Below are 49,199 nucleotides of genomic sequence, written 5' to 3'. Positions count from 1 at the left end.
CCTCGGCTTTTTCACGAGGGCGCGCTCAAACCCGCGCAATTTGCGCGAGCCAGCCGACCGCCTTCAAACGTATTACTGCTTGGCCGGAGCCGGAGCACCACCGGTCGAAGGAGCCTTCGCTGCCATCGGAGTTCCCGGAGGCGGAGGAGGCACGTAGCCTTTGGGCTGCGCCGCAACCCATTGCTCGCACGCGGGAATGTCCTCTTGTTCGACCGATTCCTGCTGCATAATTTGCTGATCCGACCAGCCCTTCTTCTTTAAGTAGTGCACGCCGGGACACTTGACGGCCAAGTTGAAATTTCTTGACGTCGACGTCTGTGTGCTAGATACCGGCGCCGTGGAACCGGCTGCCGTGCCGCTGGTGCTTTGGCCCGCGCAACCGGCGACTAGCAATGCCAGCCCCGAAGCCAGCGCCAATCCGATCTTCCGTTTCATGGCATCCTCCTTCAATCTAGGGACCCCTCCACTAACCGAGCTAACATGGCTGTCCGCCGCTCGTTTGAGCAGGGCCAAAATACACCGTCTGGAAAAATTAGCAAACCCCCCGTAATTCGGTCATAACGCCTGGAACACAGTTCGTTCACCCCGCTGCGACCGGCGTGCGCGGCCTTCAAAACAGGCAAATTCCAGATGCGCAAGGGTTTCGAAGGTCGCCGCCATCACATGGAATATCGGCCGTTCTTCGCCCCCAAATATTTGTTGCGCGATCTCGAACGCCGTCTGCGGCGCCTTGCGCGTCAAATCGAGCATTTCAGCCTCTCGATACCGGTGATGTTCTATCAATTGATTGGCGCGATGACGATGGTCGTGATACACGCCGCCGTGCGCCGGCAAAACCAGCTCAACCTCGAATTTCTGGACCTTCACCTGCGAGTTGAGGAAATCGCCGAGCGGGTTGGTTCCCACCGCGTCCGGATAGATACCCACGTGTGGAGTAATTTTGGGCAACAGATGATCGCCCACGATCATCACCTTCTCCTTGCGCAAGTAAAGCACATTGTGACCCGGGGAATGGCCAGGCGTCCAGATCACTTCGAGTTCGCGGTCGCCGATTTTGATTACGTCGTGATCGTCGATGAACCTGTCGGGTTGCGTGACCGGACCGTACATCGACGTCCCCATCCACCCCGGGCGCATCCCGGTCGGCGCCAATTGCTCGATCGGAAATCCGTGGCGTACGAAAAACGCGCGCGACTCGGGCCGATCGTGAGGGCTCATCTTTCCGAACTCGATCATCCTGCCGGCGCGCTCGGCTTCGAGCCGATGAATGTGGGTCGTGGCGTGACTGCGGCGTCGAATCTCGCCCGACGCGCCGAAGTGATCGATATGGTGATGCGTGGCGATGATCGCGTCGAGATCCTCGATCTTGATCCCGACTTCCGCCACCGCTTCCTCGAGTGCGGCGATGCTCTCGGGCGAGTTCATCCCGGTATCGACCAGCGTCCACGCGCCGTGACAGTCGAGCAAATAAACGTTGATGATCGTCGGCCGCATCGGCAGCGGCAGAAAGATCTCGTAGATACCCGGATGAACCTCAACTATTTTCGTCGCCATCGATTACTCTAAATGACAGGTTGCGCATGACCGGGAAGTCCTTGCGCTCCGCCGCCTTTCTTCATGGCCGGAGGTCTCCGGGATCAGCCCTCGCGAGTGCAATGCGGATACTCGCGCGAGTTACTCACTCGTGCAGCTCGTCTTTCACCTGGAAAGTCACTTTGACTCGAACCTTCCAGCGCACCAATTGGTTGGCCTCGACCATTGCGGCGATGTCCTCGACATGAGCGGTGTGGATGCCTTCGATCGTGACGCCTGCGCGCGAAATTGCCAATTGCACGGCCTCTTCGACCGAGTTGGCCGAGATGCCCGTGAGCTCGATCGTTTTTTCAACCATGACGCTCAGCCGCTCCCGGGGACGCCGTTGGCCCGCGATTGTTTGACGTTTTCACTCGCCAGGCGCTACGCTCGCCCCCTGCGTAGTGGTTAGCGCACGGAGAGATCGGAAACAAGGCGACATCGCGCCGGCGTGCTATCCGGCAACCTCGATGGAAGCGCGCGATTCGTCAGCCCGTCGGGAGAGTCTGCAGTTGTCAGTCAAAATTGAGTCGCCTTCGGGCGAAGAAGCGCTCACCGAGTTCGTTCTTTTCCAGCATCGGGTTTACGAATACCGCAGCGCGCGATGGGCCGCGATGGTCCCGGTGCAGCTGCCGATCCTGATGGGCGATGGACCGTTCGCCGCCGGGCGCAAGTTCCGGCCGTTCACGGCCCGGGTCGATGGCGATATCGTTGCGCGCGCCGTCGCTATAATCGACAGCCACTATCAACGCCATTGGAAAGAACCGCTTGGGCATATCGTGATGTTCGAGGCGATGCCCGGCACCCGCGACACCGTCAAACTGATGATGGACGCGGCGTCTGAGTGGATGAAGGCGGAGGGCGCGACGGCGGCGCGAGCCGGCTGCGGATTGCTCGAATTTCCGTTCGTGATCGACGACTACGAGACCCTGCCACCCGACATCGCGCGCCAGAATCCAGCGTACTATCACGCGCTGCTCAAGGACGCGGGATTCGAAACCGAGCGCGGATGGGTTGACTATAAGATTGAGGTGACCCCGGAACTGGTCGCGCGCTACGAAAGCGCACTTGAAGCAGGCCGCCGCGCTGGTTTCGAAATCGCCGCGCTGAAGGATCTGCCGGCCGCGCGCCGACTCCGCGATTTCGAGCACACCTGGAACACCGCCTTCGCGCGTCATTGGGGCGCGACTCCCTTCAGCACCGACGAACTCGCACTGCTGTTCGAGTTCTTCGCGATGTTCGGCGCGCTCGAGACCTCGGTGCTGGCGTATCGCGACGGCCAACCGGTCGGCGCCCTGATGGTTACTCCGGCCACTCCCGACGGCGCAATTCTCAAGCCCGGCCGCAAGCTCGGCGATCACGAGAAACTAAACTTTCTCGGCATCGGCGTGCTCGAGGCGGCACGCGGCCGCGGCGTCAACCTTGCGATGGCCGCGTATGCGTACCTGCACCTGATCCGCGCGGGCGCGAAGTATCTCAGTTACACGCTCGTGCTCGACGACAACTGGCCGTCGCGCCGCACGGCGGAAAAGCTGGGCGCCAAGGTGTGCGCGAACTACGTCACCTATCGCCGCAACTTCTGAGCCTCGCTCTCGCGCACCTGGATGGCGCGTTGGCTCCGCAGCACGCTCGAAAACATCGCCACTCCCTCCAACTTGATCGTGCCAACCGCGTACAGTAGTTACAGGTGCATCCGATGGTCGTCCAGATTTACAGCATGACCTCTGTGTCCGACGCGGTTGCCACCGCCGAGGCGGGCGCCGATCTGATTGGCCTCGTCATCGCCGAGCCGGGTGTCGTAGCCGAAGCAATCGGCGCGCAACTGGCGCGCTCGATTCTTGCGGCGATCCACCCGCGCTCGCGCGGGGTAGCGCTGTCGCTGTCCGATGATCGAGACGAGATTTGCGCGATGGTTGACGCGGTGCGGCCCGACATCCTGCACGTGGCGGCGCGCGAGATCGAGCCCGAAGACTGCGCCTGGATTCGCAGCCGCATCGCGCCCGTCATGCTGCTGCGCGCGATTGCCGTGCGCACCGGCGAAACGCTCACCGAAGCCGACGCGCATCAGGACTGCGTCGATTACCTGATGCTGGATTCAGGCGCCAAGGGCCGTCCGTTTGCCGGCGCCACCGGCGAGACTCACGATTGGTCGATTAGCCGCACCGTGGTCGAGCGCTCGCGCATCCCGGTGATCCTCGCGGGCGGACTGTCCGCCGACAACGTCGCCGACGCGATCGCCACCGTCAGGCCCTGGGGCGTCGATTCGTTTACGCACACCGACGTTCCCGGCAAGCGCGGGAAAAAGGACCCGGCTCGCGTGCGGGCATTCGTCGCCGCCGCCAGGCGCGCCTTTGCCTCGGTCCAGACGCCGACTCACTAGTTTCTCCTGGCCCTCTAGGAACACGCGCGGCGACGGTTTAGAATCCAGCCCTTTCCGGACCGGGCAACGCCCGATCCACCCGGCATGATTTCCCGGGGGCAAAGTGATCCCGATTCGTTACAACTTGCGCAGCCTGATGGTTCGCCGCGCGACCAGCGTGATGACGGCGTCGGTGGTGGCGCTGGTCGTGATGCTACTGTTCATCTTGTCGGGCTTCGTCGCGGGCCTGCGCGCGACTGTGATGCGAAGCGCGATCACCGACAACTGGATCGTGCTGAGCCGCGGCACGGCCAACGAGGGCGGCAGCTTCATCTCGCGCGAGCAATACGAGATCATCAAGAGCCGGCCGCAAATCGCGACGACTCCCAACGGCCAGGCGCTGGTCTCGCCCGAGGTAATCACCGGTTTCAATCCGGTCCCCGACGCGCCGCCTTCCAGCGCGATCTTCACGCTCCTTCGCGGCGTTTATCCAATCGCCTACCAGGTCCATCGCGACATGCGCCTGGAAAGCGGGCGCTGGCCAAATCGCGGCACGGCCGAGATGGTGGTCGGCCGCAAGCTGGCCGCGCGTTTTCATAACCTCGCGGTCGGAAGCGATTTCAAATTTGGACGGCGCACTTTCAAAATTGTCGGCATCTTTTCCGATCACGACAGCGCGCGCGAGTCGGAAGTGCTGACCGATCTCGACATCCTGACCCAGGATATCCACGTCGCCAACGGCTTCCAGGTGCTTCACGTCGTGCTCAAGCCGGGCACCCATGACGACTTCGCCAAGTCACTGACGACCGATTCGCGGGTCAAAGTAGATACGATGTCGGAGCAGGAATTTTACGCGAAACAAACCGAGTTCGTCGATCAGTTGCGCGCGCTCGGCCTGATCGTCGCGCTGATTCTTGCGATTGGCTCGGTGTTCGGTGCGATGAACACGATGTACTCCGCGGTCGCGCGCCGCACCAGCGAGATCGGCGTGCTGCGCGTGCTGGGCTTCAGCCGCTTCAACGTGCTCGCGAGTTTCGTAATCGAGAGTATCGTGCTCGCGCTCGCCGGCGGCGTGCTCGGCGAGATACTCGGGGTGTTGGTCGCGTACTCGACCGGGCTGGCCAGCCAGCTCATGAACGTCGGCGAGTTCATCTTCAGGTTTCAGCTGACTGCGGGCGCGTTCGTGTCGGGAATGATCGCCGCAATTGCGATTGGCGCGCTCGGCGGATTGCTGCCCGCATGGCGCGCCTCGCGCATCGGTCTGGTCGAATCGCTGCGCTCGGTCTAAACGGGAATCATCGTGTTCAACTGGATCAAATTGGTCGAGCGCAATATGCGTCGAAATTTGCGCCGCACGATTCTGACTATCCTCACGATCGCGCTGGCCACCTTCATCTACACCGTCCTGGTGTCGGTGCCGGCTTCGATGGATCGCGTCGTCAAGGACGCGTCCGGCACGCTCCGTCTCATAATCAGCAACAAGACCGCGCCGTGGGAGGATCTACCAGCGCGTTATTGCGACGACATCAATAAAATGTCCGGCGTCGCCGCGTGCGTCGCGATCACGGGATGGTTCGCGACGTGGCGCGACGTCAGCGAGCCGGTCTTCGGCGTCGGCGCCGGCCCGGAGATAGGCGACGTGTTCCCTGACTACGCGTTGACCAACCAGCAGCGCGAGGCGAGCGCCAAAGAAAAGCGCACCGCCATCGTCGGCGAAATTCTCATGCGCAAATACGGCTGGAAGATCGGCGACACCGTCACGCTCCGCAGCACCGACTCAGACCATATGGAGATGACCTTCATCATCGGCGGCCAGATGGCGTCCAAGCGCTATCCCAACACCTTTCTCATGCGGCGCGACTACCTGATGGCGGCGCGCAAAGCGCACGGGCTGCCCGACGAAGACATCGCCTGGAACATCATCGTCCGCGCCACCAGCGCCGACGCGATGGGCCCGCTCGCCAAACAGATCGACGAGCACTTCGCCAATTCCGACGCCGAAACGCGCACCATGACCGAAAGCGACGCGCTCTCTTCCGGCCTCTCCGCCATCGGCAACATCAGGGCTATCGTGTTCGCGCTATGTCTGGTCGTGTTGCTGACCGTGCTGCTCATCGCCGCCAACTCCACGGTCATGATGGTCCGCGAACAAATCAGCGACGTCGCCGTGATGCGCGCGCTCGGCTTCAGCCGCAGCGCCGTAGCCTTTTTGTTATTCGGTGAATGCGGCGCGATCGGACTCTTCGGCGGCATCATCGGCGCCGGCGCCGCGTTCTGGATGTTCTCCGGCGGCATCACGCTCGGCGCGGCGCTCGGCGGCAACGGCGCGCTGTGGGTCACTTCCGCGCAAACCCTCAATGCGCTGATCGCCGCGCTGGCCGTCAGCATAGTGAGCGGCGTCGTCCCGATCTTCGAAGCCGTCCGGCTTCCGCCCGCGCTTGCGTTGCGCAAGGTCGTTTAGTCGGGGCCTTTAGATCGTGTCCGACACGCCGGGGATGAACAGCGGTTCCATCGCGTAGCGCGCCACGTCGGCTTCCATCTCGGCGCGCGCCGGCGCCGTTGCTTTCACGCTCGCCGCATCGAGAATATCGCGGATGAGGGTCGCGTCGCTCGAGGTATTCAGGAACAGCCCTGGCCGGCTGAGCACGAAGTGGACGCTCCTGCGGATCGCGTCGCGATCGCGAAGCGGCTCGTACCAGCTGAATTTCGGGCCGTTGCCGTTTTGCCATCGCCGCCGCGCCACCGACTTGATCGTCTGCGTCGCCACGGCGCGCTCGCGGCAGACTTTCAGCAGCGCCTCGACGTCGGCGCCGTACTGTCCGATATCCAGCATTGTAAAATTGTATGGAAACAACACCGAGTCGAACGCGAACCGCTCCAGGCTGCGGCGATGCATCGCGGCGACCTGCGAGCCGTGACCCGTGACTCCGATGAATCGCACCAGTCCCTGGGTGCGCGCCTCCACCAGCGCTTCGAGCGCGCCGCGGGCTCCCAGAGCCGTCGCCCATTCATCCTGCGCGACCAGGTTGTGCATCTGGATCAGGTCAACCCGATCGACCCGGAGCCTCTCCAGCGATCGATGCAGGCTCGCGCGCGCGCCTTCGTAGGTGCGCTCGCCGGTCTTGGTGGCGAGAAAAAACCGTTTGCGATGCTCCCGCATCCACGGACCGATCCGCAATTCCGAATCGCCGTACGAAGCGGCCGTGGCGATGTGATTGATGCCGTATTCGAGGATCAGCTCGAGCACCCCGTCGGCCTTGTCCTGCTTCATCCCGCCCAACGCGGCGGCGCCGAAAATGACCCGCGTGCTCTGATGACCGGTATTTCCAAATGGACTTGTCTCGATCACGATTCACCTCGGCGGATATTCTCACTCGTCAGCTTACCCCTTATCGCAACTGCCGGCGAAACCGCTACCAAAACGCTTGCGCTTGCTCTATGTAAATGAAGAAATCGAATTGGGAGACAAAATAGCAGATGGGTCCGATCGACAAAGGTATTTTTCTGACCAAGGGCGTCGGCAGGCACCGCGAGAAGCTCACCTCGTTCGAGCTCGCACTTCGCGACGCGCGGATCGCCGAGTTCAATCTGGTTCGAGTCAGCTCGATTTTTCCTCCCGGATGCAAAGTCGTGTCGATTCAGGACGGACTGAAGACCCTGACTCCCGGCCAGATCGTTTACACCGTCATGTACGACAACTCCACCGACGAACCGCATCGCCTGATGGCTTCGTCGGTCGGGCTGGCAATTCCGGCCGACAAGGATCAATACGGCTATCTGTCCGAGCACAAGAGTTTCGGGCAGACCGACGAGAAGGCTGGCGACTACGCCGAAGATCTCGCCGCCACGATGCTCGCGACCGCGCTCGGCGTGGACTTCGATCCCAACGTCAGTTACGACGAACGCAAGGGCGTATGGAAGCTGTCCGATAAAATCGTTCAGACGCGAAACATCACGCAATCCGCGATCGGCGATCGCGACGGTCTATGGACTACGGTCGTTACGGCCGCGGTATTCGTCAATCTACCGACGGACAAATAGCAACCAGGCCGTTATCTCGAACTGAACAGTTCGAGCCGCGAACCAACCACCGCTTTCACCGCCTCGACCGCGGCCCTCAGTATCTTGTAGGGCGCCACCTCGTTGGGCTCCGCTGCCAGCCCCGCTTCGACCCCCCGTCGCCAAGCCAGCCGCAGTTCGGTGTTGACGTGGACGATAGTCATACCGGACTTGATCGCCCTCCTGAAATCGTCGTCGTTGGTGCCCGACCCGCCGTGCAATGTCATGAAGATCCGAACCGCTGCTTTGATCTCCGCGATCCTCTCGATATTCAGCCGCTTGCGAACGTTGCCGTGAACCATGCTCTTGAGCATTCCGTGCATGTTGCCGACCGCCGGCGACAAAACGTCAACTGAGGTAGCATCGACGAATTGTTTCGCCTCCTGCGGCGTGGTCATAACGCCGACACCGTCGGGAATCTTGTCGAGCACAGCCGACGACGCACCGATCCAGCCGATCTCGCCCTCGACAAGAATCGCAGGGTTGATCGATTTGATCGCCTCGATCGCTTTCTTGGTCTGCGCGATGTTTTCCTCGAAAGGGAGCGCCGACCCGTCGAATATGATTTCGTCGAATCCCGCCTTCGCCGCCGCCTCAGCTTTGGCGATCGAGTGAGTGTGGTCGGCGTTGAGAAAAATCGGAAAGTCGTACTCGTCACGAACCGACTTTACCAACGCTGCGGCCTGTCGGACGCCGGTGAACTCGCGCTCGCCCTCGGACAGACCCACCATCACGGGTAATCTCTTGTCGCGCGCGGCGGCGACGATCGCGTTGAACGCGACCAGGTCCGAGAAATTAAAATGACCGACGGCGACTTTGTCCGCTTCCGCGCGGTTCAATACTTCACGCAGCGATGTCATATTCGGTTTTCTCTCCCCATCGTAAACACCCAGCCAGAAGAGCGTTGCATAACCAGCGCCGGACGCCGGGGCGTCCGGCGAGATTCTTCGCTACAGCAGCCTTTGCTCAGAATGACACGGGCGGCCGCCCGCTTTCTTGTGTCATCCTGAGCACGGCGAAGGATCTCGCGCGCCAGCGCGCATCGCTTCAGCACCAACGTCCGGTTACGCAAAGCTCCCATGCTAGGCCTTCTTCTCCAGGTGTCCGCCGAACTCGTAGCGCATCGCAGACAGGAGCTTGTCCGCAAAGTCGGCCGCGCCTCGCGAGCCGAAGCGTTCGTAGAGCGCGGCGGTAAGCACATGCGCGGGGACGCCCTCATCGATCGCCGCGTCGATCGTCCAGCGGCCCTCGCCCGAATCCGATACCCGCCCGGCAAATTTCTTCAGTTCCGGATCGCCAAGCAGCGCGTTGGCGGTCAGGTCCAGCAGCCACGACGCAATCACGCTGCCGCGGCGCCATACCTCGGCGACGTCGGTGAGATTAAAGTCGTACAGGTACAGCTTGGGATTGCGCAGCGGGGTGGTCTCCGCATCCACCGCATGCGTCTGCGTCCCCACGTTGGCGTTGCGCAGAATGTTCATCCCCTCCGCATACGCCGCCATAATCCCGTACTCGATTCCGTTGTGAACCATTTTCACGAAGTGACCCGCGCCGTTGGGTCCGCAATGCAGATAACCGTGCTCGGCGGTGCTGCCTTGGACCTGGTCGCGGCCGGGCGTGCGCGGGGCGGAATCGATCGACGGCGCGAGCGTGGCAAAAATCGAATCGAGATGCTTCACGACTTGCGGCTCGCCGCCGATCATCTGGCAAAAGCCGCGCTCGAGTCCCCAGACGCCACCGCTGGTGCCTGAATCGACATAGTGAATCCCCTTGGCCCGCAGCGATTCGGCGCGCCTGAGGTCGTCGATGTAATACGAATTGCCGCCGTCAACGATGATGTCGTCGCGCTGGAATCGGCGCGACAGGTCCGCCACCGTATCCTCGACGACGGCAGCCGGCACCATCATCCACGCCACGCGCGGCTGCTTGAGCTTGGCGGCGAAGTCGTCGAGTGACGACGCGGCGATGGCGCCCTCCTTCGCCAATTCCTTGACCGCGGCGGCGCTCACATCGAACACGACGCATTCGTGACCGCCGCGCAGCAGGCGCCGCACCATGTTGGCGCCCATTCGGCCGAGCCCGACCATTCCCATTTGCATCTTACTTCGCTCCTTGTTGAACCGGACCTGTATTGAAACAGTCTATCGCATCGCGGATGTTATGGCTTCCGTGAGGGTCGGTCCAAAAGGAGTCGGGATATGAGCGCCAGGAGCTTGATGGTAATGGGCACGGCGTCGGACGTCGGCAAGAGCGTGGTCGTCACCGCGCTGTGCCGTGCGTTCGCGCGCGCCGGCGTCCGCGTGGCGCCCTTCAAATCGCAAAACATGTCGAACAACGCCGCGGTTTGCCCCGGTGGCGGCGAGATCGGACGCGCGCAGGCCGTGCAGGCTCAGGCGTGCGGGCTCGAACCGAGCCCCGACATGAATCCGGTGCTGTTGAAAACGCAATCCGGAATGGGCTGCCAAGTAGTGATTCGGGGCCGAGCACGGTTTCAAATGGGGGTAAATGACTATGAGCGGTATCGTACTGAGGCATGGCCTGAGATAGTCAGTAGCTATAGCAATCTGGCGCGGGATTTTGAGCTGATTGTTATCGAAGGCGCGGGCAGTGCGGCAGAGATCAATCTGCGCCATCGGGACATAGTCAATTGGGAAATCGCCGAACTGGCCGACGCGCCCGTCCTGTTGGTCGCGGACATCGACAAGGGCGGAGTCTTTGCCTCGATCGTCGGCACGATCGAGCTGCTCGCGCCCGAGGAACGGCGTCGCGTAAAGGGAGTGCTGATTAACAAGTTTCGCGGCGATCAAAAGCTGCTGGAACCCGGCCTTCGCTTTCTCGAGCAACGCACCGGTATCCCGATACTCGGAGTGATTCCCTGGCAGCAGAGCCTGGGACTGCCGCAGGAGGACGCCGCCAGTTTGGTTGGCATCGCGACGCACCCCGGCGGCAAGCCGATAACTATCGGAGTGATACACCTGCCGAGTATTTCCAACTATACGGATTTCGATGCGTTCGAGGACGAACCGGATGTCGCCGTGCACTACTTGAGCGATCCCGCCGTGGCGCCACGGCTTGACGTTCTGATCATTCCGGGGACCAAGGACACCGTCGCCGATCTGAAGTGGCTGCGCGCAACCGGGTGGGAGAACTTGCTGGTCCGGCACCGCCGCGCGGGTGGATGGGTGCTTGGAATCTGCGGAGGGTACCAGATGCTTGGACGGCGCGTCATCGACGCCGACGGGGTCGAGAGCGATACGCTCGAAACGATTGGGTTGGGATTGCTCGAAATGGAAACGATCTTTCAGGGCGGGAAAATCACCGATCGAATACGAGCAATTCATCTGCCGACAAGCATCCCCGTTTCCGGCTACGAGATTCACTCCGGGCGCATCACCGGCGTCACGGCTTCCCGGGCGCTGTTCAGATTGACGCATCGGGACTCCAGCGCAGTGAACGAATTGGAGGGCGCACGGTCAGACGACGGACGAGTGATCGGCACTTCGATTCACGGAATGTTCGATTCGGCCGGTTTTCGACGAAACTTTCTCGACGAGATCAGGACTTCGAAAGGACTCGCCCCGCTCGAATCCGCCGCGCAGGATGATACCGACGCCAATCGCCGCACGGCCTTCGATCGAATCGCCGACGCGCTGGAAGCGAGCGTGGATATGGCGCAGGTCGCGGCGCTCGCCGGCGTTTCTCTCCGCTAGCTGTTACACTATTGAGTATTAAGCTGCTATTACCGATAAGGCTGCTTTACATGCAGGCGTCAAATCGCCAGGTCAAGCTCCCACTGACTTCGGGACAACGCCCGAAATCACGCGGTAGCCGCAAAATTCACGGAGCATGATGAACACCGGACGCACAAATGACACCTATATTTTGTGGGGCGCGCCTACGTCGCTCTATAGCGGGAAGGCAAGGTCCTATCTGATCAAGAAGCGGATTCCATATCGGGAGTTCTTCCCGTCGCACGCGGTCTACCAGACGAAGATCGCTCCCGCCTTGGGGTTCTTCGTCGTTCCAGTGCTGGAAGCTCCCGACGGCTCCATCATTCAAGACACCTCCGACATCATCGAACATCTAGAGGAGAAATTTCCCGAGCCGCGCCTCAACCCGTCAATGCCGGTGCAACGGACCGTTGCCTCGCTGATAGGAGCGTTTGGCTCGGAAGGGCTGCTCAAGATGGCGATGCACTACCGTTGGTCCTACTTGACGCAGCAAGAGAAATTTCTGCGCGCCGAATTTGGCCGTGGCGCATCCGCAAGCCGCAATCGGGCGGATCGCGACGCCGTCGCCGCGCCCTTCATGCAGGCGATGCAGGCGTACTTGCCGCGGCTCGGCATCGCCAGAGAAACCATCCCGGCCATCGAGCGCTCGTATGAGGAATTGCTCGACATCCTCGAGGCGCACTTCATGTTGAATCCGTACATTCTGGGCGGCCGGCCCAGCGACGCTGACTTCGGATTGATGGCTCCCCTGTTCGCGCATCTGGGGCGTGACCCCTATCCCTGCACCTTGATGAAAAGTCGCGCACCCAACGTCTTTCGCTGGACCGAACGAATGAACTTGCCTGACATCTTCGACGGCGAGTTCGCCGACGTGGATGCATCCTATCCGCGCGATGACAGCATTCCGGAAACCTTGGAGCCCCTCCTTACCCACATCTTCAAGGACTGGGGACCCGAGTTGCTTGCCACTGCGGACCTATACAATGCGTGGGTAAAGGGAAATCCGTCGCTGAAACCCGGGGATCTGGTTTCCGCGCAACGCGATCGGCGCGTGCACCCCACGTTGGGAAACATCAGCTTCGCGCTTGGGCGTCAAAACCTCCAATGCGCAGCGGCTCCACAAACGCTTTGGCATTTCGACAAGGTATTAAGGCGAGCACGCGCATTGTCCGGCGCCGCTGGAGCGCAATTCGAGGCGCTCGTCCAACGTACCGGCGGTGGCCGCGCGATGGCTATCACGCTCGCTCGCCCCATCAAGCGCGAGAATTACGTGCTGGTTGTCGGGTGATCTCCCCGCGCGGTTACTTTTTCATCAGCCTGCTAGGCTTACATGCAAGCGAGGTCGATGACCTTGCCGTCCTTACTCTTGCATTCCATCCCGGTCATCATGCTGATTAGGTAATCGTGCTATAGCCTTCGTGCAGCCGACTGGGAGGAACGCCCACTATGCCCGACAGAAAAGCGTGGACCGCCGATGACATGCCGGATCTTTCCGGGAAGACGATCGTCGTAACCGGTGGCAACAGCGGCATCGGCTATGAAGCCGCGCTGGAATTCGCGCGCAAGCGGGCCGATGTCATCATTGCCTGCCGCGACCTGGGCAAGGCTCGAACCGCCGCCGCTCAGATCTCCGCATCATCGCCCGGCGCCAAGGTTGAGGTGATGGAACTCGACCTCTCGAACCTCGCGTCGGTGCGCGGCTTCGCCGACGCGTTCCGTCTGGGGCATCCCGCGCTACACGTGCTGTGCAACAACGCCGGCGTCATGGCGATCCCGTATCGTCTCACGGCAGACGGCTTCGAGATGCAATTCGGCACCAATCACCTGGGACATTTCGCGTTGACCGGACTGCTGCTCGATCGATTGCTCGCCACCGATGGCGCGCGAGTGGTCAACGTAAGCAGCAACGCGCATCGCATGGGCAGCATTCGTTTCGACGATCTCCAATGGCACAACGGCTACCGCAAGTGGAGGGCTTACGGGCAGAGCAAGCTCGCCAACTTGTTGTTCAGCTTCGAGTTGCAGCGGCGAGCCGACGCATCGGGCGCAAAGCTGCTCAGCGTCGCGTGCCATCCCGGATATGCGGCGACCAATCTGCAAGCCGCGGGACCGCGGATGCAGGGATCGTCGATGCTCGAATATCTTTTCTCAGTCGGCAACAGCCTGCTCGCGCAAAGCGCCGCGATGGGCGCGCTGCCTACCGAGTATGCGGCGGTCGCGCCCGACGTCCACGGCGGCGATTACATCGGCCCTGACGGTATCGCCGAGATGTGGGGACATCCAGAAAAAGTCGGTTGTAGTGCGGCTGCTCGCGACAGCGCGGCCGCCGCCCGGCTTTGGGAAGTGTCCGAGCAGCTCACCAAGGTGCATTACGCGCTTTGAGCAGACGCCGTCGCGTCGTCGTGACCGGAGTTTTCGATCACGTCGGCAATCGCTTGGAGCAGAGTCGATTTCTTGACCGGCTTGCTGACGTGCAGGTCGCATCCAACTTGATGTGCGCGGCGCACGTCCTGTTCGAGCGCGGAGGCAGTCAGCGCGATAATCGGCGTGCGACGACGTTGGTTCGCCGTTTCCCATTCGCGAATCATGCGCACAGCGCTGTAACCGTCGAGCACAGGCATCTGGATGTCCATCAGGACCACGTCGTAGGCACGCGTCATGAAGCGGTCCAGGGCAGCCTGGCCGTTCTCCACTTCGTCGAGCACATAGCGGCTTTTCTTTAGATACGCCGCGATCAACAGGCGGTTGTCCGCCGAGTCATCTGCCAGCAGGATGCTGAGCGGGCGGTTGAGCAGATGCTCCGCGGAACCGTTTGGCGCCGTTTCACGGCGAGGCTGGGCGGCCGCATCCGCGGGCGCGGCAACGTCGGCCATTGCGTCGGAAATAGCGGCGTACAATTCGCGCCGCTTGACCGGCTTGACCACGTAATGATTCACGCCTAAGTCCTTCATCGCATTCAACCGGGTGGTCAGGCTGCTGGAAGTCACGAGGATGACGATCGGCGAATTTCCATTCGGGCCAAGCCGCATCCGCCGGATCATTTCGAGACCGTCCATCGCGGGCATCTGCAAATCAACCAGCATCAGGCCGAACGCCGCGCGATTGCGATTCGCATCGTCGATCGCGAGGATTCCGCCGGCCCCGGACGCGGCCTCGGCGACTACCGCTCCCTTGGCGCTCAAAAGTTCGGTTGCGATCGATCGAGCGGTCGCGTTGTCATCCACCACCAGCGCACGGACCCCGGACAGATCGAGGCCGCGATGCTCCGCCGTTTCGCTTACGTTGGTGAGCGCGAGTGGCACGCCGAGTTCCGCGGTAAAACAGAAAGTGCTGCCCGTGCCTGGTTCGCTTTCGACCCAGACTCTGCCCCCCATCAGTGCGACCAGGCGCTCGACGATTGTCAGACCAAGTCCGCTGCCGCCGTATTTTCGCGTGGTCGATGAGTCGGCCTGGGTGAAGGCGGAAAAAACCCTGGGCAGCACGTCCGGCGGTATCCCGACGCCGGTGTCGCGCACCGAAAATAGAAGGCTGCCCGGGTTGGACTGGCCGGGATTGAGCGCGACGTCAATCACGACTTCACCGCGCGCGGTAAATTTGATCGCGTTGCCGATCAGGTTGATGAGCACCTGGCGCAGCCGCAGCGGATCGCCCACCAGCACGGGCGGCAGACCGCGGCCGAATCGCACCGCGAGTTCGATTCCCTTTTCGTGGGCGCGCACCGCGAGAGTATCTGCCACCTTCTCCGTCAACTCGACCACGTCGAACTCGACGGCCTCCAGCTTCAAGCGCCCGCTCTCGACTCGGGCAAGGTCCAGGATGCTGTTGATCAGTTCGAGCAGCGCGTTGCCGTTGCTGACGATGGTATCGAGGTAACGGCGCTGTTCCGAATCGAGGTCGCTCTCGCCCATCAGGTCGGCCATTCCGAGGATCGCATTCATCGGCGTGCGAATCTCGTGGGACATGCTGGACAGGAATTCGGTCTTCGCCCTCGATGCCGCCTCTGCCTTGCGTCGTGCCGCCTCCAGGTCGGTGATATCGCGCGCGAGCGACAGCACGCACTCGCGTCCGCCGAGCTCGAGCACAACCGCCGAGATCAGCGCCGGAAAAGTGCCGCCGCTGGTAGTGCGGAAGGCGGTTTCGAAGTTGCGGACCTCGCGCTGTTTGCGCAGGGTTTCGATGAAGAGATCGCGCCGCTCGGTGCTGACCCAGGCATTGAGATCAGCGAAGCGCTTGCCGACGATTTCAGTTTTTGCGATCCCACACGATCGCACCAACTCGTTGTTCACATCGATGATGACGCCGTCGCTTATGCCAGTCAGCGCGATGTTATCGAGGCTCGAGTTGAATATCTCGCGTAGCATCGCTTCGCTGCTCTGCAGGTTCCGTTCCGCCGCCACGAGATCGCTGATGTCGCGGGTGATTGTCAGGCAGCTCAGCTTGCCGTTCAGCTCCAGCAGCACCCCGGATATCAGGCATGGGATTAGGCTTCCATCTTTGGCGAAAAAATTGGCCCGCATGTTGCGGACTTCTCCGGTTCGGGTCAGAGTCGCCGCAAAATTATCCGATTCCTCGCGGCTCGGCCATACGCCGACTTCCCAATAAGTCTTGCCCAGCACCTCTTCCCTGCTAAAGCCCGTAGCGCGGCAGAATTCGTGGTTGACGTCGATGTAACGCCGCGTCATCGGATCGGTGATCGTCACCGCATCGAGGTTCGCGTCGAAGATCTTGCGCAGCGTGGCCTCGCTGTCGCGCACCTTGCGCTCCGCTTCCCTGATGTCCGAGATTTCATGGACCACGTTGATCACGCAGTTCTGATTGTTGAGCCGGGCCACGACCGCGGAAATCAGTGCGGTCGTCGGTTGAGCGGGGTCGACGCCGATGAGCCGGGCCTCGACGTTTTGCACCGAGCCGCGCTCTCGCAGCTCCTTCGCGCATTGCTCGCGGATGGCCGGCTCCACCCAGAAATTCAAGTCGATAGAGCGCCGGCCTACCACCAGCTCCCGCGGCAAGCGGGTGCGCTTGACGAATTGGTTGTTGACTTCGAGGATCCTGCCGGTGTCCAAGCTGCTGACCATGACTATGTCGCCGCTTTGCTCGAAAATCTGCCGGAACTTCTCTTCGCTCTCCCTGAGTTTCCGATCGCTGCTCCGCTGGTCTTCGAGGTTTTGCGCGAGTTCGCGCCGATTTTTCATCTGCAAATAGACGCTTGACTGCCCAAGCCCGACTGCCGTCATCAGTCCCAGCCAATGTATAGAGGGATCGGAATCAATGCCCCCATGCGCGCGCCCAACGACGTAAAAGCAAGTCATCCCGATTACGCTAATCGCCGCCTGCCAATGCCAGTCCCACGGCGCCAGCGTCCCCGCGCCGACCACGATGACAAGCACCGACACGAACAGCGGCTCGACCCGCATCGACTCGGCACAGATCGCAGTGTTGGTTACCATTAACGCGGCGAAGACGAAGACGGCGATCTGGCGCCAATAACGCGGTATCGCGGCGGTAAAGGTCAACAGAAAAAACACGACCCCGACGGCGGCGCTCGCCAAAATAAGGCTCTGCGTCGCGTCGAACGTCGATCCGGCCGTGTAACGGTGCTCCGCTGCATAAACCAGGTTGAATAAGACAATCAACACCGCAGCCACCCGCGACAAACCGATTACGGTTTCGTCCACGACGGGCAAATCGAACAAAGTATTGCGCGCCCGCGCACGCGCCAGCTCGCCCGAAGTCAAAGCTTCGGCGTTCAAGTGGTCAGGCTCGCGTTTGCTCTCTTGCGAGGCCAAGTCACGCAAGGCCAAATCGTTCTGCTCGGGCGGAGCGCCCATCGGTTTCCTTCCCGTCCCTGGCTACCGCCGGGATCTATCTGATTGAAGCAAGTCCAATGCCCGAAAATTTGTCGCATAACCGGAGAAAAAACCCCGATCACTCATCAATTAGCGCAACCCACGGCGCGATTAGACGCGAGGTGTGCCGTTTTGGGATTTGGCCGGGCGCCCGCGCCGCGCGTTTGTGAACTGCACATGGATTCTGCGAGAATCCCCGCAATTCTCGCATCGAGGTTCATCCACATGAGTGCGACTGTTTCCATCCATCAAGGCAAGCTCGAAGGCGACGATCAGGGCGGACTATTCGTCTTCAAAGGAGTGCCGTTTGCGGCTCCCCCGGTCGGTGCGCGCCGATGGCTCGCGCCCGAGAAACCCGGGCCGTGGACAGGGCTGCGCGACGCGCGTCGCTTTGGCGCGGTGGCTCATCAGAACCAAGTGATGCTTAGCGCACTCTCCGCGATGGTGGTTGATGGTGAACAATCCGAGGATTGCCTGTACCTCAACGTCTGGACTCCCGCGCTCGACGGCAAGTGTCGGCCGGTGATGGTCTGGATTCACGGCGGCGCCTTCACCATCGGCTCCGGCTCGCAGCCTCTTTACGACGGTTCCGTGCTCGCACGGCGCGGTGACGTGGTCGTCGTCACCGTCAACTATCGCCTCGGCCCGCTGGGCTTCATGCGCCTGGCCGACGTGACCAACGGCAAGATTCCAGCGACCGGCAACGAAGGAATTCTCGATCAAGTCGCGGCGCTAAAGTGGGTCCGCGACAATATCGCCGAGTTCGGCGGCGACCCCGGCAACGTCACCATCTTCGGTGAATCGGCCGGCGGCATGAGCGTCGGAACTATCCTGGCGATGCCGTCGGCGCGCGGCCTGTTCCACAAAGCGATACCGCAAAGCGGAGCGAGCCACACCGGTGCTGCGGTCGCGCGCGCCAATCGCACCGCAGAGAGAGTTTTGTCGAAGCTCGGTGTGCACCCCGGCGACGACGCCGCGATCCGCGCGTTGACGCCTGCGCAATTGCTCGCCGGCACTCTCCTCGACGATGGCAAGACGCCCGACCCCGAACTCGGGATGGCGTATCAGCCGGTAGCTGACGGTACGCTGGTGCCGCGCGCCGCGATCGAGATGGTGGCCGACGGCTCGGCGTCGGGCGTGGCCGTGATGGTCGGTTCTACGCTCGAGGAATGGAAATTGTTCTCCTTGATGGATCCTTCGTTGCACAAGCTCGACCGCGGCGGCCTGGGCGCGCGTATCAGCGGGCGCTTGACCGCTCGTGGCGCCGATGCCCTCATCGATACTTACGAAAAGGCTCGCGCCGCGCGTGGCGAGTCCGTCACGCCCGCCGAGCTGTTCACCGCAATCGAGACCGACCGGGTTTTCCGCATCCCCGGCGTGCGCCTCGCGCAAGTTCAGGGACGCCACGATCCGCGCGTTTTCAGTTATCTCTTCACCTGGCCGTCGCCCGCGATGCACGGCGCGCTCGGATGCTGCCACGCACTCGAGCTTGGCTTCGTCTTCGGCACCAATCACTTGCCCGGCATGACCGCATTCACAGGCGCCGGCCCGGCTGCGGAAAAGCTGGCGGTTCAGATGCAGGACGCATGGCTGGCATTCGCACGATCAGGCGATCCAGGCTGCGCGAGCGTCGGTACCTGGGCGGGTTATACCGAGGCGCGCCGGCCAACGATGGTCTTCGGCGCCAATACCAAACTCGAGGATGCGCCTCGCGACCAGGAGCGCCGCGCCTGGGACGCGACCCCCGATCGCCATCTCGGCGCGCTCTAGCTATCGCTCGGACGAGGTCACTCGAGCGATAGATCGACGCGCGTCGTCTTGCCCTGATCCTTGATTCCGCCGGCGTTCAGCTTCGGCGCGATTATGAACATCCGCGCCGCATCGACCTGTTTCGTACTCAGATACGCGCGCACGGCGTTTGCGCGCGCGTCCGCCAGCTGCTGAAGATCCTGATCGCTCACCGGAGTGTTGGCGAGGATTAGCTTTTTCATCTCGTCGGGCGGCTGCGTCTTTGCCAACCCGATGAAGTTGCGCGGCTTCTGAAATTTTCCCGCGCTATAAACTCGCGCCAGATACTTGTTGTAGTCCGCCGTCGACAGCGCCGCGCTTTTCGCATTCGCATCCGCACCGTCTCCCTCATCCTTGCGTCTGAGCGCCTCGATGCTGTGCTCCAGTGACGCTTCGCGGTAGCCGTCCTTGTCGAATTTCGGATCGACGCGCCCCGAGATGTTGAGCTTCAAGGCGGTTCGATCCGCCAACGCCGCCGCGACTGTATCCAGTTTCTTTTGACTATCCGGCGTTAGCCGCGCGTAGCCCGGCGCGAACTCTATGTAGCCGAGGTCTTGCTGCTCGCCGCCACCGAACGCCGCCGCTATCAGCGAGAATGGCGACGTCACGGCCTTGACGATGAGGTTCTTGAACGCGCTCCAGATGACGCTGCCGATGCTGAATTGCGGATCCGAGAGCGACCCCGACACGGGCACTCGCAAGTCGATTTCTCCCTTCGAATTCTTGAGCAGTGCGACCGCGAATCGAATCGGCAGATTCATCGCATCCGGGCTCTCCACGTGATCGCCGAACGTCAGTTGATCGATGAAAATATGGTTCTCGGCCGTCAGCTTTCCCTGGTCCAGCAGATAATGAACATCGACCGTCAGTGTGCCTTTGACGATCGGATAGCCGGTGTATTTGGTCGAGTACGGGGTGAGGCCCGTCAGTTCGATACCGTTCGCCTTCGCCTTGATATCGACGAACGCAGTCGGCGCGAGCGGATTTATGGACCCATCGATGTTGATCGGCGCGCTCCCGTTGATTTTTCCGTCGAGTAAAACTTCCGCCGGCGATGTGGATTTTGTTCCGAACGCGCCGACCTTGCCCTCCATATCGGTCAGGTTCGCCGTGTAGTTGGGCTTGATAAAGTTGTCCGTGTAATCGACTTTGCCACCTTTGAGCGTGATCTTGTTCAACTCGATGTCGGCGTTCACCGGCTGCCCTGCGTAGGGCTCCGCCGGACTCGGCAATGCCGCCGGAGCCGCTTCAGGAGCCGTCGCGGCTGCCGGACTCGGTGCGGCAGCCGGAATCGGCGTCGATGCCGGCGCCACCGGAACCGCACCCTTCGAGCCCGGCTCTCCCGTGGCTCGCGTCAGTGACGTAGGCGCTTCCTGCGGGCTCGCGGTGATGTCTTTCAGATTCAACTTGCCGGTGCTGTTGAGAATGACCCGCGAATAAAAATTCGACAGCGCAAGCTCGCCGACATGCACCTTCGGCGGACCTTTTCCGAGCGCGAAGTCGATTTTACTAGCGTTGAGCGCGTTCATTCTGAAAAAGAGAGCGTTGGTCAGCTTGTCGAGCATCCTCACGCTGCCCAGCGACGCGTCGCCACGATAGCTGACGAGAAAATCGTTGCCCGCCTGCTCCAGGCCGACCGCGCCGTCCATCGTCAGGTTCGCGCTGGTGATCGTCGCGTTCAGCCTGCTGCTGACATAGGGATCCGCAAATGCCAAATCCAGGCGCTTTGTCGCAACCCGCAGATCGGCCTTCAGCGGCGCGACCGCGGCCATTCCGGTGACTTTGAAAGTGCCCGTGCGATTCAGCGTGCCGTCAACCTCGACTGCGAAAGGTTTGCTGAAGTCGCTCGACACATCTTTCAGATGCAGATTCAACGGCGCTACGGCCGCCTTGACCGGTTGCGGCGCATTGTCGTCCTCGAAGGTGGCGTCGGTCTGTTCCATCGCGACCGACGCGATCTGATATCGCCAACTCTGCGAGGGCGGCGCCGCCGCCTGGACCGGTTTGCGCGCCGCTCGCCTGGTCTCGCGGATAGTTCGCCGCGTTTCGCGCGCGCTTGCGCGCTTGCCGCGTGGCGGCGCCGCCGGGCCACCGCGCATCAGCGAGGCGAGACTCAATTTCCCGCCGCGCTCGCGGCGAACGAACAGATGCATCCCGTCACTGCGCACCGCGCTGACTGTCGCCTGATGTGCAGCCAGGTCGAACTGTCCAATCGCGACGCTCAGACTTTTCCACTGCACCGGCTTTTCGCGTTCGCGCGGCGTGTCCATCGCGAAATTTTCGATTGTGACGGTCGCCGGTTCCGCGTGCACGTTGAAATGATCGCCGGCGAAATGCGTCTGTACGCTGGCCTTTGCGCTTAGCTTGCCCGACGCGATCGTTGCCGCCAGCACCGACTGAGCGAACGGCTGCAGCGCCGGCAAGTCGATCTGATCGATCGACACCTCCGTCGTGAGCAGCGAATGCGCCAGATCGAGCGCGCCTTTGACCGCGATCGCGCCGCCACTGCGAATCTTGCCGTTAACGGTGACAGACGCGGGCACTCCCCCCACCGTCCGAAAATTCTTAAGCCTGACTCCAAGCGCATCCACCGCCACCGCCGCCGGCGTCGCGCCGCGGTTATCCTGGACCTCCACCGCGCTGTTCGTGAGATCGAACGAGTCCACCGAAAAATCGGTTGGCGACTTCGCCGTGGATCTTCCCGCGATCGGCGCCGCCGCCTGCGTCACGTTGCCCGCCACCGGCGCCGCTTGCGCTGGAGGACTCGCCGGCGCCGCATTGCCGCTCGCAATCGACGTAAGATTGTTGGTCCCGTCGGGATTGAGCCTGACATGCGCGAGCAGTCCATTGACCCAGATAGATCGCAAATGGAACACCGCGCCCAGCGGCTCGACGTCGGTCAGCTTCACCTCGGCGTGTTTGAGTGCGGCGATCGGCGCATCCGCCGGGTCGCGAACGTCGAGCTGATCCAGCGCTACCGTTCCGTTCAAGCGAATCAGCGGTTGCGACTGCGCCTGCACGAAATGCACGTACACGTCCGCCGACAGCGTCCCCTTCGGAATTTTAACCGGCAGCTTCATCGGCGCGTAGCTGACGTAAAGCGGCAGGTTGAGCCGATGCAGTTTCAGGTCAACCACCGAGTCGTGCGTCGCCTCGAACGGCTTGGCCACGCCCGCAATCCGCATCGGGCTGCCGTCGATCACCATCTGCAGCAGCGGTTCGACGAACACGTCCACGTCGGCGGGCAGGTTCGCGATAAACGGCACGTTGATCTGAATCCGCTCGACCTTGTGCTGCTTGCCGAGCAGCTGATCGTCGAATGTCACTTCGCCATCGCGCAGTTGAATATTCGAAACCGCGAATCGCATCGGCGCGCTGGGCGCGGCCGGTTTCGGTTTTTCCGGCGCCGGCGCGCTCTCGAGCAGGTCGGAAAAGTTGAAGCGCTGCTGCGACTCCCGAACCACATGGATCGCCGGCCGCTCGACCACGACTTCGCCGACTACCGGCGCAAATCTGAAAATCGAGGTCCACGAAACCTTCACTCTCAGATGCCCAATATCGACGAACGGTTTCGGACTGTCGCGCTCGCCAACGTGCAAATGGTCCACGTCGAGCCTCAGCGCGTAGAGATTGAATCGGATTTTGCCCACGCTCACTTGGCGATGGATACTGCCCGCGACGGGGCCGGTCAGGACGTGGCGCAACACCGGCGGAACCGCCAGGTAAGCCACCGGGTCCGCAAACAGCACGACCGCGACGACGATCACCCCGATTTTGCGCAGCCGCCGCGAACTCCCCAACTCCCGGGCGCGCGCAACCCATGGCCTCGAGGGATGAAACGCCGCTCTTACATTCCTGAGCGCGGTTCCCAAGTACTCGAGCGCGCTGTTGAGAAAATTGGCCATGAGCCTTGCGTCAACGCTACGCCGCCAGCGTGAGCCGTCGCCGTCAAATAGTCAATTCATTGCGAACAGCTTGGATGTGGCTATCGATTGTGGATACCCAGCCAGCGCCGCCGGTCTTCGATGATCGGTCGCCGGCTTTTCAACAGCGCGTACGCTTCGTCAAGCGTCTTGCCGCGCTTCGTTTTCAGGAACCATGCCACCACCAGCGGCGCGCGCTCGCATCCCTCCTCGCAATGGACCAGCACGCGATGCCCCAGCGCGAGTTCTTCCTCTATCAGCGCCGCCGTCCGGTCGAGCGACGCGACCCCATCGGCAAGCAACGGCATGTGGATCGCCTGCGGCGGTTCGATTTCCGCCACGTCGGGAAGCACGCTGATAATCGTCCCCTCAAACTCGAGCGCGTCCTGAAGATCGCCGACGAACAGACTCGGAATTATCTCGCTCTCTCGCCAACTCGCGGCCATATGCTTGTGCAGCTTGACGGGCGAGCGGGCATTGCGTCAACCTCGCGTCACGGAGTGAATCGAATGCCAAAGGCTGGTCTGCCGCGGCTGCACATCGAAGGACGATGGTTCCTCGACGAACACGGGCGCCGCGTTATTTTGCGCGGCGTCAATCTGGGCGGCGATTGCAAGGTCCCCTACCCCGACGGCGGCACCAATTTTCGCTGCGACTTTTCCAACCATCGCGAGGTCTCCTTCATCGGCCGTCCGTTTCCGATTGGCGAAGCCGGCGAACACTTCTCGCGCCTGCGCGCGTGGGGCTTCAATTGCCTGCGCTTGCTGACCACTTGGGAAGCCGTCGAGCATCGCGGCCCGCGCGACTACGACGCCGCATACCTCGACTACTTCGCCGAGTTGTGCCGGCTCGCCGGTGACTATGGCTTCTACGTATTCGTGGATTTTCACCAGGATGTCTGGAGCCGAATGACCGGTGGCGACGGCGCGCCCTGCTGGCTATTCGAGAAAGTTGGAATTGACTATCGCCGGCTCGCCGAGTCGGGATGCGCTCTTGTAATGCAACATCTATATGACTATGCGCGCGGCGGCCGCCAGGAGGATCGCTACCCGACCATGAGCTGGCCGCAGAATGCGCGCCGTCCCGCCAACGGCATCATGTGGACATTGTTTTTTGCCGGCCGCGACTTCGCCCCCGGACTGACTATCGACGGCGTCAACGCGCAGGACTACATGCTCGATCACTACCTCGGAGCGCAGCGCGAGATCGCGCGCCGGATCCGCGATTTGCCCAACGTGATGGGCTTTGACTCGCTCAACGAACCGGCCCCCGGATGGATCGGACAATCACTCACCTATCGCCATCTCGGGCCAAGCAACACCAACCCCAACCCTGCGATGCCGGGTCTGGCGTGGTCGCCGCTCGACGGCTTGCTGGTATCGCATGGCGTTGCGCGCTCGATACCGGCGCTCGAGTTCGATCCGGCAGCGAAAGCGAACGCGGTGGTCCACAAACAAGATCGGACAATCAATCCCGAGCGCATCTCGATCTGGACAAGCGGCCAAAGCGATCCGTTCCAGGATGCAGGCGCGTGGCGGCTCAATAACGACGGCACTTTCCACGTTTTACGCGACGACTTTTTCCAACGCGTCGGCGATCGCAAGGTCAACTTCATCGAAGACTACATGGGGCCATTTTTCGCGCACGTTGCCGAAAATATTCGCCAGATTAATCCCGATTGGATCCTGTTCGCCGAGCTCGATCCGCTCTCGGGTTTTTTCGGACCGGGATTCCCCGCCGAGACTCCCCCCAACAGCGTCAACGCCGGCCACTGGTACGACGTGGTCACGCTCGCGACCAAGATGTTTAGTCCGAATTTCAGCCTCGACGCGTTGACCGGCGAGATTGCGACCGCCGCCGAACAGATTCAGGCGCGCTACGAACGCCAGCTCGGCAAGATGGCCGGGATGTCAAAGGCGATGAACGGCGGCGCGCCCACCCTCATCGGCGAATGTGGAATTCCATTCGATTTGAATGGCGCCGGCGCCTACCGCGCCTTTCACGCCGGCGATCGCAGCGATGCGCCGTGGACTGCTCACATCATCGCGCTCGATCTAATGTATAATGCACTCGATACTCTGCTCATCAGTAGTACGCAATGGAACTATACTGCATCCAATAGCAACGATCTGGCTATTGGCGACGGGTGGAATCAGGAGGATCTGAGTATCTTCTCACGCGACCAGCAGACCGATCCGGCGGACCTCGATAGCGGCGGCCGCGCGCTCGCCGGCTTCGTCAGACCGTACGCGCGGGCGACACAGGGTATTCCGCGCACGATGAAATTCGATCGTGCCAGCGGCACTTTCGAGTTCGTGTTCGAATCCGATCCTTCCGCTGCCGGCTCGACCGAGATCTTCGTGCCGCGCATTCAGTATCCGCGCGGATGCGTGCTTGAAGTGTCCGGCGGCAACGGCAACGCCGAGCTGGACCTCGACCGCCAGCGCGCCGTCGTCAAGGCCGAGCGTCCCGGCGAAGTCCGCGTCGTCATCCGCCGCAAAGCTTGAGCGCCTTAGCTGTACTTGCGCTCCTGCCACCACGGAAAGAACGCGGGCATGTCCTTCGAAATCTTGTCGGGAAATTTTGCCGGACGTTTCTCCAGAAATGAGACGACGCCCTCCTTCGCATCCGCCGAAGGGCTGCGCGCAAAGATTCCGCGGCTGTCCAGCTTGTGCGCTTCCATCGGATGGTCCGCGCCGGCCATCCGCCACAACATCTGCCGAATCAACGCGACCGACACTTGCGAGGTGTTGTCCGCTATCTCGCGAGCGAGCGCGCGCGCCGCTGGAATGAGTTGATCGGGTTTGTAGATCCTTTTGATCAGCCCGCCGTCGAGCGCCTCCTCGGCCGCGAACACTCGACCCGTAAATGTCCATTCCAGCGCCTGCGAGATGCCGACAATTTTCGGCAGGAACCAGCTCGAGCACGCCTCCGGCACGATCCCGCGCCGCGCGAACACGAACCCGAAACGCGCATTCTCCGACGCCAGCCGCACATCCATCGCGAGTTGCATCGTCACGCCGACGCCCACCGCCGCTCCGTTCACCGCCGCGATCACCGGTTTCAGACAATCGAAGATGCGCAGCGTCAGCCGTCCGCCGCCGTCGCGAATCGCCTCGCTGCTCCAATCCACAGTGCCGTCGGCGCCGATCGCCGAGCGCCGCTTCGTACGACCCTCGTCGGTCGAGCCGAACGTCCTGGCGGGCGCCGACAGGTCCGCGCCCGCGCAGAACGCGCGTCCCGCGCCCGTCACGATGATCGCGCGCACGTTGTCGTCCGCGTCGGCCTTGTCGAACGCGTCGATCAGCTCGCTCATCATGATGTCGGTGAACGCGTTGAGCTTCTCCGGCCGGTTGAGCGTGATCGTCGCGATATTGTCCGCGACCTCGTAAACGATCTGTTCATACGCCATGCACTGCTCTCCGTCGCCGCCCGCAGCTTCTACTTCACGAACAGCGCCAGTGCTTCGTACACCACCGCGGGCTTCTGCTGACCTACGACCTGGATTTCCGTCTCCCGCGTGAGCATCGTGCCCAGCGGCCGCGGCTCGACCGCGATCAGCCGCGAGCGTGCGTGGACGCTGGCGCCCGCCGGCACCGGCGCGACAAAGCGCAGCTTGTTGGCGCCGTAATTTACCACGTTGCGAAATCCCGTGATCGTGTAATCCTCTTTGCTCCTGAACGCCGGCAGCAGGCTCAGCGTGAGAAAACCATGCGCAACCGGTCCGCCGAACGGACTTTCTTTCTTGCACCGCTCGACGTCGATATGAATCCACTGACGGTCACCGGTCACGTCGGCAAATTGATTGATTTTTTCCTGCGTCACTTGAATCGGCTCGCTCCACGGACCGAATTCCTTGCCGATCTTCGCCGTCAGCGCCGCAATATCGTCAAACTTGATCGTCTGCATATGTGTTCTCCATTTTTCGCTTGGCTACCGCCTGTCTAATCAACTCAGTTTCACTTTACAACTGGAATCAAGACGTTCCCCCGCCGACGCGCTCGGATGCAACGCCAAGCTGGGACTCACGCGCGGATTCTCGCCCTTACGCCCCGCTTTTACCAGAGCGCGACGCAGCCCGCACCCCCATCAATCGCCGTGTGGCGAGCATTCAACGGGGGCCTTCTGATGGTTGCAGCAGGATTCCTTTCTTCAGTGCCCGCTCCTTCATGATCGCGAAGAACACCGGCACCAGTATGAGGACGTGCATCGTCGAGGTGATCATGCCGCCGACGATTGGCGCGGCGATGGGCTTCATCAGGTCGGAGCCGATCCCGCTCTCCCATAGAATCGGCGCGAGACTGAGCATCACGACTGCAACGGTCATCAGCTTGGGTCGAAGCCGCTGGACTGCACCCTCGATTACCGCCAACTCGATCTCCTCGTGAGTGAGCGTGCCGGCGGCGATGTGACGATTCAGAGCTTCGTGAAGATAAATCACCATGACGACGCCGGTCTCGACAGCGATGCCGAACAGCGCGATGTACCCGACCCATACGGCAACGCTGAAGTTGAAGCCCATCATGTATTGGAGCAGCAGCCCGCCTGTCATCGCGTACACGGTCGGAAGGATCAGCACGATCGCTTCGGTCGCCGACTGGAAGAGCATGTAAAGCAGGACAAAGATCAGACACAAAACGATTGGCAGGATAACCATCAGGCGCTTTCGCGCGCGCAGCTGGAACTCATACTCTCCCGACCATTTCAGAGTGTATCCGGCGGGCAGATGCAGTTGCCGATCGAGCACGCGCTGCGCGCTGTCAACGTAGCTGCCGTAGTCCGAGGTCGCGAGGTCAACATAGACGTAGCCGGTCAGCAGCCCGTCTTCATCCCGTATCATCGATGGCCCCGGGCCCAAGCTGATACGCGCGACTTCGCCGAGCGGGATCTGCGCTCCCGTCGGCGTCATGATCAGTATTCGACGAAGCGCGTTCAGGTCGCTGCGATAATCCGCGAGATAGCGAACGTTGATCGAGTAGCGCTCTCGCCCTTCGACGGTGGTCGCGATATTCTCGCCGCCCATCCCGGAGCTGACCGCCCGCTGAACTTCTCCGACCGTCAGGCCATACCTCGCGGCGACGGCGCGGTCGACATTAACGTTAATGTAGAATCCTTGAGAAACCCGTTCGGCGAAAATTCCCCGCGTGCCCGCAACCGGTCCGAGTATTTCTTCGATCTGAGAACCTATCTGCTGAATCCGGTCGAGGTCGGGACCCTGAATTTTGAGTCCGACCGGAGTTTTGATCCCGGTCAGCTCCATGTCGAGCCGGTTCTGGACCGGCATCGTCCACGAGTTGGACAGACCAGGGAAATGCAGCCGGTCGTCCATCTCGGCGATGAGCTGGTCGTAGGTCATGCCCTTTCGCCATTGGTCGCGCGGCTTGAGCATGATCGTCGTGTCGTACATGTCCAGCGGTGCGTTGTCGGTCGCGCTATCTGACCGTCCTACAGCGCCGAACACACTCGCGACCTCTGGAAACGTGCGGATGATCTGATCCTGCTTCTGCATCAGATTTACCGCCGACGTGATCGAAATCCCGGGCAGGGCGGTAGGCATGTAGAGACTTGATCCTTCATACAGCGGCGGCATGAACTGACTTCCAATCTTGAACAGCAGCGGAATCGTGAGCAGCAAAAAAATCACGTTGGCGGCAATCGTCAGCGCACGATGATGCAGGCACCATCGGATCACCGGCAGATAAATGGCCTGGAAGAAGCGCGAGATGGGGTTGTTCTCCTCGGGGCGCAGCCGTTTGCCGCGGATGAAGAGGACCATCAGCACCGGAACCACCGTAATCGCGAGAACTGAGGAGAACGCAATCGCGAAAGACTTGGTGTAGGCCAGCGGCCGGAACATCCGCCCCTCCTGCGATTCGAGCAGGAACACCGGCAGGAACGAGACGACGATGATGATCAGCGAGAAGAAAATCGGGCGGCCGACCTGCTTCGCGGCCGATAGCAGAATCTGCTGCCGCTGGGGCTCGGATACTGACCCGCCTTTCTGCGACGCCTCCTGCTGTGCCTCCGACAGGTGCCGGTACCCGTTTTCGACCATTACGATCGAAGCGTCGACCAGCACGCCTATCGCCAGCGCCAACCCGCCCAAGGACATGATGTTGGAGCTGATCTGCAGATAGTACATCGGGATAAGCGTCGCGATGACCGCGATCGGCAGCGCAAGAATCGGGATCAGCGCCGAACGCAGATGAAAGAGGAAGATGATAATCACCAGGCTGACGATGATGGCCTCTTCGAGCAGGTCGCGCTTCAGGGTGTTGATGGATGCCTGAATGAGTCCCGACCGGTCGTAGCCGGTGACGATTTCGACTCCCGCCGGCAGAGTCTTTCGAATCTGAGCAAGCTTTTGCTTGACCCCTTCGATGACGGTGAGGGCATTCTGCCCATAGCGCATCACGACGATGCCGCCGACTGTCTCTCCGTCGCCGTTCCACTCGGCGGCGCCCTCGCGAAGATCGGGTCCCAGACTGACCACGCCCAGGTCTCTTATCAGCACCGGGGTGCCGTTGTTGGTTGCGACGGAAATATCCTCGAGGTCTGCCACCGAATGGACGTAGCCAAGGCCGCGGATCATGTAGTCCGCTCCCGACATCTCGAGCACGCGGCCACCGACTTCGCCGTTGCTGTCGCGGATTTTGTCGATCACCGTCTCCAGCGGGACCTTGAGCGCGAGCAATCGATTGGGATCGAGCTTGACCTGGTACTGCTTTACGAAGCCGCCGATGGTGGCGACTTCCGAAACCCCCGGCACGGTTTCGAGCGCATAGCGCACGTTCCAATCCTGCAAGCTGCGCAGCTCGGCGAGACTGTGAAGATGACTCTTATCGACCAGCGCGTATTCGTACACCCAGCCCGCGCCGGTTGCGTCGGGGCCGATCGCGGGATTCACGCCAGCCGGCAACTTGCCGGCTATCTGTTGGAGGTATTCCAGCACGCGGCTGCGCGCCCAATAGATGTCGGTGCCGTCTTCGAACACGACGAACACATATGAATCGCTGGGCATCGTCTGCGCTCGGACTGCCTTCACATGCGGCGCAGAAAGCATCGCGGTGACGATCGGATAGGTCACCTGATCCTCGATGAGACTGGGCGGCTGCCCCATCCATTGCGTGTGGATGATCACCTGGACATCGGAGATGTCCGGCAGCGCGTCGAGCGGGATCCGATCGAGCGACCAAATGCCCGCGAGCACCAGCGCCAGCACACCGGCGGACAGCATGAAGCGGTTCGCATTACACCAGTTTATAGTTCTCTCGATCATCCTTCTTTCCTCACATCGCCATGGAACCGCTCGCTGATACGTCCATCTGCTTAGTCGCGATCGTATTGCCTCCCTTGGACGCGACGATCGTCAGGCTCCAGGTGCCGCCGCTAAGCAGTTCGATATTTGCGGCGTAGGCGCCGTTGCCCCGGTCATCTGCGATGGCTTGCGCGCGCATCGCGGCCATTCCCATCGCCGGCATTGCAGCCATGTAGAAGGTGACCGTCACTTTCGCGCCCGAGATCGGGGCGCCCTTGGAATCGCGCAGCGTCACGATCACCTTGTTGTGGCCGCGCACGAGAGGATTGGGGTCGCTGATGAACGCAATGCTTGCCTGGGGGACAGGCTGCGCCGCCGGTCCACCCGCATTCGCGGTTGCGGCCGGCGGAGGCGGCACGAACGCGCCCGCGGCGGCCTGGAGTTGGCTCTCCGAGTCGATCAGGAAGTTGGCGGAACTGACGATCCGCTGACCCGGGGCGAGTCCCTTGAGCACGATGAACTCATCGCCGGCGTGCGGTCCCAGTTCGATCTCGGCGGGAGTGAGATAACCGTCACCGCGATCGATAAACGCGACATTGTGCGCGCCCGTGCGTAGAACCGCAGTGTCCGGGATGACCGTTTGCCGGCCCATCGGCAGGTCCAGCGCAACCTGCGCGAACATCCCCGGAAGCAGCAGCCCTTTGGGGTTGTTGAACTCGCATCGCACTTTGGCGGTGCGGGTCGTCGGATCGATCTGCGGCCAGATGAAATCGACGCGCCCATCGAAGTTCGTACCCGGATAGGCGTCCACCGTAACGGTTGCGGGATCGCCGGGACGAACCTTGCCGATCTCGTCCTGAAACACCGCCGCATAAATCCACACCTTCGACAGATCGGTGATCGTGAACAGGCGCGTGTCCGGTTGCACGTACATGTTGGGCAGCGCGTTGCGCTCGACGATGTAGCCGCTCATGGGCGAATCAATCTCGACGGCGCGGCGCACAGTGCGCTCGCGTTCCAACCGCGCGATCTCGCGCGGCGACACTCCCCAGAGCTTGAGACGCTGCGCGGCGGAATCGACCAGCGATGAGGCGTCGGTGGCTACATCGGCGACCGGGCTGTCTTCGACGCGCTTGCGGGCATCGACGGCGAGCAGATATTCGTTCTCGGTACTGACGAGGTCCGGGCTGTAGATGGTGAACAACGGCTGGCCCCGGCGGACGTACTGATAAGTCGAATTCGCGAACACCTGTTCGATCCATCCGGCAAAACGCGTTTGCACGTAGCCTTGGAGCCGTTCGTCGGTCTCGATGTTGCCGGTGGTCTCGAGGCGATCGCTAACGTCCTTTCGCACCACGGTCGCGAACTTGAGTCCGATCAATTGCCGGCGCTCCGGCGCGATTCGGATTGGCGCCAGCGGGGAATCCGCTCCGTATGCGATTGGCGCCGCGAGAAAGAGAAGGGACGCCAGCGTCAAAAGGACTGTGCTGAGCCGCAATTGTGATGAGTTGTAATTCATCTTTGCTCACCGATTACCTGCTGGATTTTGGCGATCGCGATTTCGTGGTCGGCCAGGCTGCGGTAATACTCCTGCCGCAGGTTGCGTAAATCGAGAACCGACGAGAGCAGCGTCTGAAAATCGACTTTGCCGACCCGATACGCGGACATCGCCGAGGCCTCCGACGTTTCGGCCTGCGGCAACAGGCCGTCGCGATAGATCGACATCACTCGCTCCGCGGTGCGCATCGCGACCAGACTGTTTTCTGCGTCGAAGGAAACTTGCAGTTGCGTTGCGCGGGTCTGCTCGCGCGCCGACTCGGCTTCAAGCGCAGCCTGCTCGATCGCGGGCGTTTGCTTGCGCCAGAAATAGAGCGGGACCTTCGCGCCCAGATTCAGCATGTAGTAATCGCGGAATCCGGGGCCGGTCTTTTGGTACGAATAACCGACGGTGAAGTCGGGCCAGTACCCCTGATGCGCAAGCTTCAATGCTTCCGCGCTGCGCGCTTCCATCGCGCGGTCCGCCGCGAGTTCGGGGGAGCCGGCGTCGCCAAGCCGCGCAAGCTCGGCCGGATCGAGCTCCAGATGGGTCGCTTCGACCCCGCCGATGCCGATATTCGGCGAGTCGGGATCGCGCCCGAGGATCCGCTTGAGCTCGAGCTGTGCCTGGTCCTCCTCCTGATGGTGCATCGCGTGCTCCTTCAGGATCTCGGTGGTTTGGAGTTGCGCCTTGATCAGGTCCTGCTGCAGACCCTGTCCCAGGCGATACCTGGCTTCTGTAATCTGCTGGATCTGTCTCAGCTCATCCTGATTGCGATCGAGAATCGCCAGCGTCTTCGCGTGATAGAAAAGCTCGAAGTAGATCTCCTTGACCTTTTCCTCGACTCCTCGCTCCGCAGCTTCGTAGCGATGCTTGGCGTACTCGGCGTCTTTTTCTGCCTCGGATTTTTGCAAGCGGAGCTTGCCCGGACCCGGGATGTCCTGCGAGGCACCGAAGCCGGTGTAATAAAAGTCGCTGCTCTCGTAACCCGCGAACGGTTGCGGACTGCCGACCGTGAAATGCTGGAGCGACACCTGTGGATCGGGCAGTGTTGCCGCCTGGATCGGGACCTTCGTTTGAGCCTGCCAGTGGCTACGCGCCGCGAGCACGATCGGGCTACGGGAAAGGGCCTCGTCGACCAGCGCTCGCAGCCGATCTGAACTGCCGGATGTCTCAGTGCCACGGCCAGGTTGAGCGGCATCCTGATGATCCGCCATAGCGGCACTGTCCTGGGCGTGTCCTGATAGCGGAATGCCGATCAGAATCGCGATCGCGATCAGGGTGGCTGCTAAATTTTGTGCCGCTATGCGGCGAATGCTTGCGTATGGCATTTCACAAAAACCCAACCTTCCAGCCGCGATCGATCGCGGCGCTGCTGCGTGTCCGCAGGTTTATTTGAAACCCCGCGTCCTTGTTTGCCGATCGCATCGGCAATTGTCTTTCTCAGTTGTCGCGAGCAAGCAGCGCGCGAGCGTCCACGACGGATGCGAAGCATCCGCGCTTCAACTCACGCGCTTATGGGAGGCTCAGATCTGGCGGGAACAGAGAAGTGCCAACGAAAGGAGACGGCCGGGCGGCGAGTAGCCACTGGTGATGGCGGTACTTCGAACGTATGAAATCGCGGTCATCACCGCGCTTGCGGGCAGACTTCCGATCGAGTCGAAATACTGCGCGTCTGGCGCCTGGCTGGTCGCTTTGTCCAGCGCCGGCGGCGTTTTGCAGCAGTTCACCTGATTGATCGGAGCGGTCTTCGGGCAATTTGCACAGCACGCGGCCGCGGAACACGCCGTCGCAGGCGGCACACTCGTGCTGAGCGGGAGCATCAGCGCAATGAGGATTAGAGCGAGAACGCGCACGTGCTGACGCTACTCCTGCGCTCTGGAGCAGGCAACCACGCAGCTTGAATCGAGCTCAGTAGGCGACGGCTTCGCCGCTTTCGATGAGCTTCACGGCGATGCCTTCGACCGCTTTCGGCGCGCCGGCTTGCGCCTCGGGCGTCAGCTTGTCGAGATAGACTTCGATCGCGGGTTGACCCGGTTGATCGCCAATTCCGATTGCAGTGCCGACCGCGCCCGGGATGCTCATAAGCTGGTCCTCGTGGCGGTCGCGAACCGCAGCGGCCGATGCAACGACCTCTTTCGACATACCGACATTCGCGGCCAAAACGTCTGCTGACGCCGTGGCGGGTGCTTCCGAAGTGGTGCAACTGCCCACCATCGAAACGCCCAGGTCGCTCAGCACCTCGGAAATTGGATTGGCTATCGTGGTGCCGTCAGCAAAGCCGGCAAACAGCAGAGCCACCGGCTGTGGGCAATCACCCTGGCTTAAAATTAGCGACCCGGAGTCGCCGGCCGCGCTGAAAGTGGGGGTTGCAGTGCTGCCGGTTACGAAAATCTGGTTGATGAATTTAGCCATTTTCGGCTTCTTCTTTTCCGAGTAGTTCACTTTCACGATGCCGTCCAGCGCCGCAATCACTCCGCTCGTGAGGCAACTCGTACGGCCCATTTTCTGCACGCTCATCCCGAGCGTTGGCGTCGCTGGCGAGCTTGCGATCTCCCCGATATTGAGGATGTCGGAGCTGACCTCTCCCTCCTCAACGGCCGCAATGGCGGCGTCGACGGTGTTCTTGGGGCCTCCGAACTTGAGTCTGATGGTGCGGCTGAACGTTGCGACCGCATTGCTCGGCGCCTTCAGGCATTCTACGTCTATTAGGCCCGGCTCCACGATCAGCTGGCCGGGTTTAGCCTTATTTTGGTCCGCGAGCACATGGTTGTTGCTGAGGATGTATTGATTGCCGTATGTGTCCTGTACCATCGATCCCAGCGTCCCGCTGAAGCAGCCTGTCACCTTACCGTTCTTGAAGAACGAGTTGATATTTCCGCCCGAAATGCCGAGCGGAATCGGCCGGGACAACGCCGTTTGCTGAGGCAGCGGTGTGATATCGCACTGGGCGGACGCATCTTGTGGCATCGATGCAACCCCGATCGCGAGCATACAAGCAACCAACGCCGCCGCCTTCCTCTGATAACCCATAGTCTTTGCCCCTTCCAAGGTTGAAACCCGGACTTGATCGCACAATTCGAGCAAGATTTACGCCACAGAGCAGCATCTTACTACCAAAAACGCGCTGAGGAATGCTAGCCGCGCGTTAACACGCATCGAGCATCCAGCGCGACGCGCCAAGCGTGCGATCGCAGACTTGGCTCAAGCGTCGGGCGTGAATCGAAGGGATATTAGTGAACAGGGAAAAATGAAAAACTGGATTGGAGGACGGTTGTGCCGGCAGGGGCGGATCGGGTTGACAAGCCTTGACGTATTGAGAATCATTATCATTAGCACCTTTGCGCCAGCTATGAGCCAGCCGGCAACATGGCGCCAGACCGTGGCTCGGCTGCGTCAGCGCGCCAGCGCCGGAGTGTTCGCTCCACAGGACGAACCGCGCCGAACCCTCTGCGGCGGTCTGCGATAGGATCTGTCGGCTGGGAAAGTATCAAGCCAATGAAACTCGAGGAACGGATCGACGTCAATGAGAATGCACCCCCGCTATGGAAGGTCGAGGAAGGTCTGGTCTTGCAGAGCCCCTGGCGCCGCTTTGGCGTGTCGATTGTCGCATCGGTGTTGTCGTGCGCCCTGATGCTCGCGGGATTTGCGGAGATACTTATCTCGCAGCGCCCCACTCCGGCGCCGCGCAGGGTCGCGATCGAAGCTACCCTTGTGGAGCCGGCCAAACCGATACCTGTCGCGCCGATACTCCACCCCGCGCACCGCAAGACTCTCGCGTTGATCAAGCCGCGCAAGGAAACCGCGCCTGCGCCGGCGCATGAGGCGCCGCAAAATCGCGAACCAGCCGCGCTTCCCGCCTCGACCTCGGGCGGAATCGTTACCGGGCGAGCCACTGTTCCCAGTGAGAGCGAAGCGAGCGGCGCGGGTCGGGGAACGTTGGAGGGTGGCGCCTCCGAGAGCATCGGCGCGCACGCTCTGTATGCCCCGACTCCGCAAATCCCCGATGATCTTCGCGAGAACGTTTTTTCGGCGCTCGCGATCGCCCATTTCGCCGTCGACCGTGACGGCCAGGTTCAGGTCACGCTCGTGCAACCGACTTCAAGTCCGCGGCTGAACCAGGTCATTCTCGCCAGCCTGCGAACGTGGAAATTCTTCCCCGCAACCCGCGATGGCATTGCGGTAGCGTCCGAATTCGATCTGCGAATTCCCATCGCCGTGCAATGATGCCGACGGCCATTTGCGAACAGTGAACAACCAACAACTAGATTGAAGGATGCTTGTCCTTCCACGGGCGGGCGCGTTCGAATTCGGCCGCCAGCGCGATTATGCCGGCTTCGTCGCCGGGCCGGCCGACAATCTGAATCGCGAGCGGCAGTCCCGACTTGTTGAATCCGTTGGGGAGCGAGATGGCCGGCTGACCGGTAGAGTTGAACGGGAAGGTGAACGCGATCCACGCGTAGATTTCATCGGCGGCGGTGGCGGGATTCGACGCCAAGGCGCCGAGCCGCACCGCGGGCCGGGTGAGCGTCGGGGCGAGCAGCGCGTCGTAGGGCATGAGCGCATGGACGATCTCGCGCGAGGTATTGTGCATCGCGGTTACCGCGCGGATGTAGTCGGCGGCGGAAATTTTGGCGCCCCATTGGTAGCTCTCGCGCACCATGGGATCGAGCAGGTCCGGGTTGGGGATGTTCAGCGCCGAGACCGACGCGCCGACGATCACGCGCGCATACTTGCCGAGCATCGCGCCCGGATCGAGCGTCAGCGGCTCGACGCGATGCCCCATCTGGCGCAGCACGCCGCATGCGGACTCGAGCGCGGCGAGAGTTTCAGCGTCCACCGGGCCGAGCGCGCTATGGTTGATGAGGGCGAGCCGAAGTTTTTTTGGATGGACCGAAACTTCCTCGACGAACGGACGCGCCGGCGGCCGTGCCGCGTACGGATCGCCCGGCATCATCCCCGCCATCGCATCGAGCATCAACGCCGCGTCGCGGACGGTGCGCGCGATCGGACCGGTAGTGGAAAGTCCGGCCCATGCTTCGCCCTCCTGCGGCGCGCGCGTGATTCGCCCACGCGACGGTTTGATTCCGACCACGCCGCAGCATGCCGACGGTACGCGAATCGATCCACCGCCGTCGCTGCCCTGCGCCACGGGATGCAGTCCGGAGGCGACGGCGGAGGCAGCGCCGCCACTGGAGCCGCCGGCGGTGTGTTCGAGGTTCCAGGGATTTCGCGCGGGCGGACACAGACCGCCCTCGGTGGTCGGACGCAGGCCGAATTCGGGGGTGGTGGTTTTGCCGAGCAAAATTCCACCGGAGTTGGCGAGCCGGACGGCGAGTTCCGCGTCGGCAGGCGCGTGCCAATTCTCGTAGTTCTTCGAGCCGAAGGTCGTGCGAATATCTTTGGTCCAGACCAGGTCCTTGAGCGAATACGCGACGCCGAACAGCGCCATCTTGGCCGCATCCGAACCCTTCATCTTTTCGAGCCGCGTCGCGTCCGCGAGCGCGCGATCGGCGGTGACGGTCATGAATGCGCCGAGCCTGGGATTCAGTTGCTCGACGCGTGCGAGAAAAAATTCCGCGACCTCGCGCGGGCGGACTTCCTTTTTGAGGACCAGCTCGCGCAGTTCGTGTGCCTCGATGTATGGATTGAGCGTCACGGTCACCTCCGCCGTCAAAATTTCTAGTTAGCTCAAAACGCTGCCGCCCGCCAACGCGCGGGCGCGCCAGTTTCGGGTATCTTATATCAGCGCCAGACAGAACTGGTCCGTTGGGGCGCCGCTGGAAACCTCCTGGACTAAAAGCCGGGCTCGAACTTTGCGTTTGCAAGCCGGCTAGTGTTGGAGCGACGTTAAATAAGAATTCAGAATGGAAATCCCGGCTCAATGAGCAAGGCGCAGGCGGCTGGCAATTCTGCGGTAGCGCTGGAGAACGGCGAGGGCGGCAGCAGCGCACCGAGCCGGGCAGCAGTGCAATCACCGACCGCGCCGGCGCGTCTCGGTGTGCCGATTAAGGTCCTATATGGGCTCGGGTCGGTCGCGTTCGGCGTGGAAAGCGCCGCGCTTGGCTCGCTGGTGCTGTTGTTCTTCAACCAGGTGATCGGCCTGCCGGCGCCATGGGTCGGCGCCGCGATAATGATCGCGCTAATTTTCGACGCAGTCTTCGATCCGCTTGTCGGCCAATGGTCCGACCATGTCAGGTCGCGCTGGGGACGCCGGCACCCCTTCATGTACGCTTCGGCGATCCCGCTCGCGATTGCCTTCTATTATCTCTGGAACCCGCCCTACCACTGGTCGAACCAGAGCATGTTCGCCTACCTGCTGGTGTTACTGGTGGCGGTCAGATTGCTGGTCAGTCTCTACGAGATTCCGAGCGCGGCACTGGCGCCCGAGCTGACTCCTGACTACGACGAGCGGACCGGCTTGCTCAGCTACCGGTTCTTCTTCGGAACGCTTGGCGGGACGGTGATGGCAGTGCTTGCCTTCCAGGTTTTCCTGCGCAAGGACGCGACGCATCCCCTCGGTGTGTTGAACCGCCACGGGTATGAGCAGTACGGATTGGTTGCCGCGTTGGTGATACTCGTCACGATTCTGGCTTCCTCGTTCGGCACTCACGGCCGCAGCGCCATCCTGATCCAGCCGCCGCGCCGTCGTCTCGGCTTCGCGGGCAAGGCGCGTGAGATCGTCGCGACGCTGTCGAATCGCTCGTTTCTATCGCTCACGATTGCGGGAATCATCGCCGCCGTAAGCGGTGGTCTGAGCAGTGGCCTGGGCCTCTACATCACGACCTACTTCTGGGAACTGACCCCCGCGGAGATATCGTACCTGGTCAGCTTTGGTTTCGTCTCCGCCATCCTGGCGGTGTCTCTTGCCCCCGCGGTGTCCCGGCGGATGGGTAAGAAGCGGGCGATGATCACACTGTTCGCCGTATCACTTACCGCCGGCTCCATTCCTATTCCGCTGCGGCTGCTCGGACTCATGCCGGCGAATCACTCTTTGGCGCTTCTGGCGATCCTGTTCGCCGACGCTGTGATCAGGGACACGCTCGGCATCATGGGCTACATCCTCGTCGCCTCGATGATGGCGGACGTGGTGGAAGATATCGCGGTGAACAGCGGACAACGCTCGGAGGGTCTGTTGTTCGCGGTCAACGGGCTATTGCAGAAATGCGTCTCCGGGGTAGGCACTTTCCTGTCGGGGCTGCTCCTCGAGTTCGTGCACTTTCCGCAAGGCGCCATCCAGGGTCATGTCGATTCGGCCGTGCTGCGGCATCTGGTCCTGATTTTCGTACCGGTTGCTGCGGGCTGCAACGCGCTTGCGATCGCGGTCCTGGGTTTCTACCGGATCGACCGGACCGTTCATCAACGCAACCTCGAACGACTGCGCGATGCGGCCGCGCTCGCCGAGACCAGCGAGGCGCAGCTCGAGGGCGTCACCCCCATGACCCGAACCATCTAGCTTTCGCCAAGCTCATGGCCTGGCGGGAGGAAGCTCGCGATGCCAGCCCCCTGACCGCCGCGCGATCGAGCGGCCGGCCGCCTCTGCGCCGCGTGCGTCTGCCCGTATGTACGGCATTGCGCGGCGCGGCGATGGCGCAGTGCTTCAGCGAAGCCTGGCTGACGTCCTGACCGCGTAAGCGGGGTGATGAGCCAACGATGGCGCGCCGATTGAAAGGTAATCGATCCAAAATTTCTAGTTGGCCCAAAACGACGCCGGCGGCCAACGCGCGGGCGGGGTGTAATCGCGCGCGGGACAGGGTTAGTCTTTTTGCGATTCGACTGGGAAAGAGGTTCAAATTGTTGGAAACGGTGATTCTGTGGACGCACGCGGTGGCCGGCGCGATTTGGATCGGCGCGTGCGCATGCTTCGCGTTCGCGGGTCTCGCGCTCGCGGCCGGAAGCGCCGAGCAGCGCAATTTTGTGGCGAACGCGGCGCCCAAGATCGATCTGCTCGGCCTCGTCGCCGCGCTGGTGCTGCTCGCGACGGGAGTGATCAGCCTGATATGGGCGGCAGTTTCGCGCGGGTTCGCGTTCCCGACCACATTCATCACGGTGCTTGCCATCAAGATTGCGCTGTTTATCGTTATGCTTGCCGTGATGACGTGGTCGATGAGAGCCGGTGCGGCGGTCAGAGCGGTAATCGCGCGCGAGCCTGGCGGCGCGGCGGCGGGCGCGATGACCGCAATGGTGAAGGCGCACGTCGCGATCGTCGCGATGGGCGGTATCGCGCTGATACTGGGAACGTGGTTGATGGGAAGCTGAGGAGGCGAGATGGTTGAGAGACCACCGAGGATCAAAGTCGGCGCGTTCGAGGTGGCGTTCCTGGCCGACGGTTTCTGGCGCAACGACGGCGGATGCATGTTCGGGGTGGTCCCGCGCGAACTCTGGCAACACAACCATCCTCCCGACGAGCACAACCGTATCCGCCTGAACCTGACCTGTCCGCTGATCATGAAGGGGGGCGACGCGATTCTGGTCGATACGGGAATCGGCAACCGGCTAAGTCCGGTCGAGCGCCAGATCTTCGATCACGGCGACGGATGGATCCACGAGCATCTGCGCGCGCTCGGGATGGAGGCGGGCGACGTCACGCATCTGATCGTATCGCATCTGCATTTCGATCATTGCGGGGGCATCGTGCGCCGGCGGGATTCCGGCGCGCTGGAAGCTGCGTATCCGCGCGCGCGAATCTTCGTGCAGAAAGGCGAACTCGAAATCGCAGGCAATCCGCGCAACGAACGGCTTCACGCCGCGTATCGCCACGCCGCGGAGGTGCTCGCGCCGGTGCGATCGATGCTCGAAGCAATCGATGGCGATACCGACATCGTCGCGGGCGTGCGCGCGGTCGTCACCGGCGGCCATACCCGGGACCATCAGGCGGCGCTGGTCAGCGACGCAGGCGAATGCTTCATGCACCTGGCAGATATAGTGCCGACGCGCTCGCACATCCGCGGTCCGTGGAACCAGGCGTACGATCTCGACGTGCTGCGCACGATGGAACAGAAAGCGCACTACCTCGGGCTCGCCGCGGAGCAGCGCTGGTGGCTCTCGTTCGCGCACGACGACACCGTGTTCGCAGCAATGGTGAGAAGCGATCGCGGGCGCATCGTGCTCGGCGACACGGTGCCGGTTTCCGAGCGCTTATTTCAGTAAAGTTCAAGTTTGCATCCTGCTGAACGCGCCTGAGTGTGTTGCGTACGCCTGATGTTGCTTGTTGCAGATCAGTCGCTCGGTTATACTCGAAATCAGGATGGGCTCCCGATATAGCATGGCCCGACTGTTTCCCGCTCTCCCAGGCAGTATTCCTGCACAACATTCCATAACCCGAAGGAGATAGCCGATGGCGGATCTCAATAACTTCGAGCGAGTGATCAAAGAAGACCGCGCGGCACGCGAGTCGAAGCAATGGCGCGGCACGTTGCTCACATATCTCGAAGTGGTGAAGGCTGACCCGACGATAACCAAGCTCGCGCACGCGCGAATCTACGACTTGATCATTTCCGCCGGCCTTCATCCGTTGCACGACACCGACGATCCGCGCACCAAGCGGCTGTACAAGGATGAGCCGCTGAAGGTGTTCAATTTCTTCGCGGAGGAATTTTTCGGGATCGAGCGCATGATCGCGCAGATCGTCCGCTATTTCCATTCGGCGTCGCTCAAGGGCGAAGAGAGCCGCCAGGTTCTGTACCTGATGGGCCCGGTGGGCTCGGGCAAGAGTTCGCTGGTCGAGCGGATCCAGCGCGGGCTCGAGCAGATCGGATTCATCTTCGCGATCGACGGATGCCCGATGAACGAGGAGCCGCTGCATCTGGTGCCGCGCCATCTGCGGCGCGAGTTCGAGAAGATGCTCGGCGTGCACATCGAGGGCGACCTGTGCCCGGTATGCCGCTATCGGCTCAAGTCCGAGTTCAACAATCGCTACGAGGAATTTCCGGTCATCGGGCGCAGCTTCTCCAAGCGCAACCGGGTGGGAGTCGGCGTGGTGCCGCCGGTCGATCCGAATAACCAGGACACTTCGGTGCTGATCGGATCGGAAGACATCTCGAAGCTCGACCAATACTCCGAGGGCGACCCGCGGGTGCTCGAACTCAACGGCGCGCTGAACGTCGGCAACCGCGGAATCGTCGAGTTCATCGAAGTTTTCAAGAACGAGACCGAGTACCTGCACGCGATGATCACGGCGACGCAGGAGAAAGTGATTCCGGCGCCCGGGCGGCACGGAATGGTGTACGTCGATACCTGCATCGTCGCGCATTCGAACGAAGCCGAGTGGCAGAAGTTCAAGGCCGATCACACCAACGAGGCGATCCTCGATCGAATCGTCGTGGTGAAAGTGCCGTACAACCTGCGCCTGTCCGAAGAGGTGAAGATCTACCAGAAGATCATCAGGAACTCGGATTTCCGCGCGCACGTGGCGCCGCACACGCTCGAGCTCGCCTCGATGTACGCGATTTTGTCGCGCCTGGAGCCGACCGCGAAGTGCGACCTGATGACCAAGCTGCGGCTCTACAACGGCGAGGAAGTCGTCGAGAAAGGACGGACCAAAAAGATCGACGTGCAGGAGCTGAAAGAAGACACCAAGCGCGAGGGCATGTCGGGGATCTCGACGCGCTTCATCATGAAGGCGCTCGACAACGCGCTGTCGGACAACGTCACCGGCAACTGCATCAATCCGATCAACGTGCGCGAGGCGCTGATCTCGATGACCAAGGAGGGCGACCTGCCCGACGACACGCGCAAGCAGTATCTGGAGTTCCTGCAGGACACGCTGCACAAGGAATATCTCGACCTGCTCGAAAAGGAGATCACGCGCGCGTTCGTCTATTCGTATCAGGAGCAGGCGGAGTCGCTGTTCCAGAACTACCTCGATCACGCCGAGGCCTACGTCAACAAGACCCGCGTGCGCGATCGCAACACCAAAGAGGAACTGGCGCCCGACGAGGGCTTTCTGAAGTCGATCGAGGAGCAAATAGCGATCATCGGATCGGCGGCCGACGGATTTCGCCAGGAAGTGATCGCGTACCTGTGGGCAACGTCGCGGCGCGGCGAAAAGATCAGCTACAAGAGCTACGAGCCGCTCAAGGAAGCGATCGAGAAAAAGCTGATGACCTCGGTGCGCGACATTTCTCGCATCATCACCAAGGCGCGCACCCGCGACGAGGAGCAGGGCGAGAAGTACGGCTCGATGGTGAAGAACCTGCTCGAGAACGGGTACTGCGAATCGTGCGTGGACGTCGTGCTCAAGTACGCCGCGAACAATCTGTGGAAGGATTGAGAGGGGGCGCAAATCTGACTTTGGCGGTTATTCTGAGCGTGGTCCTGAAGAAGATCGGGATTGTTCGCTTCGCTCCAGAATGACGCGGAGAAGATAAATCGAAACAATGAGTGGCGGCGATACAATCTTCCGCGAATACCGGATCTCCGACGCCGAACGCTCCGACCGCTCGGCCGGCGACCGGCTGCGCCATCGCCAGAAAGTTCGCGAATCGATCCGCGAAAATATCGCCGACATCATCGCCGAAGAATCGATCATCGGCAAAGACAAAGACCGCGTGATCAAGGTTCCGCTGCGCGGAATCAAGGAATACCGCTTCGTTTTCGGCGACAACGCTCCCGGCGCGTCGCAGGGCGACGGCGACTCGCGGCCCGGGCAAGTGGTGGGCAAAACCGGCAAGGACCGACCCGGCGAAGGCGACGAACAGGCCGGCGACCGGCCGGGCGTCGATTACTACGAGACCGACGTCACGCTCGAGGAATTGATCGAGATCATGTTCGAGGATCTGGAACTACCCAACCTCGAGCGCCGCGCGCTGCGCGAAATCCAGTCCGATTACTCGTCGCGGCGCAAAGGCTACCGCAAGGTCGGCATCCGCATCAGGCTGGACAAGCGGCGCACCGCCAAGCAGCGCGTGATGCGGATGCTCGCGTCCGACAAGCGCAACGACGCGGTGGCGCGCGCGCTGGAAGAATCGAAGGCCGACCGCGAGCTCGATACCGAGGTTGAAGGGGAGAGCGATGAAATCGCGCTCGAAGAAGGCCGGCTTGACGAGGAGGCGCTCGCGGCTTCGACCGGCGCCGCATTCCAGCGCGTCCATCGCCGCTTCCCGTTCCATCAGGACGATCTGCGCTACAAGCACGTCGAGATCGACACCAAGGAGGAATCGAACGCCGCGGTAATCTGCATCATGGATACGTCGGGCTCGATGGACACGATGAAGAAGTACCTGGCGCGCAGCTTCTTCTTCCTGCTCTATCAGTTCATCTCGACGCGCTACCGCAACGTCGAAATCGTTTTCATCGCGCATCACACGGAGGCCAGCGAGGTCACCGAGGAGGAGTTCTTCCACAAGGGCGAATCGGGCGGCACGTTTATATCATCCGGCTACGCCAAGGCGCTGGAAATAATTGCCGCACGATACCATCCGTCGCTGTGGAACCTGTACGCGTTCCATTGCTCGGACGGCGACAATTTCGACTCCGACAATCCCGCCGCGCTCAAGGACGCGGAGGAACTCGCCGGGATTTGCAACCTGTTCGGCTACGGCGAGATCAAGCCGCTGGGGTCGCGATACTACGAATCTTCGATGCTCAACGTGTTCCGCCGAATTCAGGCGCCGAACTTTCACACCGTGCTAATCGAGCGCAAGGAAGACATCTGGCCGTCGTTCAAAGCCTTCTTGGCCAAGGACCGGGTGAAGGAAGCATGAGCGCGACTCCGCACGCGGGCGCCGCGCCGCGCATCGCGACGTGGAACCTGAACGACCTGGCCGAGTGGGACCGGCGGATTCGCGAGAAGGCGGCAGGGTTCGGGCTCGACTGCTATCCGCAGGAGTTCGAGCTTTGCGATCACAACGGGATGCTCGGGTACATGGCGTACTCCGGGATGCCGTCGCACTACCCGCATTGGTCGTATGGCAAGTCGTACGAGAAGCTCAAAACGCTTTACGATCACGGCGTCAGCGGTCTGCCGTACGAGATGGTGATCAACTCCAATCCCGCGATCGCCTACCTGATGCGCGACAACTCGATCCTGCTGCAGGTGCTCACGATCGCGCACGTGTACGGGCACAACGACTTCTTCAAGAACAATTTCACGTTCAAATCGACGCGCGCCGAACTGACTATCGAGGCATTCAAAGCGGCTGCGATGCGGGTGCGGCGCTACGTCGAGGATCCGTCAATCGGGGTGGAGCAGGTGGAGCGGATTCTGGACGCGGCGCATGCGCTGTCGTGGCAATGCCGGCGCAATCTTGCGATCAAGAAGCTCACGCCGCTGGAACAGATGGCTCGCGCCGAAGACGCCGCGCAAGGACAGCCCGATCCGTTTCAGAAAATCCACGCGCGCAAGCAGATCGAGGCGCCCGATTTCCACAAGGTCCCGCTCGAACCCGACGAAGACCTGCTGCTCTTCATTCGCGATCACAACCCGTTTCTCGCCGACTGGGAAAGGGATTTGCTCACCATCGTGGATGAAGAAGCCAAGTACTTCATCTCCATGATGGAGACGAAGATCATGAACGAGGGATGGGCGAGCTACTGGCACAAGAAGATTTTAGAGTCGCTCGAGCTGGAGCAGGGGCTGCATCTCGAATTCATCGTTAGCCACAACCAGGTCGTCCGCCCGATTCCCGGCCAGATCAACCCGTATCATCTCGGACTGAAGATTTGGGAAGACATCTACCGGCGCTTTACCAATCCGACCGCCGAGGAAATCAAGCGCGACGGACCGCCGGTGAAGTCCGGCGCGGAAAAGATCTTCGAGGTCCGCGAGGTCGAGCGCGACGCGTCGTTCATCCGCCGCTATCTGACCGAAGATCTCATGCGCGAGATGGATATTTTCGAATACGAGGCGCGCGGCGAGGAGTTGGTGGTCAGCAAGGTGGCCGACGAGGAGGGTTGGCAGGAAGTAAAGGCGACGTTGATCAAGAACGTCGGCACCAACTCGATACCGGTGCTGAAGGTCGAGGACGCCGACTTCGGCCAGAACCGCACACTCTACGTGAAGCACTATCACGACGGCCGCGATCTGCATATTGAATACGCCGAGAAAAGTCTCAACTACCTGCAGCGGCTATGGGGCCGGGAAGTCGTGCTCGAGACCGTGCTCGACGGCAAGCGCTCGCTGCTGTGCAGCAACGATCGCGGCTTTTCCGTCCGCGCGCTCAAGTAGAAACCATTTGCCCGCCGTATCGCGTTCGTCGGGTACCGGCTCCGGGACGCTCGTGGGCGGCTCCATCGGCGCATCGCGGCACGTTGCTTTAGATTTGTTGGTCGGATAATTTCAGGGATGGAAGATGCGGTTCGGGTCGGTTGCAAGGAGGCGCGGATGATGGAGTGGCCGAAGTGCCAAAAATGTAACAACGGCGCACTGATTCCACTGTCCGACTATGGGCAGGAGGGTGCTTCGGTTCTGTTCAAGGCGTGGGTTTGCACGAATCCCGATTGCGGTTTCAGCCTGCGCGTGGACAAGGGTGAAGTAACTTACGGCAGGCGCATCGAGACCAAGCACTGATTAATTTTCGATTGCGACTTATAGGGCAGTCCGCGCGGGCTGCCCTTTTTTTGTCGTGTCCTCACCCGCTTGAAAAATCCGCCGGCGCCGATCCGCTACCAGCACGTTGCTTGAGTTAGTTCACTAGTAAGTCCATAATTGAATCATGGTTCGCCTCAACATTCACGAGGCCAAGACCCACCTTTCGAAGTACCTGGGCAAGCTGAAGCAGGGCGAAACGATCGTGCTTTGCAAGCGCAATGTACCGATTGCCGAAATCCGGCCGATTGCGCAACCGCTTCAGGGCAAGCGCCCGATTGGCCTGTACAAGGGCAAGTTCACCGTGCCTGCGAGCTTTTTCGAACCGCTCCCTGAATGGCTGCTCGATGCGTTTGAGGGCAGACAATCCAAGTGAAGCTGCTGCTCGATAGCTGCAGCTTCTTATGGATCACGACCGCTCACGCGGAATTGTCATCGGCGGCAAGAACTGCCTTCGAGAACGAATCGAATGAGGCGTACTTGAGCGTTGTCTCGGCATGGGAGATCGCGATCAAGAACGGCCTCAGGAGTTTATCACTGCCGGAACCGGTGCAAGTTTTTCTGTCGCGTGCTCGCATCCTGCATAAAATCGAATCACTGAATCTGAGCGAAGAAGCAATCGTACAGCTTCCGCGCCTACCGCCGCTCCATCGCGACCCGTTTGACCGGATGCTCGTATGCCAGGCGATTGCGGAAGGCATGGCGATACTCACTCCCGACGAACTTATTCGACAGTATCCAGTGCGCACAATTTGGTGAGCGTCCAGCCTTAGTCTTCGATCCAAGCGCACCCGAAAGACCTGGATTCAGGGTGCTACGCAGTCGCAAGGCATGCTCTCCGAAAGGTGGTACTTGCGGCAGAGCGCAGGAAAGCGAAAAAAATGAGGGCGGATGCATCATGCATCCGCCCCTATGAGATTCCCCGGCCGCGTCCTACTCTCCCGTGACGCCTTCGGTCACAGTACCATCGGCGCTGAAGGGCTTAACTGCCGTGTTCGGGATGGGAACGGGTGTTTCACCTTCGCCATGGCGACCGGAAACCTGCGGCCGCCGCCGTTAGGCGAAGGCTCAAGCTCCGACAATCTGAATAGTAGGGTCTTCAAGTGAGGTTTTCGAACCTCGTCTGTGACTCGACCTTTGCCGTCCCGTCCGGTTAGCGATTGAAACCCGGACAAGTATGCGGCGACTATAGCAACTGAGTAGTTAGCTCAATTGAAATAGGTAGTGGTCAAGCCTCACGGCCAATTAGTACCAGTCAGCTCCACGCCTTACGGCGCTTCCACCTCTGGCCTATCAACCTCCTGGTCTAGAAGGGGCCTTTAGGATCTTACGATCGGGATACCTAATCTTGGGGTGGGCTTCCCGCTTATATGCTTTCAGCGGTTATCCCGTCCGTACATGGCTACCCGGCGATGCGGCTGGCGCCACAACCGGTACACCAGAGGTACGTCCGTCCCGGTCCTCTCGTACTAAGGACAGCTCCCCTCAAGTATCCTTCGCCCACGGCGGATAGGGACCGAACTGTCTCACGACGTTCTGAACCCAGCTCGCGTGCCACTTTAATCGGCGAACAGCCGAACCCTTGGGAGCTACTCCACCCCCAGGATGTGACGAGCCGACATCGAGGTGCCAAACCTCCCCGTCTATGTGAACTATTGGGGGAGATAAGCCTGTTATCCCCGGCGTACCTTTTGTCCGATTAGCGATGGCCCTTCCATACGGGACCACCGGATCACTATGACCTGCTTTCGCACCTGCTCGAGCCGTCGCTCTCGCAGTTAAGCTCTCTTATGCCATTACACTCAACGGCTGGTTTCCACTCAGCCTGAGAGAACCTTCGCGCGCCTCCGTTACATTTTGGGAGGCGACCGCCCCAGTCAAACTACCCACCATGCAGTGTCCCACACCCGGTAAGAGTGATGGTTAGAAGCCAAGAATCACAAGGGTGGTATTTCAAGGTTGGCTCCATGCGAGCTAGCGCCCACACTTCAAAGCCTCCCACCTATCCTACACATGAAATTCCTAGATTCACTGCAAAGTTATAGTAAAGGTGCACAGGGTCTTTCCGTCCTGCCGCGGGTACTCGGTATCTTCACCGAGAGTGCAGTTTCGCTGTGTTTGTGGTCGAGACAGCTGGGAAGTCGTTACGCCATTCGTGCAGGTCGGAACTTACCCGACAAGGAATTTCGCTACCTTAGGACCGTTATCGTTACGGCCGCCGTTTACCGGGGCTTCGATTCAAAGCTTGCACCTCTCCTCTTAACCTTCCGGCACCGGGCAGGCGTCAGACCCTATACGTCGTCTTGCGACTTCGCAGAGCCCTGTGTTTTTAGTAAACAGTCGCCACCCCCTCTTCTGTGCCCCCCGCCCCTGGTTGCCCAGAGACAGGGCCCCCTTCTCCCGAAGTTACGGGGGCATTTTGCCGAGTTCCTTCAACACCGTTCTCTCAAGCGCCTCGGTATGCTCTACCAGTCCACCAGTGTCGGTTTGGGGTACGGTCTTCAATTGCCGGCGCTGTTTCCTGGAAGCCCCGCACCCGCCACCGCAATCCGATAAGCGGTGACAAACTTGGGCCTTCGTCGCGCCCCGGCAGGCTGGG

37 protein-coding genes and 2 rRNA genes are annotated in these 49,199 nt (G+C 61.3%); 21 read left to right on the top strand and 18 right to left on the bottom strand.

The features are described 5' to 3' along the window. Positions 1–72: 72 nt before the first annotated feature. The 3 genes from VIO10_RS02850 to VIO10_RS02840 form a co-directional block, all read right to left on the bottom strand. Positions 73–435: a hypothetical protein gene (locus VIO10_RS02850; protein WP_331959030.1), complete on the bottom strand. Its 363-nt coding sequence runs from the start codon at positions 433–435 to the stop codon at positions 73–75. A 120-nt stretch (positions 436–555) separates the two neighbouring features. After that, a complete protein-coding gene (locus VIO10_RS02845) occupies positions 556–1,554 on the bottom strand; it encodes an MBL fold metallo-hydrolase (RefSeq protein ID WP_331959027.1) in 999 nt (332 codons plus the stop codon). A gap of 124 nt (positions 1,555–1,678) precedes the next feature. After that, positions 1,679–1,891: a dodecin family protein gene (locus tag VIO10_RS02840; protein WP_331959024.1), complete on the bottom strand. Its 213-nt coding sequence runs from the start codon at positions 1,889–1,891 to the stop codon at positions 1,679–1,681. A gap of 193 nt (positions 1,892–2,084) precedes the next feature. Here VIO10_RS02840 and VIO10_RS02835 point away from each other — a divergent pair, with 193 nt between their 5' ends. The 4 genes from VIO10_RS02835 (at position 2,085) to VIO10_RS02820 (ending at position 6,392) form a co-directional block, all read left to right on the top strand. Continuing rightward, positions 2,085–3,155 carry a GNAT family N-acetyltransferase gene (locus tag VIO10_RS02835; protein WP_331959021.1) on the top strand — a complete coding sequence of 357 codons (1,071 nt, stop codon included), beginning with the start codon at positions 2,085–2,087 and terminating at the stop codon, positions 3,153–3,155. Between the two features lie 113 nt (positions 3,156–3,268). Further along, positions 3,269–3,952 (top strand): phosphoribosylanthranilate isomerase, encoded by a 684-nt coding sequence (locus VIO10_RS02830; protein ID WP_331959018.1) that lies wholly within the window; start codon positions 3,269–3,271, stop codon positions 3,950–3,952. A gap of 103 nt (positions 3,953–4,055) precedes the next feature. Beyond that, the gene (locus VIO10_RS02825) at positions 4,056–5,219 is read left to right on the top strand and encodes an ABC transporter permease (protein ID WP_331959015.1); all 1,164 of its coding nucleotides are present in this window, start codon (positions 4,056–4,058) and stop codon (positions 5,217–5,219) included. 12 nt (positions 5,220–5,231) lie between these two features. After that, entirely contained in the window at positions 5,232–6,392 is a 1,161-nt protein-coding gene (locus VIO10_RS02820) for an ABC transporter permease (RefSeq protein WP_331959012.1), read from the top strand. Between the two features lie 9 nt (positions 6,393–6,401). On the opposite strand, the gene VIO10_RS02815 is transcribed toward VIO10_RS02820, so the two are convergent. Continuing rightward, entirely contained in the window at positions 6,402–7,280 is an 879-nt protein-coding gene (locus VIO10_RS02815) for an aldo/keto reductase (RefSeq protein WP_331959009.1), read from the bottom strand. 128 nt (positions 7,281–7,408) lie between these two features. Between VIO10_RS02815 and VIO10_RS02810 the strand changes: the two genes are divergently transcribed. After that, entirely contained in the window at positions 7,409–7,972 is a 564-nt protein-coding gene (locus VIO10_RS02810; protein ID WP_331959006.1) for a pyruvoyl-dependent arginine decarboxylase, read from the top strand. An 11-nt stretch (positions 7,973–7,983) separates the two neighbouring features. Here the strand turns inward: VIO10_RS02810 and VIO10_RS02805 are convergent, their stop codons facing one another. Together VIO10_RS02805 and gnd are read right to left on the bottom strand one after the other, a co-directional pair. Further along, on the bottom strand, positions 7,984–8,850 hold the full coding sequence (locus VIO10_RS02805) for a class II fructose-bisphosphate aldolase (protein WP_331959004.1): 867 nt from the start codon (positions 8,848–8,850) through the stop codon (positions 7,984–7,986). 222 nt (positions 8,851–9,072) lie between these two features. Continuing rightward, on the bottom strand, positions 9,073–10,089 hold the full coding sequence (gene gnd, locus VIO10_RS02800) for a phosphogluconate dehydrogenase (NAD(+)-dependent, decarboxylating) (protein ID WP_331959001.1): 1,017 nt from the start codon (positions 10,087–10,089) through the stop codon (positions 9,073–9,075). A gap of 99 nt (positions 10,090–10,188) precedes the next feature. Between gnd and VIO10_RS02795 the strand changes: the two genes are divergently transcribed. The 3 genes from VIO10_RS02795 to VIO10_RS02785 all read left to right on the top strand — a co-directional run bounded on the left by VIO10_RS02795 (position 10,189) and on the right by VIO10_RS02785 (position 14,103). After that, the gene (locus VIO10_RS02795) at positions 10,189–11,700 is read left to right on the top strand and encodes a cobyric acid synthase (RefSeq protein ID WP_331958998.1); all 1,512 of its coding nucleotides are present in this window, start codon (positions 10,189–10,191) and stop codon (positions 11,698–11,700) included. 136 nt (positions 11,701–11,836) lie between these two features. Next, positions 11,837–13,009, top strand: coding sequence for a glutathione S-transferase family protein (locus VIO10_RS02790; RefSeq protein ID WP_331958995.1), 1,173 nt, complete (start codon positions 11,837–11,839; stop codon positions 13,007–13,009). Positions 13,010–13,167: 158 nt separating this feature from the next. Beyond that, positions 13,168–14,103 (top strand): oxidoreductase, encoded by a 936-nt coding sequence (locus VIO10_RS02785; protein WP_331958992.1) that lies wholly within the window; start codon positions 13,168–13,170, stop codon positions 14,101–14,103. Here VIO10_RS02785 and VIO10_RS02780 read toward each other — a convergent pair. Next, a complete protein-coding gene (locus VIO10_RS02780) occupies positions 14,091–17,549 on the bottom strand; it encodes a response regulator (RefSeq protein WP_331958989.1) in 3,459 nt (1,152 codons plus the stop codon). The genes VIO10_RS02785 and VIO10_RS02780 overlap by 13 nt on opposite strands. A gap of 243 nt (positions 17,550–17,792) precedes the next feature. Here VIO10_RS02780 and VIO10_RS02775 point away from each other — a divergent pair, with 243 nt between their 5' ends. Then, entirely contained in the window at positions 17,793–19,337 is a 1,545-nt protein-coding gene (locus VIO10_RS02775; RefSeq protein ID WP_331958986.1) for a carboxylesterase/lipase family protein, read from the top strand. Between the two features lie 17 nt (positions 19,338–19,354). Here VIO10_RS02775 and VIO10_RS02770 read toward each other — a convergent pair whose 3' ends face one another. Next, a complete protein-coding gene (locus VIO10_RS02770; RefSeq protein ID WP_331958983.1) occupies positions 19,355–23,260 on the bottom strand; it encodes a DUF748 domain-containing protein in 3,906 nt (1,301 codons plus the stop codon). 80 nt (positions 23,261–23,340) lie between these two features. Beyond that, a complete protein-coding gene (locus VIO10_RS02765; RefSeq protein WP_331958981.1) occupies positions 23,341–23,724 on the bottom strand; it encodes a dual specificity protein phosphatase in 384 nt (127 codons plus the stop codon). Positions 23,725–23,787: 63 nt separating this feature from the next. On the opposite strand from VIO10_RS02765, the gene VIO10_RS02760 reads away from it, so the two are divergent. After that, positions 23,788–25,785: a glycoside hydrolase family 5 protein gene (locus VIO10_RS02760; protein WP_331958978.1), complete on the top strand. Its 1,998-nt coding sequence runs from the start codon at positions 23,788–23,790 to the stop codon at positions 25,783–25,785. 5 nt (positions 25,786–25,790) lie between these two features. On the opposite strand, the gene VIO10_RS02755 is transcribed toward VIO10_RS02760, so the two are convergent. From VIO10_RS02755 to VIO10_RS02735, 5 genes are all read right to left on the bottom strand, one after another. Next, positions 25,791–26,690, bottom strand: coding sequence for a crotonase/enoyl-CoA hydratase family protein (locus tag VIO10_RS02755; RefSeq protein ID WP_331958975.1), 900 nt, complete (start codon positions 26,688–26,690; stop codon positions 25,791–25,793). 29 nt (positions 26,691–26,719) lie between these two features. Beyond that, on the bottom strand, positions 26,720–27,187 hold the full coding sequence (locus VIO10_RS02750) for a MaoC family dehydratase (RefSeq protein ID WP_331958972.1): 468 nt from the start codon (positions 27,185–27,187) through the stop codon (positions 26,720–26,722). Between the two features lie 202 nt (positions 27,188–27,389). Beyond that, the gene (locus VIO10_RS02745; RefSeq protein WP_331958969.1) at positions 27,390–30,557 is read right to left on the bottom strand and encodes a CusA/CzcA family heavy metal efflux RND transporter; all 3,168 of its coding nucleotides are present in this window, start codon (positions 30,555–30,557) and stop codon (positions 27,390–27,392) included. Between the two features lie 10 nt (positions 30,558–30,567). Continuing rightward, positions 30,568–32,055: an efflux RND transporter periplasmic adaptor subunit gene (locus VIO10_RS02740; protein ID WP_331958966.1), complete on the bottom strand. Its 1,488-nt coding sequence runs from the start codon at positions 32,053–32,055 to the stop codon at positions 30,568–30,570. Next, positions 32,052–33,290, bottom strand: coding sequence for a TolC family protein (locus VIO10_RS02735; RefSeq protein WP_331958964.1), 1,239 nt, complete (start codon positions 33,288–33,290; stop codon positions 32,052–32,054). Before VIO10_RS02735 ends, VIO10_RS02740 begins: the two co-directional genes overlap by 4 nt. Before the next feature lie 376 nt (positions 33,291–33,666). On the opposite strand from VIO10_RS02735, the gene VIO10_RS02730 reads away from it, so the two are divergent. Next, positions 33,667–33,807 carry a hypothetical protein gene (locus VIO10_RS02730; RefSeq protein WP_331958961.1) on the top strand — a complete coding sequence of 47 codons (141 nt, stop codon included), beginning with the start codon at positions 33,667–33,669 and terminating at the stop codon, positions 33,805–33,807. 177 nt (positions 33,808–33,984) lie between these two features. On the opposite strand, the gene VIO10_RS02725 is transcribed toward VIO10_RS02730, so the two are convergent. Continuing rightward, a complete protein-coding gene (locus tag VIO10_RS02725) occupies positions 33,985–35,124 on the bottom strand; it encodes a hypothetical protein (RefSeq protein ID WP_331958959.1) in 1,140 nt (379 codons plus the stop codon). Between the two features lie 447 nt (positions 35,125–35,571). Here VIO10_RS02725 and VIO10_RS02720 point away from each other — a divergent pair, with 447 nt between their 5' ends. Next, a complete protein-coding gene (locus VIO10_RS02720) occupies positions 35,572–36,300 on the top strand; it encodes a hypothetical protein (protein ID WP_331958956.1) in 729 nt (242 codons plus the stop codon). A gap of 37 nt (positions 36,301–36,337) precedes the next feature. On the opposite strand, the gene VIO10_RS02715 is transcribed toward VIO10_RS02720, so the two are convergent. Next, positions 36,338–37,732, bottom strand: a complete 1,395-nt coding sequence (locus VIO10_RS02715; RefSeq protein WP_331958953.1) for an amidase — start codon at positions 37,730–37,732, stop codon at positions 36,338–36,340. Positions 37,733–37,957: 225 nt separating this feature from the next. On the opposite strand from VIO10_RS02715, the gene VIO10_RS02710 reads away from it, so the two are divergent. The 9 genes from VIO10_RS02710 to VIO10_RS02670 all read left to right on the top strand — a co-directional run bounded on the left by VIO10_RS02710 (position 37,958) and on the right by VIO10_RS02670 (position 47,359). After that, positions 37,958–39,529: an MFS transporter gene (locus VIO10_RS02710; protein ID WP_331958950.1), complete on the top strand. Its 1,572-nt coding sequence runs from the start codon at positions 37,958–37,960 to the stop codon at positions 39,527–39,529. A 341-nt stretch (positions 39,530–39,870) separates the two neighbouring features. Continuing rightward, positions 39,871–40,332, top strand: coding sequence for a hypothetical protein (locus VIO10_RS02705; protein WP_331958947.1), 462 nt, complete (start codon positions 39,871–39,873; stop codon positions 40,330–40,332). Between the two features lie 9 nt (positions 40,333–40,341). Continuing rightward, positions 40,342–41,223 (top strand): MBL fold metallo-hydrolase, encoded by an 882-nt coding sequence (locus VIO10_RS02700; RefSeq protein WP_331958944.1) that lies wholly within the window; start codon positions 40,342–40,344, stop codon positions 41,221–41,223. A 187-nt stretch (positions 41,224–41,410) separates the two neighbouring features. After that, positions 41,411–43,345 carry a hypothetical protein gene (locus VIO10_RS02695; RefSeq protein ID WP_331958941.1) on the top strand — a complete coding sequence of 645 codons (1,935 nt, stop codon included), beginning with the start codon at positions 41,411–41,413 and terminating at the stop codon, positions 43,343–43,345. 106 nt (positions 43,346–43,451) lie between these two features. Further along, entirely contained in the window at positions 43,452–44,777 is a 1,326-nt protein-coding gene (locus tag VIO10_RS02690) for a DUF444 family protein (protein ID WP_331958938.1), read from the top strand. Beyond that, positions 44,774–46,240 (top strand): SpoVR family protein, encoded by a 1,467-nt coding sequence (locus VIO10_RS02685; RefSeq protein WP_331958936.1) that lies wholly within the window; start codon positions 44,774–44,776, stop codon positions 46,238–46,240. Before VIO10_RS02690 ends, VIO10_RS02685 begins: the two co-directional genes overlap by 4 nt. 117 nt (positions 46,241–46,357) lie before the next feature. Further along, on the top strand, positions 46,358–46,582 hold the full coding sequence (locus VIO10_RS02680; protein ID WP_331958934.1) for a hypothetical protein: 225 nt from the start codon (positions 46,358–46,360) through the stop codon (positions 46,580–46,582). Positions 46,583–46,727: 145 nt separating this feature from the next. Next, the gene (locus tag VIO10_RS02675) at positions 46,728–46,976 is read left to right on the top strand and encodes a hypothetical protein (RefSeq protein WP_331958932.1); all 249 of its coding nucleotides are present in this window, start codon (positions 46,728–46,730) and stop codon (positions 46,974–46,976) included. Further along, a complete protein-coding gene (locus VIO10_RS02670; protein ID WP_331958929.1) occupies positions 46,973–47,359 on the top strand; it encodes a type II toxin-antitoxin system VapC family toxin in 387 nt (128 codons plus the stop codon). Before VIO10_RS02675 ends, VIO10_RS02670 begins: the two co-directional genes overlap by 4 nt. A 161-nt stretch (positions 47,360–47,520) precedes the next feature. On the opposite strand, the gene rrf is transcribed toward VIO10_RS02670, so the two are convergent. Together rrf and VIO10_RS02660 are read right to left on the bottom strand one after the other, a co-directional pair. Next, positions 47,521–47,638: ribosomal RNA gene (gene rrf / locus VIO10_RS02665) — 5S ribosomal RNA — on the bottom strand. Positions 47,639–47,824: 186 nt separating this feature from the next. After that, positions 47,825–49,199 (bottom strand): 23S ribosomal RNA (locus VIO10_RS02660); the annotation flags it as partial.

The sequence above is a fragment of the Candidatus Binatus sp. genome (assembly GCF_036567905.1).
In the GTDB taxonomy this organism is placed as follows: Bacteria; Desulfobacterota; Binatia; order Binatales; family Binataceae; genus Binatus.
This window is presented reverse-complemented; position numbering and strand designations above follow the sequence as displayed.

What these genes read in the sequence shown, in the direction of transcription:
- VIO10_RS02850 (WP_331959030.1), bottom strand. Translation starts at nt 435, where the DNA reads ATGAAACGGAAGATCGGATTGGCGCTGGCTTCGGGGCTGGCATTGCTA.
- VIO10_RS02845 (WP_331959027.1), bottom strand. Translation starts at nt 1,554, where the DNA reads ATGGCGACGAAAATAGTTGAGGTTCATCCGGGTATCTACGAGATCTTT.
- VIO10_RS02840 (WP_331959024.1), bottom strand. Translation starts at nt 1,891, where the DNA reads ATGGTTGAAAAAACGATCGAGCTCACGGGCATCTCGGCCAACTCGGTC.
- VIO10_RS02830 (WP_331959018.1), top strand. Translation starts at nt 3,269, where the DNA reads ATGGTCGTCCAGATTTACAGCATGACCTCTGTGTCCGACGCGGTTGCC.
- VIO10_RS02810 (WP_331959006.1), top strand. Translation starts at nt 7,409, where the DNA reads ATGGGTCCGATCGACAAAGGTATTTTTCTGACCAAGGGCGTCGGCAGG.
- VIO10_RS02805 (WP_331959004.1), bottom strand. Translation starts at nt 8,850, where the DNA reads ATGACATCGCTGCGTGAAGTATTGAACCGCGCGGAAGCGGACAAAGTC.
- gnd (WP_331959001.1), bottom strand. Translation starts at nt 10,089, where the DNA reads ATGCAAATGGGAATGGTCGGGCTCGGCCGAATGGGCGCCAACATGGTG.
- VIO10_RS02795 (WP_331958998.1), top strand. Translation starts at nt 10,189, where the DNA reads ATGAGCGCCAGGAGCTTGATGGTAATGGGCACGGCGTCGGACGTCGGC.
- VIO10_RS02790 (WP_331958995.1), top strand. Translation starts at nt 11,837, where the DNA reads ATGATGAACACCGGACGCACAAATGACACCTATATTTTGTGGGGCGCG.
- VIO10_RS02785 (WP_331958992.1), top strand. Translation starts at nt 13,168, where the DNA reads ATGCCCGACAGAAAAGCGTGGACCGCCGATGACATGCCGGATCTTTCC.
- VIO10_RS02780 (WP_331958989.1), bottom strand. Translation starts at nt 17,549, where the DNA reads ATGGGCGCTCCGCCCGAGCAGAACGATTTGGCCTTGCGTGACTTGGCC.
- VIO10_RS02775 (WP_331958986.1), top strand. Translation starts at nt 17,793, where the DNA reads ATGAGTGCGACTGTTTCCATCCATCAAGGCAAGCTCGAAGGCGACGAT.
- VIO10_RS02770 (WP_331958983.1), bottom strand. Translation starts at nt 23,260, where the DNA reads ATGGCCAATTTTCTCAACAGCGCGCTCGAGTACTTGGGAACCGCGCTC.
- VIO10_RS02765 (WP_331958981.1), bottom strand. Translation starts at nt 23,724, where the DNA reads ATGGCCGCGAGTTGGCGAGAGAGCGAGATAATTCCGAGTCTGTTCGTC.
- VIO10_RS02760 (WP_331958978.1), top strand. Translation starts at nt 23,788, where the DNA reads ATGCCAAAGGCTGGTCTGCCGCGGCTGCACATCGAAGGACGATGGTTC.
- VIO10_RS02755 (WP_331958975.1), bottom strand. Translation starts at nt 26,690, where the DNA reads ATGGCGTATGAACAGATCGTTTACGAGGTCGCGGACAATATCGCGACG.
- VIO10_RS02750 (WP_331958972.1), bottom strand. Translation starts at nt 27,187, where the DNA reads ATGCAGACGATCAAGTTTGACGATATTGCGGCGCTGACGGCGAAGATC.
- VIO10_RS02745 (WP_331958969.1), bottom strand. Translation starts at nt 30,557, where the DNA reads ATGATCGAGAGAACTATAAACTGGTGTAATGCGAACCGCTTCATGCTG.
- VIO10_RS02740 (WP_331958966.1), bottom strand. Translation starts at nt 32,055, where the DNA reads ATGAATTACAACTCATCACAATTGCGGCTCAGCACAGTCCTTTTGACG.
- VIO10_RS02735 (WP_331958964.1), bottom strand. Translation starts at nt 33,290, where the DNA reads ATGGCGGATCATCAGGATGCCGCTCAACCTGGCCGTGGCACTGAGACA.
- VIO10_RS02730 (WP_331958961.1), top strand. Translation starts at nt 33,667, where the DNA reads ATGGCGGTACTTCGAACGTATGAAATCGCGGTCATCACCGCGCTTGCG.
- VIO10_RS02720 (WP_331958956.1), top strand. Translation starts at nt 35,572, where the DNA reads ATGAAACTCGAGGAACGGATCGACGTCAATGAGAATGCACCCCCGCTA.
- VIO10_RS02710 (WP_331958950.1), top strand. Translation starts at nt 37,958, where the DNA reads ATGAGCAAGGCGCAGGCGGCTGGCAATTCTGCGGTAGCGCTGGAGAAC.
- VIO10_RS02700 (WP_331958944.1), top strand. Translation starts at nt 40,342, where the DNA reads ATGGTTGAGAGACCACCGAGGATCAAAGTCGGCGCGTTCGAGGTGGCG.
- VIO10_RS02695 (WP_331958941.1), top strand. Translation starts at nt 41,411, where the DNA reads ATGGCGGATCTCAATAACTTCGAGCGAGTGATCAAAGAAGACCGCGCG.
- VIO10_RS02690 (WP_331958938.1), top strand. Translation starts at nt 43,452, where the DNA reads ATGAGTGGCGGCGATACAATCTTCCGCGAATACCGGATCTCCGACGCC.
- VIO10_RS02685 (WP_331958936.1), top strand. Translation starts at nt 44,774, where the DNA reads ATGAGCGCGACTCCGCACGCGGGCGCCGCGCCGCGCATCGCGACGTGG.
- VIO10_RS02680 (WP_331958934.1), top strand. Translation starts at nt 46,358, where the DNA reads ATGGAAGATGCGGTTCGGGTCGGTTGCAAGGAGGCGCGGATGATGGAG.
- VIO10_RS02675 (WP_331958932.1), top strand. Translation starts at nt 46,728, where the DNA reads ATGGTTCGCCTCAACATTCACGAGGCCAAGACCCACCTTTCGAAGTAC.